The sequence below is a fragment of the Acinetobacter sp. Root1280 genome (genome assembly GCF_001425285.1).
Classification (GTDB): domain Bacteria; phylum Pseudomonadota; class Gammaproteobacteria; order Pseudomonadales; family Moraxellaceae; genus Acinetobacter; species Acinetobacter guillouiae.
The window spans coordinates 115344-163540 of record NZ_LMED01000030.1 but is presented as its reverse complement, the minus strand read 5'-3'; the positions used below and the strand labels follow the sequence as shown (position 1 = coordinate 163540).

Genomic DNA, 48197 nt, shown 5'->3' with positions numbered 1-48197 from the left:
CTGATTTATCAGAAGTTTTATTTAACACCACCGCCGATGGATGTGCATTCTACAGCATTCCCAATCCAACACAACCCCTTTTTTTAATTATTTTTCATTTTATCTATCACTTGTTTATTTATTCTTCTAAAACAGCACTTTTTCTTTAAAAATCTGCTTTTTTGCATAAAAACACAGCAATAAAAAACCAATACCCCATCATATATTCACTAAAACAACTAAAACGGCCTCTTGTATACCCTTAGCATTGTTATAAATGCAATTTAATAGAGATACGGCGGTTAAAATCTATATAAGGAGATAGATCACTTTTATCATTGAATAAAAACAGCAAACTATTCCCGATAAAGAGATCAATGTTCTGTCCCAACTCAAACAATACTTAGCCTTGCTAAAACCAACGCTATAAAACTCACTCTATAAAACCAACTCTATAAAATCGGGTTCGATAAAACCAAGCTTTATTTGTATTTGGATGTATGTCTATATAAGTCGAGTACAATCTATGGATCCCTACCACCATTAAAGACTATCTTAAAGCGGATTAGGGCTGGCGCCTTGCTCTAGATAAGCCAAGATCATCAAAGTTAATTCTTTTTTTAGCTGCTGTTCTGAAATTAGAAAATTATTATGACTGACATAACGCATCATGGTAAAAAGCGTACTATTGATAATCACAAAGGATTTATTTTTAAGTACTTCAAAACTCCAATGATTAAAAAAACGGCTAAATACATACAATCCCACTTCATAGAAATGCTTTTCTAACACTTTTGCTGCTTCTGAATTGTTATAGCCATGCCAATGTTTAAGCACTTCAATAAAAAAGCCACCATCGGCTTTCATCATGTCAAAACCGAATTGAAGACTAAGTGGAATGATTTCTTCTAAGCTCAATTCTTCTTGGCTAATCGCAATCTGTTTCAACGCAAGCCCCAGCTGCTCACTTTTACGACTTAAAAGCTCCTGAATAATTTCTTCTTTATTGCCAAAATACTGATAGATAGAACCAACACTGACACCTGATTTTTCTGAAATTTTGGGTGTAGTGACGTTGATTAAGCCATATTCAGCAACACATAATTGAGTTGCTTCCAAGATACTATCTACGACATTCCGAGCACGTTGTTGTTGTGGTTGTTTTCTCATCTTGCGGTTCACTCCAAAATGCGAATTGAATGCGAATAATTATTCATATTAGAGTTTGACTAAACAATAATCAGGTCGCGCTCAAAATGCAAACATTAATTAAGCCACAACGCCTTGCCTCATTTGAGACCATGGCACGAACAAATATGAAGTCTAAGCTTTTTTATTATTTTACAGACCAGCAGTTACAACCGAGTTATGACGAATATCTTTCACTCAATCGAGCCTTACAGACTGGTGATATCGCGATGGATAAAGTTATGGATTGGGTGATGACCAATCCTAGACAAAATAGAAAGCTTTTTGAAACAGCCTTGTATCAAGGTTTGGATAAACTTCCCAATGAAATCCCTGAATTAACTGATTTTTTTAAAATGGTTGAACAAGCGCCTACTTGGCTTGATCCAGCTAAAATTGAAACTGCGATCAAATTTACCCATCGTTTAGGGACAAATGGCACTTTTATTTTACGCGATGTGGCTTTAATGACGGGTTATCAATACCCTGGTTTTAATCAACCGTTAATTATGACAGGTGCTTTACATAAATACGCTGGAAAACGCTTAGCTGAAACCCACAAATGGTGGCTTGATGTCAATCAACAAGATAGTTTCTCTCGTTTTAACAATGGTTTTACTTCAACCATTTATGTGCGTTTTATTCATTCGTTGGTACGACATCAACTCAATAAATCCAAAGACTGGGATAACGATATCTGGGGAGCGCCGATCAATCAATATGATCAAGCCATGACCAATATCGCATTTAGTGCGGTGTTACTTCTCGGTGTCAGAGCCATTGGTATTTTTCCAAGCAAAACCGAATCAGAAGCCATAATGCATTTTTGGAAATATACGGGCTGGTTAATGGGAGTAGATGAAAAATGGCTAGTCAATAAAGAGTCTGACGCATGGAAACTACTGCAATGGATGAATTATGCCCACCCCAAGGCCGATGAAAGTAGCAAAGCTTTAGCCATCAGCTTATCCAAAGAGCCTTTTGAACGACACTACAAACACTTCAATTCCTTTTTGCAAAAAAAGGCCTATCAAAATCATTTGGATATTACTCAGTTTTTTATTGGGCAACGTAAAATGAAAAACCTAGGACTCAAGCCACGTACTTTGGCTTGGTATCCGCTTTATTTAATTGCAAAAAATACCCTGCTCTACCGGAGCGCTAAACATATCGACAAACTGGATCAATATTTACAACAGAATGGTCGTGCAGAACAAGAATATGCACTTGAGCTTTATCAAAATGCGGGGAAACAATTAGCGAGTATGCATCAGTAAGATCTACTCTCACTCTCCCGTACTTCATGATTAAATTAAATAGGAACACTCGAAAAGACAAGGGGAAGCCAATTGGCCTCCCCTTGTTTCACATTACATGACTTCGCGTCACTTTACTCATTGATCAATGAGAATGCGTTGCTTCAGAAGCCGAATGATCCATGTTTGGCATACTTTCATGACTCATCTTAGACATATCATGTTGCTGAGCTGCATTCTGTTTTTGGCTTGGCATATAGTCAGGCTCGTTGGTAATCGCCAAATAGAAGATTCCCATAAAAATACAGCTTAAAATAATTGCGATTATCAGCAATTTCCATCCCCAAAACGATTTTTCAGGTGACAACTTATTACTGTCATTACTCATAGAACATCCTCATATTTCTGTAAAAAATCAGTTTTAAATCAATTAAAATTTCATGCTAATACGAGCCCAATAATTACGCCCAGTATTATTAAATTGTTGAGTACCGACTTGACCATCCGCACCTACACCCAATTTGTTTAAATGCTCGGTATAGGTTTTATCTAAGACATTGTCGACACCAACAGCAAGATTTAGATCTTTTTGAATGTTATATGACGCATTCAATGCCAAGGTGGTAAAGCTTTTACTTTCACCAGTGTCATAACCGACAATATTACCTTGATTTAAGCTAATACGATCTTGTTTCGCCACCGCACGCCATAATAAACCTAAAGAATATTTATCTTGAACATAACGTAAATTCAAACGACCTTCTAAAGGCGCAATTTGTGGCAATGGTTTATGTGTATCGGTATTTTCGCCCCATGCATACATTGCACTTAAATCCGCTTGAATCGCATCAGTAAATTGATAACCGATCCCCGCTTCAGCACCCGCGATAGTTGCATCGACATTTTTTGCACCCGCACTAAATGATGAACCATGACTATGTCCATCCATCCCGCCCGTTGGATGATTATGATAACTCAATAAAATAAAGTCATTAATCAATCCTGCATATGCTGATGTCCACACACTCAATGCATCATGTTGGTATTGATAACCGAGATCCAACTGTAAAGTTTTTTCAGTGTTTAGATCATTAAACGTCGGTTTAGACATACCAGTATTACCATGTGCAGTACTGAATAGCTCCCAATAATCTGGAACACGTTCCACATAACCTAAACCAATATAAGATTTGGCATTATGTTCAGGAGATTGATTTTCTAAACGAATAAATGCACTTGGCAAAGTTTCTTTACGTTGATCATTCAGTTTTAATGCATCAATTTTAACTTGATCAATTCGTGCACCTGTCACCAATTTATAAGCATCATTGAATTGATAGGTCATTTCTCCGAAAGCACCATAAGATTGGAAGCGCATATCCTCTCTAAATGCAACATTCATGGATGGCATGGTCGGTGATGACATACTGCCACCATGTTTGTTCAGCTGAGAATCCACCCCAGTAATTAAACTGAGTTTATCCCATTCACTGGTCATGGCTAAACGACTATTTAAAGTACGACGTGTCACCTGCATTGCCATTGGATTCGACACCATTTGATGTGTATTCATATCATGTGTCATTGGTGGTGTACGTAAACTAAAGTTATCCATAATATGGTCGTTATAACTATAGTTCACTTGCCCTTCGAGCTTTTTAATCACAGGGCTTAAATTCTTCTTTTCAACACGTAAGCCTAGGCTTTCACGTGCAAATTGAGAACCATCCATGGTTCGGCCTGCGTATTCAGCCTCACCATCGGCTTTACCACCCGTCAGTTCAACCCATGTATCTTCATCGGGTGTCCAGCCTAAGGCTAAATCGGTATTCCAGCGCTCCCAAGAAGAAGGCACTTTATTACCATCACCATCCTCATAGCTGTTTGACTCAGAACGATTGGCATTGATACGCATATATTTTTTACTGTCACCTACAGCAGCTTCAATGTTGTGATCCAAACGTCCAAAAGAACCGACTAAAACACTGGCTTGACCTTGATAATTTTTATCATCTGTTAAGGTTGGTTTTTGACGTTCAAAAATAACCGTGGCTGCTGAACCTGTATTGGCATATTGAACCGTCTGAGGTCCTTTCACCACCGAAATACGGTCAAAACTTTCAGGTTGAATATATGACGTAGGTGCATCCATGCGTGCAGGGCATGCACCTAAATTTTCGGTACCATCTGTTAAAATTTTAATCCGTGAACCAAACATGCCGCGGAATGTGACATCTCCATTGGTTCCACCGCTTTTAATTGAATTAAAGCCTGCAATACTTTGCAAATAATCAGCACCATCTGTGGCAGGTACAGGTTGAATCGGTTGTTTTGGATCAGCATGAATAATCAAACCATTGGCATCATTATTTAACTGTGCTGTAACCACGATTGGAGCAAGTTGAGATGCATGTTCCTGGTCGTGTGCAAATGCCGCTGTAGAATAACAAGCAACACAAACCGCAGCCGCTAAAGGCTGTAAAAAGAATTGAGGTTGAGCCATTTTCTTTCTCTTAAATCATAAATTAAACAAGGCTGGAGTCAATGAAGACCCTAAAAATTAAGTTTTTGATTTATGCAAAAAGTGGCGGGGCTCGGCCTTGGGGAAGTAAAAACAAACGTTGCAATACAAAATAGACATGTCGAAATGCTTTTTGAAATGCAACCAGTCGCACTTGAATACGATCTAATATTTCTTTGATTTCAAGTTCAGGAGGTAAAACCAGATTGCCATAGACTGTACAGTATTGGCACTGGTGACCCGCATCATGGTGATGTGAACTTGGTTGCTCTGGCACTGCATGCTCAGCATGGGCCAACAGGTGGTCATGACTGGCAGCTTCATGTGCAGAAGATACAGATTGATGTTGATGATGGGTGCTATGTTGATGCTTTTCGTAGAAATGACTTTGTACTAAAGCTTGAGTAATAGTTTCACAGACCGGCGCAATTTGATATTGCTTCGGTAGCAAAGGCTGTAAAAATACAGCAATCTGTAAAAAAACTGCGGTAAAACCGAGCAGTAAACCTATTCTCAACAAAACGTTCGTCTCAACATTTTTCGAGCCAGAGTATAACAAAGCCCAAACAAAATTGGGCTTTGTATTGCAGGAAAATTTTAAAAGTTTTTAAAATTCAACTGACTCAGATCAACGTTTTGCTGGAACTTTTTGCTTTTCACGCTGACGAACCACTTTTTCCACTTTTTCACGCGCGCGTTGACGCTTTAAAGGGGATAAGTAATCCACAAATAATTTACCGTTTAAGTGATCCATTTCATGTTGAATACATACCGCCAATAGATCATCCGCTTCGACTTCAAAAGCTTGACCTTCAAGGTTAATTGCTTCAATTTTAACTCGTGACGGACGCTCAACTTTATCGTATATTTGAGGAACAGAAAGACAGCCTTCCTCATAAGATAAGGTTTCTTCTGTAAGCGGTGTTATTTTGGGGTTAATGAACACCATAGGTTGGTCTTTGTCTTCAGACAGATCCATTACGATAAGCTGAATATGCTGATCGACCTGTGTAGCAGCCAGACCAATACCTGGCGCTTCATACATGGTTTCAAACATGTCTGCTGCTAACTGGCGAATTTCATCAGTTACCACATCGACAGGTTTTGCAATGGTGCGTAAACGGGGATCAGGAAAACTTAAAATAGGTAATAAGGCCATACTGTACCCTCTGTTGCTATGCCATTGATCTTAAAACTAAATGAAGAATATGCTTCATTAAAAAAATGTGTGTAATATGCGTATTATAACGCATATAGAGACATAATTTTAGGAATTATGATAATGAAAAAGGTTTTAACTGGCATAACGAACTTTCATGCCAAGGGGTTCAAGAAACAATTACTTGCTGTGACACTATGTTTAAGTGCAGGATTCACTTACATGGAAATCACACACGCAAGTCCAAATACCAATCCACCTGCACTTAAATCCAGTGCACCCAATGTCTATGTGGTGAAACGTGGTGATACGTTATGGGATATTGCGGGGAAATTTTTAAGCAAGCCTTGGCGCTGGCCTGAAATCTGGGCAAGCAATAAGCATGTTAAAAATCCACATTGGATTTATCCAGGCGATAAATTATTGTTGTGTACTTTAGATGGTCGCCCATTGATTGGTATAGATGAAGGTGATGGTTGTGATGGAATTATCCGTCGTCATCAAGGTGGAACATCTTTACGCCCTCAAATACGCGTTGAATCCTTAAATAATGCGATTTCAGTGATTCCATTATCAGATATTCAACCGTGGTTAGAACACAGTATTGTGGTCAATCCTGAATCTTTACAGAACATCCCTTATACCATCGGTGCTGCTGATAATCGTGTGATTACGGGTGCAGGACAAACCGTTTATGCGCGTGGAAATGGCTTAGTCGTGGGTCAACGTTATGGGATCTATCGTGAAGGCAAACCCTATATTTTCCTCAATGCTGAAGGCAAAAAGTTTAATGCGGGCATGGAGTTAACTGAGGTTGCTTCTGCAACTGCGGCGGCTGGTGAAAATGATGTCACCACCCTTGAGTTAACCAAAAGTTATAATGCTGAAGTGCGTAAGGGCGACTATGTCCTACCAAGCTATGATGCCGAATTGCCAAGTTTATTCTATCCAACCACCACCAATGAAGTCACCAATGGCGGTAAAGTGGTTCGTGTACAGGGTTCAATTGGTACAGCAGCGCAATATAGTGTAGTCACCATTGACCGTGGAAGCTTACAAGGTGCTAAACCTGGACAGGTCTTTAGTATTTACCAACAAGGTGAAACGGTCCGTGACCCAAAAACCAAAGAGTCTGTGAAATTACCAAGCCAAAAAATTGGTACGCTGATGATCTTTAAGAGTTTTGATCACCTCAGCTATGCCTATATTTTGGAAAGTAATTTACCAATTAAAATGGGTGCTGAAATTAAACCGCCTGCAATTGCAGATAACTAAGTTTTTCATGATGTGATTTAAATATGTTGAAGCAGATATCCAATGACCAATATGATGCCATCAGACTTTGGTATTTGGTTCAACATTCGCTCAGCGCTTTTCGTAAATTAGAAACACACTTTGGTTCTATCGCAAAAGTGCTGCAAGCTGAAAATTTAAACTGCTGGTCTGAAGCCAAAATTCATAAAAACCATCTTGAAAGAGCCAGTGAATTTCTCACTGCGCTTGGGCAATCCAAATTTCAAGTTTGCTTCGATAAAATTCAACAACATACAGATTTTATTCTTTTAGATACTGACCCTCATTATCCTCAACAACTGTTACCTTATCCTGATCATCCGCCAATTCTATTTGGTAAAGGTGCATTTCAGAATCTAAGTCAACCGCAAATCGCCATCGTGGGTAGCCGAAAGCCAAGTCCGCATGGCAAACAAGTGGCTTATGATTTTGCTTACTATTTGAGTGAAAAGGGCTTTTTTATTACCAGTGGTCTAGCACTGGGAATTGATGCCGCTGCACATATGGGTGGACTAAAACACCATCGAACCATTGCGGTGATCGGTACAGGCTTAGATCTAGTTTATCCCAGTCAAAATAGACAGTTACAAGAACAAATTTTGCAGCATTCAGGAACGATTTTGACTGAATACCTGCCAGAAACTCAGCCTATTCAGCGCAATTTTCCCTATCGAAATCGGATCGTGAGTGGTTTGAGCTTAGGTGTTGTTGTCGCAGAAGCACAACTGGGTAGTGGCTCACTGATTACGGCGCAAGCTGCCGCAGAACAAGGTAAAGTGATTTTTGCAATTCCAGGGCATATTTATGGAGAGCATCATCAAGGATGTCATCAGCTCATTCGTGAAGGGGCCATTCTGGTTGATCATCCAGAACAGATTGTTGAAGATTTAGCACTTCCCACCCAATGGCATTGTGCACAACAGTCTGAATCACTATCCCCAATGCCAGAAATTCCCGAGCATTTATTTAAGCTGTATCAATTGCTGGATTGGATTGGGCAAGACTTAGATACGCTTGCTCAAAACGCAAATTTAGACATTGCACAACTCACAAGCGATCTTATGGAATTAGAACTTTTGGGTCACTGTATTCAACAATCTGGGCTGTACTTACGTTGCCGAGTCAGTTATTAAGGTTCACAATAGTGGCTTATTCCACGAAATGGCAAGGTAAACATAGATGATTACAACCTCAGTTGCTGAAGCTGCACAAATTCTTCAACAAGGTAAAGTCTTAGCTTATCCAACAGAGGCAGTATGGGGTTTAGGCTGTGATCCGTTCAATGAACAGGCTTTTTTAGAAATTTTAAGGCTTAAACAACGCCCTATAGAGAAAGGCGTAATTTTATTGGCAGGACAGCTCACACAAGTTGAGCATCTATTAACAGAAATTGACCCTATTATTCGTGAACAAATCATTCAATCATGGACGCAACGCTCTAGAACAGAACGTGCAACAACTTGGCTACTTCCAGCTGATGATAAAATTCCACAATGGATTAAAGGCCAGCATGCTCAGGTTGCGGTTCGTGTAACCAATCACCCTTTGTGCATTGCCTTATGTAATGCCTTTAATGGCTTTATTGTGTCGACCAGTGCAAATTCGGCAGGTTTAGAACCAGCAAGATCTTTACAACAAGCCAGTCAATATTTTGGTTCGGAATTGAATTATTTAAATGGTGATCTTGGTTTAAGTCGCGAGCCAAGCAAAATCATTGATGCATCTACAGCACAAGTGATTCGGGCTTAAACACGTTAAAATATTCATTCCAACATGAGTTCAGGGCCTGTTGGAATTTCATAAATGGCTTGCGTTGTAGGTTAAAATTGAGCATGAGACGTATACGTCGTAAAGCAGGAAACGAAGAGAATAGCGAGACTATTTTCGAGTTTCATAACGTAGGCTGAGATAATTTTAGCCACAACCCTGAGCAAGAACAAAGCATTGCTTTGTTTGCAGCGCAAGGCGTAGACGAATTGTCAACAGACCCTCAATATTGCCAATAAAAAGGCAAAAAAAAACTCAGCCACATATAGGGTTGGCTGAGTATAAAAAAGGATGCGTTAAACACATCCAGAGGGTATGAAAAATTCAGTGTAGAACAATTTAATTAAGAAATTCTTAATTCGCTACGATGAAAATATTATCCTATAAATTTTTTTTGAATACAAATATATTCTTCTGAACAATATCTGTTCATTTGAGTGAATTGCAAATGACTTGAATTTCAATAATAAAACTAAGTGTTTAAATTTGTTTTACTATTTGAATTTTCAATAGTTAAATCACTAATTCAAAAACAAATTTTGCTCAGATTTAATACTTAAAAAGCGTAAAAAATAAAGTTTTAAATGAACATTTTTCACTCAAAACACTTTAAATTTTAACTCAATAATGTACTTTTTTTGACACTAAGTGACTTTTTTTGTGCCAATGCAATTCCCACTAAAATGACAATACCACCAATCGTATGCGACATCGTCCAGGCCTCATGCAACCAGAAGTAGGCAATGATTGCAGTAAATACTGGCATTAAATTCATAAAAATGCTGGTTCGATTTGGACCTAGATATTGCACAGCCATCATCCACAATAAAGGTGCAACAAGAGAAGGTAATATACCCGCATATAAAACGCTAGCGACATTACCTTGGTTAATCGCATCAATGCCATAATAAAGCACAAATGGTAAATGGTAGACCAAGGTCAGTGCAATTTGCACATAGAGACTCAGCAGTAATGGAACTTTCAATTGCCATTTTTTTAGAAAGACCCCATAAAAAGCATAAAAGAACACAGCCAAGACCATGATCAAATCACCAGAGTGCCCTGCCAATTGAGTCAAGTTGCTAAAATCCCCTCGGCCAATCACATACAGTAAACCAAGAAAAGACAAGATACTGCCGACAACAGCGAAGCGATTGGGGATTTCACGTAAAATAAGAATCGAAACAAAAATGGTAAATACTGGAATAAAGGCGTTGATAATGCCCATATTGGTTGCTGTGGTGTAATGCGCTGCGCTATATGCCAAGCCTTGATACAAGAACATACCAAAAGCACTCAGCACGACAAATTGCATAAAATGTTGCTTAACCAAATGACGTTGCTTCCACACTTGGGGCAACATAAATGGGGTCAAAATAATAAATGCCACTAACCAGCGATAAAAGCTAATACTGACAGGTGAAATATAATCCGAAACATAACGTGTAACTGCAATATTCATTGACCAAATCAATACTGCAATGATCGGTAAACTGATTGCCCACCACATGGGTTTTGAATTGCTATACATAATTTTGACTGTCGAATAGGATCTGGAAATGATTATCGATGAAGTCGGAATAAATTTAAATATGGCATTTCAGACATCTATAGGGCTTTTCAGACAAATGCTATTTTATGCGTTTTTAAACCTAGAATAATTCCCAAGTTTTAATTGCCAAAGTCACCACACTTTGTAATTGTTCAGCACCAACCCCATCACGGGCTTGCATGGTTAAACCTTGAATCACCGTTGAATAATAATCTGTCATCGCTTGAATATTGGCGTGTGGGTTTAAGTCACCTTCTTTGACACCCTGTTGCAAACGTTGGTAGATATTTTCTTTGACTTGTTGTCTTTTCAGCAAAAGATCATGCTGAATCGGTGCATGTTCTTGTGAACAATTCATGGTTGCGGTAACCAACATACAACCCGTCGGTTTATTTTGTTGAACCAATTTTTTAAGGTTTTCATACAAATAAATTTCAATGGCGATTTTTGCTGTTTTGGCTTGTTGAAAAATAACCTCCAAAGGACATGCCTCATGCTTTAAGTAGTATTCCAAACAGGCATGAAACAGCTGTGATTTATCTCCAAAACTACTATATATGCTGGGTGCAGTAAGATTTAAGGCTTTGGTTAAATCGCTCATCGATGTGGATTCATAGCCATATTCCCAGAACAACAACATGGCTTTTTGTAGCGCTTGTTGTTCATCAAAACATTTAGGACGGCCACGCCCACGCTTAGGTGCTTGTTTTTCAGCGACTAAAGCATGTTTTTCAGAATCAGCCATAACTTTCACATATATTTTTATAACGAACATTATTAAATTAATTGACAACACAAAATTAATCAAATATTTTATTTTTATAACGATCGTTAATGAATTAAAAAATACCTCCATATGCTTTCGCTTTACAGCAGGAATATATCTTCATGAATATGATGCAATCAGAAGTTTCAGAACCACAGTCCTCTGAGATTCCCCCCAGTAGCCAAGGGAGCTGGTTGGCGCTATTAACCGTTGCAATTACTGCTTTTGCTTTGGTCACCAGTGAGTTTCTTCCAATTGGTGTCCTCAACGACATTTCCAGTGATTTGCATGTATCTGTTGGTACAGCGGGTTTGATGATCACTCTCCCAGGGATCATGGCCGCCATAGCAGCACCACTCCTTCCCGTTCTAGTCAAAAATTTAGATCGACGTTACTTACTCCTAGCCCTGTCTGCAACGATGGTGTTTGCCAATGCCATCACTGCAATTGCATCAACTTTTGAAATTTTATTGCTGAGCCGTTTCATTCTTGGATTTGCAATTGGTGGATTTTGGGCGACTGCGATTGCCTTAAGTGGTCGTTTAGCACCAAGCCATTTACCTATTGCGAAAGCAACAGCAACAGTCATGGCTGGGGTAACTTTAGCCACTGTTCTTGGTGTACCGATTGGGACATGGTTAAGTGATGCATATGGCTGGCGAACATCATTTGGAATTACCTCCGCCATCGGCTTCGTTGTTTTACTGTTGGGGATTAAATTTATCCCAAGTTTAAAACCAGAATCTGCCATTCATTTTAAAGACTTACCTGCATTGCTAAGAATCAGTAAAGCCAGACAAGGTTTGATTATTATTTTGTTGATTGGTTTAGCTCATTTTTCATCATATAGCTATCTGACCCCGTTCTTTAAAAATTCAGCAGGCTTTGACAGTGCTACCATCAGTTCGCTACTGCTATTATTTGGTATCGCCGGTATCTTTGGTAATGCTTTTGCTGGTTATAGCGGTAATTTGAATGTGCGTTATACCTTTGCATTCGTTGCCATCTGTTTTGCGGTTGTATTCTTTGGCTTTCCTCTATTTGCCATTCATCCATCAGGCGCCTTTATTCTTACAGCGCTTTGGGGCTTTGCATTTGGTGCATTTCCAACCACTGCCAATATTTGGATGTTTTTACATGCCCCTCAAGCTGTAGAAAAAGGCATGCCGTTATTTGTTGGTTTCTTCCAAGTGATGATTGCAACAGGTGCATTAATCGGTGGCTATGTTGTTGACCATTTTAATGCCAACATTTTATTGTATAGTGTACTGAGTTTTATCCTTTTGGCCTTTATTTCAATCTTCACGTTGAGTCGTGGATTAAATAACCCCAAAGCTGAAAACACTGCCATCCAATGTGAGAGTTAAGTCTTTTCAACTATGTATTCAGCGCTGATTTCTGTAGAAGAATTTTTCTACCAAAAGCATGATGTGGTGACACCCCATTCAAATTTATGGGGTGATTTTAATTTGAGTCTAAATGGGACTTTAGAACTCAATGTCGCAGAACAAACCTATCTGTCTCCACCAAGTTATGGTTTGTGGATTCCACCGCAAACCGAACATTGTTGTACTGCTGTGGATGATCAACTGACGCATTATATCTGTATCCGTATTCATCCTCAGCTTTGTCAAAGCTTATCCCAAAGCACAAAGACTTTAAGTATTCGCCCTTTTTTACGTCATACCATTGAAGAAGTTTTAGAGCAGCAGAAACAAGGGATTCCATCATCTCCCTATTATCAACACTTATTAGAACTGTTGGTCGATCAAATCCAAAATAGTGTGTGTTATGAGCATTATTTACCGCAAACCAACCATCCCACACTCAAGCCTATTCTTGAGCATTTGTCGGATACAACACGCTTCCCCCAAAGCCTTCAGGAAATTCTCGATACTTTTCAGATTACTGAACGGCATGCACTTAGACTTAGCCAAGAGCACCTTAAACTTTCGCTGTCTGAATGGCGTAATCGCGCCAAGATTATTTATGCAATTTCATTGATCCAACAAGGCGCCTCAATTAAAAAAATTAGCTTAGACCTCGGCTATCAACATACGTCCAGCTTCATTGAGTTTTTTAAGCGTTACACTCATCAAACCCCAGCACAAATGCGAAATCTTTAAGACTGGGGTGTTTTTCAAGCAGCCTAATTCCACTTTATTGATAAGTTTATATACAAAAATACTATAGAAAATTGCCTTAAAATTGTGCATTTTGCATCTTATGCTCTAGATTAAGCATATAACTTTTTGAATTTGTATATATTACCGTCAAATTCATAAGAATTTTAAATAATGAAGGGTTCGAATAAATGAAAAAATTACTACTAGCTACACTATGTGCTTCAGCGTTTGCTTTAACTGCATGTGATAAAAAACCAGCTGATTCAGCTTCAGGAACTGAGAGCAAACCTGCTGCAGCTGCAGTTTCTTTAAGTACCAATAATACTGCTGATATCAAAAGCGATTTAACTGCACTTCAAACAATGTCTACAGCGAAAGCTAAAGAAGCATTGAACTTCCAAACAGAAGTGATGCAAGCTGCACAAAAAGGTGATAAAGATGCACTGAAAGGTGTTGTCGATAAAATGAAAACTTATGTGGATGGTTTCAACAAAGATCTTGATGGCTTAGCACTTAAAAGTACTGAAGTTGCGTCTGTACGTGACAAAATGAAAGAGTCAAATAACCTAGGCGTTGAAATGTCTGAAGCTGGTTTAGCGACTTCACCAGATCCACAAAAAATCATGGAACTACAAAAGAAAGGTACTGAGTTACAACAAAGCCTGTTAACTGAAATGCAAGCACTTCAAGCCAAAGCAAACGCTGCACCATAATCGATTAAATTTGATGCAGTTTTTAAAAGCAGATCCTATGATCTGCTTTTTTTATTACACTTATATACAAATGTAACTTGCTGAAATCTTGGAATATCGCTAAAACATTAGACATATTTCTAATCACTGTCTTTTGATTTTTAAGGATACCCCTATGAGCAATTCCGTTTATGACATCCCAGTCAATACCATCAAAGGTGAAGCGACGACCTTGAATCAATATCAAGGTAAAGTTCTTTTAATCGTTAACGTTGCATCTAAATGTGGCCTTACTCCACAATATGAAGGTTTAGAAAAACTATATACTGAAAAGAAAGATCAAGGTTTAGAAATCCTCGGCTTTCCTGCAAATAACTTTCTTGCGCAAGAGCCTGGAACAAATGATGAAATCGAGCAATTTTGCTCTTTAACTTACAATGTCGACTTCCCGCTTTTTGCTAAAATTTCAGTTGCTGGTGATGATAAACATCCACTTTATGACAGCTTAATTCATGCAATCCCTGAACGTATTGGTGAAGGTCCTTGGTGGAAAGACTTAGTCGATTATGGCCTAACACCAAACCCAAAACCTGAAGTCCTTTGGAACTTTGAAAAATTCTTAATCGGTAAAAATGGCGAAATCGTGGCACGTTTTGCACCAGATATCACTGCTGATGATCCACGAATTACATCTGCGATTGAAGCTGAATTAGCAAAATAAATCGAGCATTAAAAGCTCTATGCTTTAAATAAATTTTTATATTTTGCAGTTTTGATCGAAAATTTTATATTTTCGATCAAAACTGCCTCTAGCTTTATTCACAATTTAAAATTTCAACCACCTTCAATAGCGTGCTAAAAATGCATTCTTTTTTGCTTTTGTTTGAGTAGAAATGAATCTCTAAAGTTACAGACTGTATGTCCTTTGCAACAATCCTCAATCTCTACACTTTTGCAAATTATAGTGAATTCATAACCGATTAAATTACTTTTGGACAACGATGAAAAAGCTTTTACAAGGTGCGGTTTTGCCTTTTGTTATTTTTATTTCTGGCATGTTACTACTAGGCTGTAATCAAGCAGCTGAACAATCACGTCAACAAGATGACGCTCAAGCGATTGAAACTGTGCAAATGAGTGAGAATACATCCGACTCAAATAATAATCAATCAACAGCAAAAAGTACTGAAGATTTAAAACAAGGCAATATGTTTTATATCGCACGTGATGTTGCCAACGTACAGCTGAAAACTGGTGACTATGTTAAAAAATTACAGCAAAGCCAATCTAATTTACAACAAGCGATACAATCACAAAATCAAGCTGAGCTACAACAATCTGTCAAAACATTGACTCGTGAACTACAAGGATTTAACACAGCATTGATTTCATTAGATTTAAAAAGCCAAGAGATTGATGGTATCCGCCAACAAGTGCTACAAGCCAATAAGCAAGTGCTTAACTCAGCACTGTTAAACGGTGATTTAGACATTTCAAAAGTTGATTTTAAGAAAATCGAACAACAAATGAATACCATCCAACTAGATATGCTTAAACTGGCAGGCATGATGATTCCTGGATCAAATACAGAGCAAGCCATTGAACAGAGTTAATTAGATTTGAACAGATCAGCCTTGGCTTGGCTTTGCGACATTACATGATCGATCTTGTCCTAGCGCGCGTTTAGCATCTAACTTAAAACGAGCTTGAGCAGACTTATAACTTGCGGGTAAAAATAGCGTTAAACGGGTTTTATTCTTTCCAATGGATTCCACCAAGGTTTTTGATAAATAGGCCCCACCCTCTGTACGGGTAAACAAGGTTCCCATTTCTAAATCTCGTTCTAGTCGATTGTCGGTAAAGACAAAATCTTTTTCGCCAGTAAACGCAACACATTGCCCATAGGCCATTTTCAAATTTTTAAATGCGACAACATAATCGATATCTAACTCTGTTTCTAAACCATTTCCCACTGAATTTGCCACCAAACTTGCTTCAGTGGGTGCATTTGGTGTAGTGACAAATTGACTTTGACATGCTGAAACAGCACTCAGTAGAAGTATTGAAAATAAATACCGACATTGAACTAATTTTTTCATTTTAAGTTTATTGGTTTTCTACAACAATGAATGGATTGTAGCAAAGTTCATGAACATGATTTAATAGCAGATTAACTGTATTTTTGTAGTGTTTCATGCAACTGATTTTATTCACAGGCGTACAAGCTTCGGGTAAATCTACTTTTTATCAACAGTATTTTTACCATACACATCTACGTATCAATCTCGATATGCTAAAAACACGCCATCGTGAAAAGATACTGTTTGAAGCAGCTATAGCCTCTAAAACCAAAATCGTGATAGATAACACCAACATGAGCAAAGCCGATCGAGCCCGTTATATTCAACTTGCCAAAACTGCTGGCTTCGAGGTCATTTCATATTATTTTGAAACGGATCTAGACAGCACTTTACAGCGTAATGCACAACGTGAGGGTAAAGCCAATATTGCTGAAAAAGGCGTTAAAGCCACCTTTTATAAATTAGAAGTCCCGAATCGTTCAGAAGGTTTTGATGCGCTGTTTAAAGTAAACATGATAGAAAATAATGACTTTTCAATTACGGTCATAACTGAATAAAAAATTTAATGTTAAGCCAACCGCCATGTTTTAAATGCGGTTTGCATCTGTTGTTGTATTTCTTTAGGTACCTTACGAGCTGCTATATTGGAAAAATCTCCACGATAGGTTTCAGCCACAATTGAACTTGCCAAATCTTCGATCGCAATTCGACCTTTGTTCTGATATGCCAGAATTTCTACTCCGGTTAAATAAATATCCCAACATGAAACAACAGAACTCATATCTACGGCAATGCTGAGATAGTAGTCATCTTGCGTTTGATAAAGTTCCCAAAAGTGCGCTTGCTGTTCGATGAGGTGCATTGTCTTCTATATCTCCTTTTTTATTGTTTAGATTATGCTAAAACTAGTCAGTGATGAAATATAACTTTAGTATGAGAATAACGAAGAAGTTTAACCATGAGATTTGATGATCTAGATACACGATTACGTGTTTATGAAACAGCTTATGATTTCTGTGTACCGCCAGAACAATATATCGTTGTGCGTTTGGATGGACGTGGCTTTACCAAACTCACCAAAGATATTTGGAAATTTGAAGCGCCCTTTGATCTGCGTTTTAGGGACTTGATGGTCGAAACAACAACTCACTTAATGCAATGTGGCTTTAATATTATTTATGGCTATACACAAAGCGATGAAATCTCCTTACTGTTTCATTTAAAAGATGACAGCTTTAATCGTAAAACACGAAAAATTATTTCTATTTTAGCCGCAGAAGCCAGTGCAAAGTTCAGTGTGTTACATGGTGAGATGGCAACTTTTGATGCTCGAATTTGTATACTGCCCAATGCAAAAACTGTTGAAGATTATTTTCGTTGGCGTCATGAAGATGCTCATCGCAACGCACTCAATGCACATTGCTATTGGATGTTGCGCAAGGAAGGAGAAAATGTAAAAAATGCAACCGACCAAGTAAAAGGATTATCTCGCCAAGAGAAGCATGATTTACTCTTTAGCCGTGACATTAACTTCAATGAATTGCCATCATGGCAAAAGCGTGGCACAGGTTTATATTGGAAAGATATTGAAAAAATTGGTTTTAATCCAAAAACTAAACAGTCGACAGTATCAACTCGTCGACACATTTTTAAAGACTATGAATTACCTTTGGGGGATGATTATAGTCATTTTATACAAACACAATTTTTATTGGACACTCCTCAAGGATAAGTTTCTAGCATGATGAGTTGTTATAAATTTGAACCATCTATAAATTAATCGCATAAAAAAACCACCCTCGCGGGTGGTTTTTCAATCTCAAACTGCGTCTTATAGCGCGCGGTTTTTGATTTTGCGGATGGTTTCCAACTGAGCAGCAGTTTCTGCAAGAGCAGCCAAAGCAGCAGCAGAGTCCAAATCGCTCTTTTGATTTGCAAGCAATTGTTCAGCATTTTTACGTGCTTCAAGAATTGCAGCTTCATCTAAGTTGTCAGCACGAACTGCAGTATCTGCAAGTACAGTAACAACATGCGGTTGAACTTCTAGAACACCACCAGATACATAGATTAACTCTTCTGTACCGTTTTCAAGCAGAACACGAATTGCGCCCGGCTTGAGTAAGGTGACTAACGGAGCGTGACCAGGCATGATACCCAATTCACCGCCAGCACCTTTTGCGATAAGCATTGTCACAGTGCCTGAGTACAAAGACTCATTAACACTTACAACATCACATTGCATAGTCGACATGTGAATCTCCTAAATTAGAGTTGCTAATTAAAGCTTCTCGGCTTTAGCGATCACTTCGTCAATACCACCAACCATATAGAACGCTTGTTCTGGGATGTGATCGTATTCACCAGCTAGAAGACCTTTAAAGCCACGAATTGTTTCTTTAAGTGGTACAAGTTTACCAGGAGCACCAGTAAACACTTCAGCTACGTGGAACGGTTGAGAGAAGAAACGTTGGATTTTACGCGCACGGTAAACAATCAACTTATCTTCTTCTGCTAACTCGTCCATACCCAAGATTGCGATGATGTCTTTAAGCTCTTTATAACGTTGCAATACGTTCTGTACAGAACGTGCAATTTCATAATGCTCAGCACCAACTACAAGTGGATCTAACTGACGTGAAGTAGAGTCAAGTGGATCGATCGCTGGGTAAATACCAGAAGATGCGATGTCACGGCTCAATACTACAGTTGCATCTAAGTGAGCAAATGTAGTTGCAGGCGATGGATCTGTTAAGTCATCGGCAGGTACATATACCGCTTGGATAGATGTAATCGAACCAGACTTAGTCGATGTAATACGTTCTTGAAGAACACCCATCTCTTCTGCAAGCGTCGGTTGGTAACCTACTGCAGATGGCATACGACCTAAAAGAGCAGATACTTCAGTACCAGCCAATGTGTAACGGTAAATGTTGTCAACGAACAACAATACGTCACGGCCTTTACCGTTTTCATCTTTCTCATCACGGAAGTATTCAGCCATGGTCAAACCAGTTAACGCTACGCGTAAACGGTTACCCGGTGGCTCATTCATCTGACCGTAGACCATTGCTACTTTGTCAAGAACGTTAGAATCTTTCATCTCGTGGTAGAAGTCATTACCTTCACGAGTACGCTCACCAACACCAGCAAACACAGATAAACCTGAGTGAGCTTTCGCGATGTTGTTGATCAATTCCATCATGTTTACAGTTTTACCAACACCGGCACCACCGAATAAACCAACTTTACCACCTTTAGCAAACGGGCAAAGTAAGTCAATAACTTTAATACCAGTTTCTAAAAGGTCAGTAGAAGCAGCTTGTTCAGCATAAGAAGGTGCTTGACGGTGAATCGGCAAACGCGCTTCAGTCGCAACTGGACCAGCTTCGTCGATTGGGCGACCAAGAACGTCCATGATACGACCTAAACATGCAGTACCTACAGGTACAGAAATAGGTGCACCAGTATTAGATACGTTTAGACCACGTTTAAGACCTTCTGTAGATCCCATTGCGATGGTACGAACTACACCATCACCAAGTTGTTGCTGAACTTCTAAAGTAGTTTCAGTACCGTCAACTTGGAGAGCGTCATAGATCTTAGGAACGCTATTGCGTTCAAACTCGACGTCGATAACCGCGCCGATGATCTGAATGATACGACCGCTACTCATTGCTGTCTCCTCAATTCAAAATAATGTTAAACGGCAGCGGCACCACCAACGATCTCAGAAATTTCCTGAGTAATCGCGGCTTGACGCAGCTTGTTATAAATGAGTTGTAGGCTCTTGATAAGATCACCTGCGTTGTCAGTTGCAGCTTTCATTGCAACCATACGAGCAGACTGCTCACATGCGATGTTTTCAATCACACCTTGATAAACCATAGACTCAATGTAACGAACCAATAAACCATTTAAAAGCTCTTCAGCTTCTGGTTCATATAGATAATCCCAACCATATTGGCGGTTAAGATCCTCGTCCGTATCAGCCGCAGCTAATGGAACAAGTTGTTCGATTTTTTGGTTTTGAGTCATGGCATTGACAAAGCCGTTTGACACAAGATAAATACGATCTAACTCGCCTTTATCAAATGCATCTAACATCACCTGTACAGAACCAGTTAACTGTTCAAGACTTGGAGCATCACCTACTTGCGTAGTTGCGCCAAGTACTTTACCGCCGTAGTTTTTAAAAAACGAAACCGCTTTTTGACCAATTAAAGCAAATTGAACTTCAATTGACTGCTCTTGTTGCTGTTGTACGTGTTTTACCACTTTTTTGAACAAGTTAATGTTCAAACCACCAGCAAGACCACGATCTGAAGAAACAATGATATAGCCAACGCGTTTTACAGGGCGTTCAACCATATAGCGATGTTTGTATTCAGGATTCGCTTGGACCAAATGAGCAATTACACGGTGCATATTTTCGGCATACGGACGGCCCTGAGCCATGCGCTCTTGCGCACGACGCATCTTAGAAGCTGCTACCATTTGCATCGCGCGAGTAATCTTTTGCGTGCTCTTGATACTAGCTACTTTGGCGCGAATTTCTTTTAAATTTGCCATACGCTTAACCTAGTATTCGAAAGCCCTTTCGAGCTTCCGAAGGTTGATCCGTGAACCAAACCATAACTAACAACAACATACATTGAAATTAGTAAGTTTGAGTCGCTTTAAAGCTTTCAATACCTGCTTTGATTGCAGCTTCGATGTCTTTGTCGTAGTTACCAGTTTCATCGATGTTTTGCATTAACGCAGCATGTTCTGAACGGAAGTAAGAGATTAACGCAGTATCAAAGTCTACGATTTTCTTCACTTCAACGTCAGCCATATAGCCTTCGTTAGATGCATAAATTGAAACAGCTTGGTCAGCAATTGAATATGGAGCATATTGTTTTTGCTTCATTAATTCAGTTACACGTTGACCATGTTCAAGTTGCTTACGAGTTGCTTCATCAAGGTCAGAAGCGAACTGAGCAAATGCTGCCAATTCACGGTATTGCGCCAAAGCAGTACGGATACCACCAGACAATTTTTTGATGATCTTCGTTTGAGCAGAACCACCAACACGCGATACAGAGATACCCGCGTTCACAGCAGGACGAATACCTGCGTTGAATAATGATGTTTCTAAGAAGATCTGACCATCAGTAATCGAAATTACGTTTGTCGGTACGAATGCAGATACGTCACCCGCTTGAGTTTCAATAATTGGCAATGCAGTTAATGAACCAGTTTGGCCTTTAACTTCACCATTAGTGAATTTCTCAACATAGTCAGCAGATACACGAGAAGCACGTTCAAGTAGACGTGAATGAAGATAGAACACGTCACCTGGGTAAGCTTCACGACCTGGTGGACGACGAAGAAGCAATGAAATTTGACGGTAAGCAACAGCTTGTTTAGACAAGTCATCATAAATGATAAGTGCGTCTTCACCGCGGTCACGGAAGTACTCGCCCATTGTACAACCAGCATATGGAGCAAGATACTGCATTGCTGCAGGATCAGCTGCAGCAGCTGCTACAACAGTTGTGTACGCCATAGCGCCAGTTTCTTCAAGCTTACGTACTACGTTTGCAATTGTTGATTGTTTTTGACCAATCGCAACGTATACACACTTAATGCCTGATTGTTTTTGAGCAATGATCGCATCGATCGCCATTGCTGTTTTACCAGTTTGACGGTCACCGATGATCAACTCACGCTGACCACGACCAACAGGGATCATTGTATCTACTGATTTATAACCAGTTTGTACAGGTTGATCCACTGATTGACGCCAAATTACACCTGGTGCTACTTTTTCAACAGCATCAGTAAGTTTTGCATCAATAGGGCCTTTACCATCAATCGGGTTACCCAAAGCATCTACTACACGGCCTAAAAGTTCTGGACCAACCGGAACTTCTAATACACGACCTGTGCAACGAGCTTTTTGACCTTCTTGAAGGCTTAAGTAGTTACCTAAGACAACGGCACCCACTGAATCCTGTTCTAGGTTCAGTGCCATACCAAATAAGCCGCCGTCGAATTCGATCATTTCACCGTACATTGCATCAGCAAGGCCGTGAATACGCACAATACCGTCGGAAACCATAACAATGGTCCCTTCGTTCTTAGCGGTCGCGCTGGTGTCCAGATCGCCGATACGCTGTTTAATGAGCGCACTGATCTCGGATGGATTCAGTTGTTGCATTGCGCTATACCTCAATCTTTTTAAAGTTCAGTCTTCTTTAGACGTAGTTATTTTTAACAATTACGCTAGAAGACGAGTCCGCATTTTTTCAAGCTTGCTAAGCGCAGAATCATCTATCACTTGGTCGCCTGCACGAATAACAACACCAGCAATCAATGCTGGATTTACTTCAACTGTAACTTTCACAGCGCTGTTCAAACGTTTTTCTAACGCATGAGCCAACTTCTGTTCTTGTACTGAATCCAATGGAAAAGCAGATTCAATCACAACATCTACAGTGTTGTTATTTTGCGATTTGAGTTGCTCAAATTCTGTGTCAATTTCAGGTAACAATGCTAAACGGCCATTGTCTGCAAGAAGTGTCAAAAAGTTTGACACAGCCGCAGTTTGTTCATTACCTAAAACTTTCGCAAAAAGATCAACCTGCTCTGCAGGTGTCAACTCAGGGCGATTTAAATAAGCGGAGAATGCTTCATCTTGCACCGCAGCACTGAGCAGTTGTAATGCATTTGACCAAGCGTCAGTTGCATTTTGCTCAGATGCATAAGCAAATGCTGCTTTAGCGTATGGGCGTGCCAACGTCAAGAATTCAGCCATATTCGCCTCTCTTAAAGTTTAGCAGCCAGCTGATTCAGCATGGCATTATGAGCTTCTGCGTCAACTTGTTGGTTCAGAATTTTCTCTGCACCAGCAACTGCAAGAGCAGCAACTTGTTGACGTAATTCTTCACGAGCAGAATTGATGTCTTGGTCAACAGCATCTTTCGCTTGTTGACGAATACGCTCACCTTCAGCAGATGCTTGAGTACGCGCTTCTTCGACCAATTGTGCCGCACGACGGTTCGCTTGTTCGATCAATTGAGCCGCTTGTGCTTTCGCCGCATCAATTTCTTGCTTAACTTGTGCTTGTGCATCAGCAAGATCAGCTTTCGCTTTCTCTGCAGCATTTAAGCCATCAGCGATTTTACGCTGACGCTCACTAATCGCATTGATTAGTGGTGGCCATACAAACTTCATGCAGAATGCGACAAATATCGCAAATGCAATCGCTTGGCCAAACAATGTGAGGTTGATATTCATTGCAAATTCCTCAAATAGTGAATTTCGGAATTAAGCTGATTAACCTACAAATGGATTAGCGAAGATGAAGAACAAGCCAATACCAACACCGATCATAGGCACAGCATCAAGAAGACCTGCGATTAAGAACATACGAGTTTGAAGTTGTGGAGCCAATTCTGGTTGACGAGCAACAGCTTCAAGGAAACGGCCGCCTAAAAGACCAAAACCAATCGCAGTACCTAAAGCACCAAAAGCGATCAAGATAGCAGATGCAATTGCAACTAGACCTAAAGTGAGTTCCATGATAATTCCTCAGAGGTTAGGTTTATACCAAATTAAAGTAAAAAAATTATACCTAACCACCGGATGACAGTTAGGCAATACCATTAATGTTTTTCGCTTGCCATGCTCAAGTATACGATTGTTAGCATCATGAAAATGAAGGCTTGCAATGTAATAACAAGAATGTGGAAGATAGCCCAAGGCACAGACAACGCCCACTGGATCCAGAAAGGTAACAACGCGATAAGAATGAAGATTAACTCACCCGCATACATGTTACCGAATAATCGGAGTGCCAATGAAATTGGACGTGCAAGGAATGTTACTAATTCTAGAATTAAGTTCACTGGAATCAATAACGCTTTTGCAACTGGGTTACTTGGATTAAATGGGTTAAGTGCCAATTCACCAACGAAACCGCCGATGCCTTTTTCACGAATACTATAGAACAAGATCAACGCAAATACAGACAAAGACATACCAAGGGTAATGTTAGGGTCTGTAGATGGAACAACCTTGAAGTAAACGTGGTGAGGGTCCATACCAAATACGTTTGCACCAATCAATTGAGCTGTATACGGAATCCAGTCAACAGGAATTAAGTCCATCGCATTCATGAGGAAAATCCACACGAAAATGGTCAAGGCTAAAGGCGCAATTAAACGTGATTTACCATGAAACGTATCACGAACACTTGAGTCAACAAACTCGATAATCATTTCGATTGCAGACTGGAACTTGGTAGGAACACCAGAGTTTGCAGCTTTCGCTACGCACCAGAATATCAAACAGAAAATCACACCAAGGCCAATTGACCAACCCATTGAATCCAAGTGGATAGCAGTGAACCCCATCTGTTGAGCTTCTGCACCACTTTCAGCCAATTTCCAAGTACCATCTGGCATTTTGCCATAGGTCATATTGGTCAAGTGATGCTTGATATACTCGGTCGAAGTCAGGGCATGTTCTTCAGCAGCCATAAATCACACCTGGTCAATGTCAAATAATAAATAGAGTTAACGAATATCGCGTGCTGCATGATATCTCGTTAATCCCCAAAAAAATTTTCAATTTCTGCTGCGCTTATACTCGTTTTTGTTGTCGTGCTACCCAAAAAGGTGCAATCCACGACATCGCTTGAACGAGAATAAAACCACAAAACAATGCCACCGGAGATAACGGTTTGACATTGCATAAAATTAAAATGAAACCAACGATCACAATTGCAAATTTGCCCATTAAGCCTCTATACATGTTCGAAAGAACCTGTTTTGAAGCACGCGCCCCTGCTGCTCGAAACGACTGCCAAGAAAAATAACAACTGGCAAGCCAACATATCAGTGCACCTAACGCTGCACTCAGAGCCGCAGTCGAGTCTTTCAAGACCCACGCTACCAAGGCTGAAACAGGAATCATAAACGCTTGCAAATAGACCAAAGCTTTTGCTAATCGTCGGTCAATCAAGCGACTAGTTTGGCTCATTTTTTATCCACTCACAGCATAAATGCTTGACAAGTTTAACTGATGATCGTTTTTAATCGCAGGCATTATAGAGTTACACCCCTGAACATGCAATCTTTTCCCGACCTTAGTCGTGTTTTTTTCGATATACAGGTTGCTTTGCATATGAACAATTGTTGATTAATTTTTGCATCATTTCCGTGCATTAAGTACGCAAGCTTGTGTTTGTTGAGCCAAAGTCTGCCATGCAACCACAAAATCTTGTTGTTTAGCCAAAGTTTCGTCTACCGCTTGAAATGAAATTTCACCCAATTTTCGGTACTGACTTGGACTTGCGCTGCCTTCTGCCAGCAAGCACATTTTTTTGTAAGGTCGCGTGTCATTTAAAAACTTGATTTGAGTCACAGTCGGCGCAACATGCGGATCATCTGTCATCGCACCTGCAAATTTTAAGTTTAATGAACGTTCTAAATATTGGTAAGCATCATGATAAGCCCAGTATGGACGTGCGCTACCAGCACTGATACTTTTCTGTGAAACGCGCAGCATTTCACTGGCAAACTTCTTCGCATTATTCCAATATGCTGCTTTATTTTCTGGATGTTGTTGTGAACGTAAGGCTGCAATAAAGAAACCGATACGTACAGCATTATTTGGATCTAACCACACATGTGTATCAATCGTATCTTTCAGTGCAACACCTTTTGGACTTCTTAAAGGAAGTGCTTGGATAATGCCGGAATTGAGTATTGAAATCGCTTTCGCATTCTCGCCTAAAACCTTTTCCAAAGGCGCTTCATGTTCTTTTCCCAGCCAAATCACCAATGAAGCGTCCATAATCGTTTTGCGATTATCTGGTGTAAGTTGCACATCATGCCCCGTTTGATTTCCCAAAAGTAAAACAGGCTCTTCTATACCTTCTGTTATTTCTTTTGCAATCAAATAAATAGGATGAGTTGATACCACTAAAGGCGCTTGAGCCCAAGTGACACTAATAAATAATGCACATAAGCAAAAGGCGATAATGCGATTCATGGGAGTGTATTACCAAAAAAAATTTATGTTATAGTATAACAGAAGTTAAAAAATACCTACGCCATTCGTAAGTTGATAGAGCTTCATGTTAATATTTGCGATTCTCTTCCATTCAAATAACAAGTTTTGAGGTCTGATATGAGCTTATGTTCACACGAGCAGCATGATACTTTGCATGGTGTACACGATCATCTCAATGTAGAAGCTCGTTTATCAGAAGCAGAAAGCCTTTGTGCAACCTCAGGTGCCCGCCTTACCCCTTTGCGTAAAGAAGTACTTGAATTAATTTTGAATGCCTCAGGTCCTGTAGGTGCTTATGATCTTTTAGCCAAGATGAAAGGTGCTGCAGAACGTCCAGCTGCACCGCCTACCGTGTATAGAACCTTAGATTTTCTCTTAGAAAAAGGTTTTATTCATCGTTTAACCTCTATTAATGCTTATATCCCTTGTTGTCACCCACGTGAAGGACATCAAGCCGCATTTTTAATTTGCACTGAATGTCATACAGTGAAAGAAGCTTCAGCAAAAGGTTTGATTCAAGAATTAAACCACTTAGCCGCGTCAGATCACTTCAATGCACATCACAGTATTATTGAGATTTCAGGAATATGTCAGCAGTGCTCGAACAAAGCGTAAACTCCCCTCTCGTTCAACTGCAACAAATTAATGTCCGAATTGATGATCGTGACATTCTAAAAAATATAGATTTTTCATTACAAGAAAAAGAAATTGTCACGCTTATTGGTCCCAATGGCGCAGGCAAATCAACCCTGATCAAAGTATTATTGGGTATTTTAAAACCCAATGCGGGCAAAATTATCAGCCCAAAAAAAATTAAACTGGCGTATGTACCACAAAAATTTAATCCCTCTCATAGTCTGCCTTTAAGAGTTAAAGATCTGCTTGATCTTGAGAAATGTGATAAGGCCATTAAAGCTGAAATCATTCGAGATACTGGTATTGCCAAATTAGAGTATGCCAAAGTACAACAACTTTCAGGTGGTGAGCGTCAGCGGGTTTTATTGGCGCGTGCCTTATTACGCCAACCCGATATTTTGGTTTTAGATGAACCTATGCAAGGTTTAGATATCCAATCTGAAGCTGAACTGTATGAATATGTGCGTAGCCTGCCACAACGTTATGGTTGCGCCATTTTAATTGTGTCTCATGATTTACAATGGGTAATGCAAGGCACTCAACGAGTTGTCTGTTTAAATAAGCACATTTGCTGTAGTGGTTTACCTGACAGTATTCAGCAGCATCCAGAGTATCAAGCTTTGTTTGGTGATACTTTTGGAAAATACCACGCTTTTTACCAACACCATCATGACCATTGTGCACATGGTGACTCCGCCAAAACTTGTGAACATGGCCCACATCCACACATTCACCCAGAACCGGAAGCTTAAACCATGATGGAATGGTTAGAATTACTGTTACCTGCATGGATTATGGGAACACTTTTAGTGTTTCTAACAGCTCCACTAGGTTGTTTGATGCTATGGCGCAGAATGTCGTTCTTTGCTGATACAATGGCACATGGTACCTTGCTGGGTGTCGCTTTAGCCGCTGTTTTAACTTTACCGCTTTGGGTCGGTGTTACCTTTACTGCGATCCTCTTGGTGGCTGTACTTTGGGTTTTACATGACCCGCGTTTACCCAATGATGCCTTACTTGCATTGTGTGCTGCGACCTTACTTTGTTCTGGTCTACTGTTAATTCAACATTTACCTGCATTACGTCCTGAATTATTAAGTTATTTATTTGGCGATTTATTAACAATTGAGTGGTCAGACCTACCGATTTTTGCAACTGTGATTATTGTTGCTTTAGCTGTCCTCTACCGTTACTGGCAAGCACAAATTCAAATTGCGATTGATCCAGATATTGCAGTAAGTGAAGGCGTAAACGCCAAATGGCAGCGCTTAATTTTTATGTTGTTATTGGCTTTATTCACCGTACTCGCTTTACGTGCCGTCGGTTCGTTATTGATGGGTGCGTTATTGGTCATCCCCGCACTGGCTTCACGTCTTATTTCTCACTCACCAAAACAAATGGTAATAGGGGCGTTTGTGATTGCTCAAATTGGTGTGACTGTGGGGTTATGGTCTAGTGCAGCCCTGAACATCTCTACAGGGCTAAGCATCGTATTAACCATGTCTTTGCTGTTTGCTGTGATTTTCTGTGTAATGAAAGTAAGAAAGATGGCTTGATGAATCAATCATTTCCATCTTTAGCCGCACTCAATATTTAAACTATGCTTTTTAACGAAACATATAAACCATATACAGCAATGACAATCAGAATTAATCCGCAAAGCCCTAATATTTTTGGATAAATTTGACTTTTAGAAAGCTTATTAAACGACAGATAAACCAAAGATAACGTGAGAAAATCTAAAATAATCCATGTCACGACTAAGATGACTAGACTGGTATTTATATCAGCATGAATATGAATAAACTGCGGGAAAAATGATGAAAAGAAAATGATATCTTTAGGATTTGAGATACCCACTAAAAAGCCTTTGCTGAGACCACCCTCTACAGGCGACAACATCGTATTGAGTTGATGCTCCTGCTGGGATAATACTTCTTTTAGAATTCCATAACCTAGATAGGCAATATAAAGACATCCTAAAACTTTAATGATCAAGAAGAGAGTTTCATTGACACTAAACATGCCTTTTAAAATTAAAATAGAGGCTGTGATAAGTACCAAAGAAGCCAAATTTGTCCCAATAATGGTCAGTAAAGACTGTCGGTAGCCACCTTTTAAACCTGCACTTGCAACCAAGATCATGACTGGACCAGGCGTTGCAATCATGATAATCACACTAATGGCATACAGATAAAATTCTAAATAATTCAAAGTAACCTCGAAACAATGGCTTATTTATAGGGTCAAATCTCTAATATATGACTCAGTTAATCGCCTATGTTGTTATTGGTGAACCAGGCTTAATAAGCCAGCAGCACAACTAAACAATACAGCAAAGGTACGGTTCATATATTTTTGTTGTTTTGGTGATTTTAATAGTCTTAACACTTTGGCTGCCAATCCTGTATAACCAGCCATGACTATCAAATCAATGGTGATCATGGTCGCTGCCATAATCACATACTGAATCCATTGTGGTTTAGACAAGTCTAGAAACTGTGGCAAAACAGCAAGTAAAAAGACGATGGCTTTTGGATTACTGATATTGACAATAAAGCCATATAAGATCAGCTTGGGAATAGATTTTGTCGGTTGCTCAGTTGGGATATCTATCGACTGTGTTTTCGTTGTCCATTGTATGTAGGCTAAATACAATAAATATAAAACCCCAAACCATTTCACCACGAAAAACGCCAGCGGTGTGGTTGCAAACAATACCCCAACCCCTGCTGCGACAATCGCAATTTGAACCAACAACGCCAGTTGTAAACCAATTGCATTCCAATAACCACGGCGAAAACCATAATTTAGACCGCTCGACATAGACGCGATCGCACCCGCACCAGGTGAAATACTGATCACCCAGCACGCCAACATATAGGCAAACCAGACTTGATACGACATAACAAAAGGATAGAAAACTTTTAACACGCTATTATAGCGGTTTTAAAACGATACATTTCGATTAATTTAATTGGTAAAAAGTATAAGACTTTACTATTCAGCTGTTGCTTGATCATGCACAATAAGAGGATTGATAAATAAAAATTGAGGAGCCATCACCATATGACAGCCCAATCTGTAATTCTACCTTTACCTTCTAATCATGCTCGTTTCATTGTTTTAAATTTAAAAAATCTGTCTATTGATGGTTTAAAAGAACAACTCAATGCGTTGTTAAATACACGTGATCGTTTAATTACCCAACACCCTGATGCTGAAATTAAAACATCTATTGCTTTTGGTCCTGAACTTTGGGCAAAACTTTATCACACAACTCCTGAAGGGTTTAAGCAGTTAGAACCGATTCAAGGCGCATTTGAGATGCCAGTGGTTCCTGCTGATGTTCTGATTCATATTGCGTCTGCACGTACAGATATTTGCTTTGCGCTTAGCCAATCCTTTTTTGATGGCATCCAAAATCAAGTTGAGGTTCTGGATGAACGGGTATGCTTCCGTTATCTTGATGGTCGTGACCTGACTGGTTTTATTGATGGTACTGAAAATCCTCAATTCCCTGATGATCGTGCGGAGACTGCGTTATTAGGTGAAGATTCAGGTATTTTTGAAGATAGTTCTTTTATTTTTGCACAACGTTATGTACACGAGCTTGAAAAGTGGAAACGTTTAAAAGTTGATGCACAGGAAAATGTGATTGGTCGTTCTAAATTAGAAAGTATTGAGATGGACGATGAACACAAACCTGAAAATGCCCATATTGCTCGTGTTGTCATTGAAGATAATGAAGGTGAAGAATTAGAAATCCTACGCCATTCCCTTCCTTATGGTGATGGTCAAGGTGAGCAAGGTCTATTTTTTATTGCCTATACCAAAGACTTAACCCGTATTGATCGTATGTTAGTCAATATGTTTGGTACTCAAGGCGATGGGATTCATGACCGTTTGCTGCACTTTGTAACACCTATGGATGGTGCTTATTTCTTTGCACCGAATGAAGAAGTATTGGAAGATATTTTGGAAGATTGATAGATATCCATTAAATAAGCAGCTTTATAAAGCTGCTTATTAGTTTCAAAGGTTAGGTATTAAATCTCAAAGGAAATTAATTTAATTTTATATTTTTGTTATTCCCCATAGAATCTTTATAGTTTAAATTATATTTTCCATCTATTGCGTAGCTTTCTCCAAGATTAAAAACATCAACTTTTGGCTTTATTCTTATCAAATAAAAAAATGTAGTAGAACCATTATCTGTATCATGATATTTTTCACCAATAATAAATTGTGAGCTTCCAATATTAGGAAGAAATTTAACCCCATCCAAATTTAAATTATTAATTTTATTATCACTTAATACACCATAAATTTCTGGTGATATATTTTTCACATCGTCCAACTTATATACATGGTTCTCTGAATCACTCAACTTTTCACATTTACTTTGAGAGTTACTTTTTAAACACTTTAAGAAGTAATTTGAAGAATTAGGAATTAATACCTTTTTCAAATTGCTTTCTTTAGTACTTTTGGGTGAATTTTCAGAAATATTTGTTTTTACAAAACTTCCATTTATCACCTTGAAACATAACTTTGAATTACTATAATCATCTCTATATGCATAAAAATCGCCTGTAACACACAAGCTATCATTATTCACCGAATAGTCAAATTTGGATTTATAATCTATCTGATAATTTAAAGGATAAACTTTTAAATCTTTTTGATTTAGTGCAACTATTCTAAAATATTTTCCGTCATTGATTTTAATTATTGTATAATTACTATTAAAATTTGGTTTATTCCCAACATTTTTTTGTATAAATTAATTTTATCTGCTTTGCAATAAAAATTATCCACATCATAATCAAAACCACAAGGTTCAACTTTTATTTTTGATGTAACATCCTTCTCAACAGGTTTCGCATTACAACCTGTAATTGCAAAAAAACTAGAAAATATTAATATTCCAAACTGCTTTTTCACTTGCCATCTCACTTTTTGTGTTGTTTATATTTTTGAAACAAGCATTTCTTTCCAAAAATTCAGAAATTTTTATTAATAAAAAAATCCCTTATTTATTTTAAATTTTTTCCTTTAAGAGTTTTCCATTTTTATAATAAATTAGATTATAATTCTTATCTATAGTAAATTTTGTTTTTTCAGATAAACTCTTTTCTTTGACGACTCCAAACTTATCAACAATATTTATATTTAGTATTGTCTCACTTTCATCAGAAAATGGAGAAATCACAATTAACTTACCGTCATTACTCTCTGGGAGAACTACTCCACGTCCATATTGAGGGTTTATAAAATTATAAGCTTGCGCAAGCTTTCCTGCAGAAATCAAATTGATTGATTTACAGTCAATATTAGAATTAGTTTCTAAACATTTTAAATGATCTTGAGAGTTATAAGGTAAATGTGTTACCTCTAAACCATCACTATTTTTATCTTTTTTCTTAATATTATCCGCGCCAGCATAAGTGCTAAAACTTAAAAAAAAAATAATAAATATCTTTTGGTAAATATTTTTAAACATGTTGAATTCCTTCGAAATATTTAGGATCTGTTGATATTTAAGGTTCATAATTTAGCCTACAAGGGGATCCATAAAAATATACAAGCTAATGCAACAGAACTTTCATAATTCCGTTTTAACTTGTCATATCAAGTGGCTATTCCTCTAAACTACTTTAATCTACAAAGCATATTTTCTACTAAATGCCTGATTTTATATAAATAACAATCCATATAGTCATTGTTTGATTGGCTATTGGATTTTTTCTTTTTACCATTATAGAACTTAATTTGTTTGTTTAGGACGTTCTATCTCAGATTCTGTTACATCCACAATAACAAAGTCATGATCTGTAATCTCTTGATTTCTTTTAGGTAATAAAAATACTGTATAACCCAGTCCTCAATTTTTTGGATGGTTCGATTGGCGTTTCTTTCAACTATTGCAAACTCAGCAGACAATTCAAGGTGAATACTATTAGATCTTAAGTACTTCAATATTAATAACAACTGATCTTCAAGCGCTAAGCTGTGAGGGCGATCAAATTTTTTCTTCAAACGTTCAGCCCCTTCTAAAACGAGAATCATTTTAGAAAATAAAAGACGTGTCACTCCGACTAAACGTTTGAATTCAATATCATCGAACTATGTTAAATTTTCATATTTCATAAAGCTATTATAAACAGTTTATACTTTCGCAAGAAGTCTAATAACTATATTCATTATAAAACATCATCGCCATTACTAGAAATATAGTTATCTTAATTTAATCAATTACAGTACAATAAAATGAACACCACTTAATTCATTGTAAAAAATAAATTTTGCTGTTTTTTCATTTCCTACTCATCCAAATTTTCACAATTAAGTTTTTCAGTTTTTAAATTTTTATCTGTCGTATAATTAATTGAAAAATTCAAATTTATTAAATCTTGCTTTCTAAATACTGTAGGAACAATATTCCAAACATTTTTTCCACTTGTAACAAATGATAAATTAAAATCTGGAACATTATTATTATTAGTATCAACTCCATATTCAACAGAAAATTCATTGATTTTTTTCCCAACAATCCTATATATTCTTGGTTCTTTTAGTTTTTCATCACATGCTTGATATATATATATTTTATCTTTTACAATTTTGATCATGCTTTCATTGCACCAGCAATCTCCAACTTCTAATTTTTTTTGAGTGCCTGCAATATACTTAAATGGTTTTATTAAATGATTCTCTAAACTTTCAAAATTTAAATAGTTTTCCTTTAAATCCTTAGTTTTCAAATTATTACTATCACTTAGACACTTATAGTTCTCAGTATTTGCATTTTTACCATCAAATTGGCATTCCAAATTCCTATTTTTCAACCATGTACGCTGAGTTTCAACCAAATATTTTGATTCAACTTGACTATCACGTATATAATTTTTTATATCTAGATATGTACTATTCAAATCATTTTCACTTTTTGTATAAACAGCTTTTCCATCTAACTGTTGAGACTTCGAATCTGCTGTATTTGAACATGCAATTAAACTGAAAGCTAATAACACATTAAAAATATTAATGCCTTGCATCATAAATTCCTTTAATAAACAATTGATATTCACTATTACGTCGCTTTGTTAAACCAGCTTCTGGAACTTTTTGACCTTTAACAGTTATTTTATTTATATCTAGCATCTCTTTAGGACCGTCTTGATATTTCTTTTGATTAATCAGTCTGCATAAATTAGGAGCTTTAACTCCAATATTACCAATATTGAATGCTAATGACACCAATGCATCAAATTCGTATTGATACAATGGAACTTTTATAGCATTTTTCACATATGTCTCATGCTTAGGAACATCTTCATTAAAATATTTCTTCGCATCAGCTATTGAAATAAAATCTTTCATCTCTCTTTTACCTACAGCCTTACAAGACGCTTGACTTACTAAATGCCCCCATCCTACAGTGCAGTATCCCTTAGAATCATCATAATAATATGTCCCTTTTCCATCAGGAGTTAATCGATTTCCTTCCCATTCTTGAATAAATAACCTAGCATTTGAACTTGTTGATAAATTGTTTATTGCTATTCGGTCTCCAGTATTTGTCTGTGCTGGTGCTTGAGGTAATTGTAAATCAAAAGTATTTCTATAGCCTTCTAATAATATAGGTAGTGGATCAGCTATATCATCACGTCGAGAATAAATCCCATGATTCTTTATTGTAAGATTTGATGCATCATCTAATGAAAATCCATGACCTGTAAAGTATTCAAAGTGTAACATTGAAACATTATGGGATGATTTACCTGTTATAGGTATTGCAGAAGCTCCATTTTTTCCCTTCATTATACCAGTTCGCCCAATAGTTTGATTTTGAATAACAGGATCGCCAACTTTTACAGTGATTGATTTAGGATCTAATTCACCATACCTAATTATAAACTCTCTGCCATCATCAGTTTTATGCCTAATACTTACCTGATTAGTTTGTAAATAAAACCCTTGTGAAGCAATTACTTTACCAGGAGCTATTGCTACAACTTCAAATCCTATTTCAGCTTGAGAAATAGGTTTACAGTTAGAATACAAATCTCTACCTGCATGCTTTCGAGTAGCATCTCTATTTCTTCCAAAAATTGCCATAGATGCATTCGTATCATTAAGTTTAGCTCCCCAATAATAATTTGCTAACTCTCCACCAATGTCATTAATAGGCTTAACTTTAAATGGAAAAATAATACTAGGTTTGTGATTCGTTAGGTTTTGCTTGGGGCTTCCTGTTGTTTGGCTTTGCGCATTAGTATTATTCAATTGTGGTAAACTTTCGCTAAATATTTGATTTTTTATATAATTATAAGCTCCTTCGGCATCAATACTAGGCATTAAATCAGGCAGTTTAGCCAATGATCCAAACCAATGATCATCCTTTACATCATCGTTATTTTTTGTGCCCCCATTACTACTACGAGTACTCTGATTATTACTTGAGGTTTTACTTGGCTGAGAGCTTTGATGGTTAGTTGAATTTTGACTTGATTGAGAATTTCCATTACTTAATGGTAATTTTAAAACTTGACCTTCCCATATTTTATTTGAATTCTTAATTTTATTGATTCTCTGGAGGTCTTCGATACTAACATTTGTTTCTTTTGAAATTTTCAGTAAAGTATCACCCTTCTTTACTTTATATGTTTTCCTAATGTATTGACCTGAATTACCATTTTCTCTTAACTGTGTTTTTATTAATAACGAAGGGCTGTATAACTTAACAATAGCATGACTTTTCTCAAGGCGCACTCTGTTGATTAATTGCATTTGATTTAAAATATTTTGAAAATATATATCAAGTACCACCCCTTTATCTCTGCTAATGTCAACAATCGCTCCCTTTGAGTTCGTTAACCCTTCAGCTATTAAATTATTACCATTTTTTATTTGATATCGAGCATTTTTAATTGGATATCCCAATAAGTCTAATAAAATAAAGGTTACCAAACATTTACTTTTCATTTTTATCTACTCCCAAAGTCAAGTCCTCATCACCCCATTCTTCTACAATAACATCCCAAAATTCTTGTTCTTTTCCAATTAAAACTTTTATATTTAAAGGATCTTCATTTACAATCTTTCCAGTACGACCATGCTCATCAACTTGCCCAGACACATAAGCATTTGTTTCTGGCATAAAAGCTTTATAACTTAATTGACTAAAATCACTTTCCCAAAACAAATCATAAACATCCAACTTATTGCTATACATCACCGTACTTGGAAGTTGAGGCACCTCATAAGACACCTTCTCACCACTGGTAAACAACTGTTGTCCCGACTTAACCTCAAACTTTCCACCAGTTTTAATAAAGACACCACTACCATTAACCACAAGCTGAGTCCCACCTGCTTTTAAGTCAATTTCTTTAGAACTGGTCAGCTCAATCTTATCTTCAGTCGCGATGAGTTTAATCACTTTCTTCGCAATGATTTCAATCAAATCATCTTGCGCCTGCACCTTGATCGGACCCTTTGCGGCAAATGCACTTAAACCTTTCTGTGCTGCAAACAAACTTATCTTATCCTGTGCATGACCGACAATATTCTTCTGTGCACTTAAATTAATTGAGCCTTGGGCACTTTCAGCAATATCTTGCGAAGCTTGTAAGACAATGTCTTCTGGGGTGGTTAATGCAATCCCATTAGGTGAAGCCAGTAACATCAATGCCTGACGAAAGATCTTACCTTGTTCTTGTTTGGCACTATCACCACTATTTTCTAAGTCTTTTGTATAACTTTCCATAAAGCCCTGTAAGGAGCCTAAAGCCTGCATCGGATTCACATCCAATTTACTGCCTTTATTAAAAGTTCCACAAACACTGGTTAAATCAAAATCCTTAATTTCAACATTGGCAATTACCTTACCCACGTCTTTTAAAGCGGATAACGGTTCTGAATCAAATTTATCTTTTAAACTGGTTAATTTACCTTTTAAAACATCCGAACCATGTTCTTCAATATTTTCGATAAAACTCTTTAAGTTCTCAATCGACTCTTTGGAATCATTAAAAAAGTCTTTAAATTCATCTACAATATTCTTGGTATCTTTACCAAATTTCTGGATGTCCTCAATAAAATCACCACTGTTTTTCAGTGCTGAAATTGGATCGCTACCCACAGCATTTTTAAATAAACCTACGGTTGCCTGTAAAGCCTGATTTGCACCTTTTAGTTCTAAAGAATTAATCAGTTTCGGCAAACGATTGACAACATTCAAGGCATCCGTTTGTTGTTTGACTGCTATTTCACTCAGCACTTTCATACTTTCTGCACCTTGGTTTAACAAGGACTGCGCTTGTGCTGCTTCTAAGTGGTCTGCAATCGCATTTTCTTGAGCATAAGTCGTGATAAGCATGCCTTTTCCTGCACGCATGGCACCATAAGCATCGGTTCTTAACTCAAAACCTTCGCCACGCCCATTGCTGGTTTCCTTATCTTTCGGATGGCTTAAGTTCCCAAGGTTAAGTTGTGTTGCTGCATGACTACTTTGTAGCTGCGTACTGATTTGGCCTGTTGTATCATCAAAGCGGAGTTGGTTAAAACCTGATCCACCCACTTCCGATGAGCGAATACCACTTAATTTTTTGGTATCAGGCAACTGGCCTTTGATATCAAACATGGTTTGATGACGTTCTGCTTCATGTAAACGTCCCATCACAAATGGACGGTCGACATTGCCATCAAAGAAATCAATGACTACAATTTCACCAATTCGTGGGTGGAATCTTGTGCCATAACCTTCTCCCGCCCAAGAGGTCAATACATCAACCCAAGCTGAGTCTGTATCATTATCATTCGAGCCTGCACCACCATCATGACTATTGTCATCGGTACGGGTAAAGAGGAAACGAACTTTGATTCGCCCCCATTGATCGACATAAATCGTTTCGCCTTGCGGGCCAACCACTTTGGCACGTTGTGGAAATGCAGAAGGTCTATGCACTAAAGGGTTATACTCAGGAACAATCGGGATTCTACGGCGTACCAAGGACAACTCATTGGCTTGGCGTTGGTCTTTTATTAAATGATTCCAATAGTTTAAGTTGAGCAGCTTGGATAACTGATCTTGTAGCTCTTTAGGTAAGTTATTTTGGTTGTAAAAAGTCTTTCCTAAGATTAAAAATTCACGATCTGAACCATCATGTTGATCAATTTCAGGGTGCTCTCTTAATTCAAACCAATAGCCAACTTGCGCATCGCGCACTGAACTGGTTGCGGTAAAATATTTGGACTGTAATTCTTGATATTGTGTCAATTGGGTATTTAATTTATCAACTTGAGCTGAACTGGAAACTGTTGTTTGGTCTTCGCCATTGAGATCACTGGTCCATGCGGGGCTAATCGTCCAAGCCTGTTCTAAACTTAAAGTTTCATTGTCTTGTTGATCACTATGTTGGTGATTGCTTAGCTGGCTATCACCTTGATCTTGTAAAAGGCTATCCGCTTGCCAACGTTGTACTTGTATTGCTGTTGATTGAATTGAGCGCTGGGCGATGAGGCTGGTGATCGTGTCAAAGCGTTCTGTTGCATGACTGCGATGGAAGCGTATACTGCGTCTAGGCATTGCCTCATATTGGGTATTGTCATCAATCAGACGTAATTTCTGTGCCTGAATCTGCGTTGCCGAAATAGGCACAATTCGTACAGATTCATCAATTAACCAGTTAATACCTTCACTGCGCCATAAGCGAGTTAAAAACTCATAATCCGTTTCATTGGCTTGCATTACAAAAGGACGGATATCGTATTGTTTTTTTAAACCACTACTGTCCAGACTTAGACTAGCAGAAAATAAGGCACTTTTCGCTTGCCACTCTTTAAATAAGATTTCCGATATTTCCAGAACACTTTTGTTCATAAAAACGCGGCTATTACGACGCTTATGCCAAAGACTGGTTGCATCTTCAAGCGTTAATTTATAAACACTTAAGGCCCCATCACTCTGCCCTTGGCTTGCCCCTGTCACAATTCCAGTGGTTCGGTACAATTCACCAAAATCGGTGACTTGATCAACTGCAACCTGACACCCGATAAACTGTTTTAAAGCAATATGCGCATTGGTTGAAAGGCAGAGTAATTCTGCCTTTAAGCCTTGATTAATCTGTTGTTGCCCCTGAATGCATTGCAAGAATACACTGCTGTTTAAGGCTTGATTTGAGAATTGAACGTGGATCGCTCGTGTTTGTAGTCCCAAGCCAAAGCTTTCAAGTAAGGTCGTAATATTTTTCAGCATTTTAGTTATTGATATTTAATTACAAGTATCGTCATTTTAATTAAAAACTTAGAAAAAGACACCCATAAATTGTTAAATTTTATTCCACAAGTACAATAAAAAATATTACTTAATTATGTAGAATATAAGGTTAAAATTAAATTTTAAAAGCTACCAGTGATTTTTTCATTTATTTTAGGTATTGCATTTGCATAAAACCTTCAGTGCAATCTAAAATAGAATTCTTCAAATCCTCACACTTTATCTTGTTGTTTTTTAATAACTTAAATTTAAAACCATTGCTCACTTGATGCCCTGATTTAAATCCTTTTGATGAAACACCCCAAATAGCAGGATTATTCTGTTCATATATAGACTCAACCGTATACAAATTTAAAGAATCATCTCTAATAATTCTTTTTATATAGTTTTGATCCAATAATTTATAATCATATTCACCATTAGTATTACTAGAGATGCTCGTATAATTTAGCCTTACTATTGCAACTTCTTTTGTTACCTTATTAAAAATATAAAATTTCTTTAAGACATAAAAATCACCTCTTAAGATATTTTCTGTATATTGTACAAAGCCTACAAAATTTCGATCAGAAAAATAAGGTGAAATAATATATCGATTTAGCCCTGATAGGTTATTTCCATCTAAACGATATAACTCATCACCTTTTTTCAAAATAATACTATACGATTTCTGACCTTTATCCCCCTCACTTGAAGTATTTTCTTCTGTTAAGATCGTATAGTCCTTATCTATCTTTATTGACTGCCCTAATATACTAATACTCTTATAATCTTGATAAAGGTGACGACTAGAGTCATCATAAAGAACGACACTATTTGCTAATAAAACAGTGGGTACTAATAATATTAATAGTAAAAATATTCTTCTTAAATACATAGTTTAATCACTTTAAATTTCTTAATTCCAAATTACATTCAACTTAGTATCTCAGTACTGAAGATTTTATTAAAAGTAAATAGTGAGAACCTTCTATCAACAATAATTTTTAAATCCTTATTAAGAGCATAGTAAAACCACTCTGAATATTATTTTTTTAAAATTACGTCAAAATTAAATTCTCTTGTATCATTTTATCTTAAATAAAAAAGGGGCGTATAGCCCCTTCTTTACAACATCCAAAAATTTCTAGAACGGTACACGTTTATAATCACGATATTCTGGTTTCCAGAAGTTCTGTTCAATACTTTCTAGCAATTGCTCATCACTGATCATCGGTGCTACACCATCTTGAATAGCGGCTTTAGCAACTTTAAACGCGATAATTTTAGATACTTGCTGCAATTCATTTAAATCAGGCAATAGGTCTGCGTGGATATCTTGTAACTTCGGTGAACAATCAGCCAAAGCTGAACTTGAAGCCATCAGCATATTGTCTGTAACACGGGTTGCTTGAACTGCTACTACACCCAAACCAATACCAGGGAAAATATAAGAGTTATTGCACTGTGAAATCTGATAGGTTTCACCATGATAATTCACAGGGGTAAATGGGCTGCCTGTCGCAATCAATGCTTTACCATCTGTCCATTGAATAATATCAGCTGGCACGGCTTCAACTCGTGAAGTTGGGTTGGATAAAGGCAATACAATCGGATATTCACAGTTTTCAGCCAGCGTTTTAATGATTTCTTCTGTAAATAAACCAGGTTGACCCGATACCCCAATCAATACGGTTGGTTTGGCATTTTTCACAACATCAAGAAGTGAAATGATTTCCTCAGCATTGCCCCAATGTGCAACATCTTCAGGTTTCTGCGCAAGTTTACGTTGGAAATCCAATAAGTTTGGTTGATTTTCAGTGATTAAACCAAAACGATCCACCATAAATACTTTGGCACGCGCTTCAGCATCCGTCAGGCCTTCAGCAACCATCTGTGCAATAATTTGTTCTGCAATACCACAACCTGCTGAACCAGCCCCTAAGAAGGTAATTTTCTGGTCTTTGAGCTGTTTACCTGCGGCTCTACTCGCTGCAATTAAAGTGCCGACGCAAACTGCCGCTGTTCCTTGAATATCGTCATTAAAACAACAAATCTTATCACGGTATTTTTCAAGTAAAGGCATGGCATTTTTTTGCGCAAAATCTTCGAATTGAATCAATGCTTTTGGCCAACGACGTTTAACCGCTGCAATCACTTCATCGACAAATTCATAGTATTCATCCCCACTGACGCGAGGTTGCGACCATCCCATATAAATCGGGTCATTCAATAATTGTTGATTATTGGTTCCCACATCAATGGTTATCGGCAATGTATAGGCTGGACTAATACCACCACATGCGGTGTAAAGAGACAGTTTTCCAATTGGAATGCCCATGCCGCCAATACCTTGGTCGCCTAAACCAAGAATACGCTCTCCATCTGTGATCACAATCACTTTGACATTTTTACGGTTTACGTTGTGAATGATTTCATCAATGTATTTACGGTCAGGATAGGAAAGAAATACTCCACGATGACGGCGATAAATATCGGAGAAACGCTGACATGCTTCACCCACTGTCGGTGTATAGATAATCGGCATCATCTCACTTAAGTGGTTTTCAATCAGGTGGTAAAACAGCGTTTCATTGGTGTCTTGAATATTTCGTAAATAAATATGCTTATTGATCGCTTCACTGAAAGAACAGAACTGTTGGTATGAACGTTGACTTTGTTCCTCGATACTTTCGATCACATGAGGAATTAAACCGTGTAAGTTAAATTGAGTTCGTTCTTCTTCTGTGAAGGCTGAACCTTTATTTAATAAAGGCAGCTCTAATAAGGCATTACCTGCATAATGAATATATAGAGGATATTTTTTCAGGGTTTCCGTTGGCATTTCCATTCTCATTGAAGCAGACTGCCTGCTTCTATCTTTTGCTAAGCTACGACTTTGGTCTGATACAAGCTTAAGCCTATTTTTGACTAAATGGGTATTTAGATACGTGATAATGATATTCAAAGTATTTTACAGAATGATAAATTATTCTCAGTTTTACTGATCAAATTCTGGTTTTTATCTAATTTCATATTTTGCCCTAAAATAATGAGCCATGATCACGCCATTAAAACTGCATATTTGTACGCAATTTTGACCAATCATTGATTTTTTTTCTGTTTAGATTTATTTTGTTTAAAATACGATGAAGCTAAACCAATAACAATGAACACAAAGATCTCTCTACTCCTTCTTAGCACAGTCATTGCATGTACTGGCTGCCAAACTGCAAAAAAGGTCTCTTCTGGTGTTTCTAAAACCACTGAAAAAGTCAAAAGCATGGTGGGCTTAGGCGAAGCCAAAATCCCAGAAGTTGATCAGCAAGGTGTGGTTGATGTCAGTAAAGCCACCCTCGAAAAACTAGAACAAATGAAGATCAATATGCCCACTGGACAATGGGTCTATATTGAAAATGATCTTCAAGGTATTTACACCTTACAAAACAAATCCAGTGATGGAAACGTCCTATATTTGCGTTTGAATTGTAAGATTCCTTCGCAGAAGTCTGGTTTTGCGATTGAAGATAAAGATGGTAAAGAGCTGCTTAAAGCACATGATGCGCAAACCGGTCAGGTTCAATTTTTAATCGACAATAAAAACTATGGCAATCCATTTGACTTAGTCAATGCGAAAAAAATGCCGACATTTAAAACGGCACTAAGTAAAGCCAAAGTGATTAAAATCTTTAACAATTCCAAACTTTATACCTTTACAAATGGCCATGCTGAGTTACTCAGCAAGCCTGTCACATGTAAAGAGTAGATCCATTATTTAGGCATATCCACAAATACGGCGGTTAAACGTCGTACTAAGGGTAAAACAATCAGAACCACAGGATATGCCACAGCCCATGATACCATCCATGCAGCAAGCCATTTGATCCAGAAACCGCTAATCAATCCCACATTGATCAACATATTAATCAATGACACCATGCCACTCATTAAACAAGATAAGAACAACGGCATAATCCATGCTGCAAATTTTGCAGGGAGTTTTGGGATATTGCCAATAATTGTGGGCGGAGTATTTGACATATATCGCTCTAAATTTACAAACAGGACACATTTTATTCCTTTAATGAACCTGAAACAATTAATCCTTCCACGTAACCTTAACCACATTTATAAAGAGTGAAATCGAGCATACTGCCATTTTTCTTATCGAATAAGTTTTATTCTATACAAATGCATTCACCTAAAAGGCGCAAAATTTGCTATATTTAGCGTTTTTCTGCGACATTTATTTCTCTATAGATTATGAATACGGCCATACAAGCAGCTCTTGATCATGCAGTGCAATCCCTACAAGCTGAAGGGACTCTTCCATCTGACTGGAAAAACACGAGTGTTTTAACGCGAACTAAAGACCGAAGCCACGGTGATTTCGCATCAAACATTGCCATGATGGGCGCTAAAGTTGCTGGTATGAAACCACGTGATCTTGCAGAGAAAATTTTGGCAAATTTACCCGAAGTGGTTGATATTGCCAAAGCTGAAATTGCAGGTCCGGGTTTTATCAACTTCTTTTTAAATGCCGATCAACGCTTTACTGTGTTGGATCAAATCCAAGCACAAAAGGAACAATTTGGTAAAACCCAAGCAAATGCAGCCAAGAAAATTCAGGTTGAATTCGTTTCTGCCAACCCAACCTCTAGCCTGCATGTAGGTCATGGTCGTGGTGCTGCATATGGTATGACTGTTGCAAACTTACTTGAAGCAACAGGTGCCAAAGTTGAACGTGAATATTATGTCAATGATGCTGGCCGTCAAATGGACATCCTCGCCACATCAACTTATTTACGTTATTTAGAATTAAGTGGCCAAACTTTAGTTTTCCCTAAAAATGCTTATCAAGGGAATTACGTTAAAGAAATCGCCCAAGGTATCATCGACAAACATGCTGATGCTTATGTACGTAGTGTGGCTGATGTTTACAAAGATGTTCCTGAAGATGTGCAATATGCTGAAGAGCTTGATGCCGATGGCAATAAAGTGGTTGTTTCAGGCGATAAAGAAAAGCACATTGATGGCTTAATTCACAACGCACAAGCTTTAGTGGGTGAAGGTTATCGTGTATTCCATCAAGCAGCTTTACATGCCATTTTAGATGACATTAAAGATGACCTTGGTGAGTTTGGCGTAACATTTAATCACTGGTTTAGTGAAGCATCTTTGGCTGAAAAAATTGATGAAGCCTTACAAACATTAGATCAACGTGGTTTTCTTTATGAAAAAGATGGCAACATTTGGTTTAAATCAACTGAATTTGGCGATGAAAAAGACCGTGTAGTCAAACGTCGTAATGGACAAACCACGTACTTTGCCTCTGACATTGCCTATCATTTAAATAAATTACAACGTGGCTTTACTGACCTTGTTGATATTTGGGGTTCAGACCACCATGGCTATATTGCACGTGTTAAAGCTGCAATTGATGCGATGGGCTATGACTCATCTAAATTGACGGTACTTTTAGTACAGTTCGTCAGCTTATGGCGTGGTGGTGAGATGGTACAAATGTCATCTCGTTCAGGTCAATTCGTGACATTACGCGATCTTCGTAAAGAAGTCGGCAATGATGCAGCACGTTTTTATTATGTAATGCGTAAATCTGAACAGCACATTGATTTCGATTTAGATTTAGCAGTATCTCAAAGCAAAGACAATGCTGTGTATTATATTCAATATGCACATGCTCGTATTTGCCGTATGTTAGAAAAAGCAGCAACAACAAACATTCAATTTGATACTGAAAATGCACGTCAATTTGCTGCAAAATTAGAACTTGATGCTGAAACTGAAATTTTAGCGAAACTCGCGGCTTATCCTGAAGTGCTTATTCGCGCTGCAAATAATTATGAACCACATCAGGTTGGTAATTATTTGAAAGAACTTGCTGCTTTATTCCATGGTTGGTACAACGAGAATAAAGTATTGGGTGATGATGCGGAATTGACTCAAGCCCGTTTATTGCTTTCAGCAAATATCAAACAAGTCTTACATAATGGTCTTGAATTATTGGGTGTCTCTGCACCTGAAAGTATGTAAGTCAAGAATTGCTTTACATGTTCCCAAGACCAAGGTCTGGCTCAACGTAAGCATTGAAGTGTGTAATAAATCATTACTTTACATCGTGTTCAAGCAAAACTATGCTTGAACACGATCTAAGCAATACATAATAAGAGGGTTCCACGTGTTTGGAAAAACGCAACGCGGTGTTTCAGAAAGGCCAACCAAACCTAAACAACCATTGATTCCTAAATGGTTAGGGATGCTTGTCGTCATTTTAATCGTGTTAAGTTTTGGTGTCGCACTGATGCTCTGGAAACCGTGGGCGCCCGTCCAACCCAAAAACGAAATCACATCTGAGCATTATCAAGAAGATACCAACAAAGACTATCGTTTTTATGATCTGTTACCCCAACAACAGGTTACCCCTATTCCTGAACAAGCTGTTCCTGAAAGCAGAAATCAACAACAACCTGTAATTGTTGAAGCGCCCTCTCAATCTGAAAATGTGGATGTCGGTGTAAATGCTGAACGTACAACACCTGTTCAACCTGAATATATCCTTCAAGTTCGTAGTTATGATGATCCTGATGCTGCCGATGCACGTCGTGCTGAAATTATCTTAAATGGTTTATCTGCCGATGTGGTTCAAAGCACAGAAGCGGGGAAAACTTGGTATCGTGTGATTTCAGGCCCTTATGAATCACAAAATGCAGCAGTGATTGCCCAACAAACCTTACAACATAGCGGTATTGACTCTATCGTGGTTAAACGCTGATCCAATTTTCAGGCATGACCTGATTAATCAATCGTTAAAACAGGATGCTTTGGCATCCTGTTTTATTCTTCAAAATCGTTTTTTTAACCTTGCTTAGATATGTGGACAAATTGAATATTTTTTACTCAAAAGAAATATAATTCGATAAAAATTTACCCAAATTGATCAAAATTAGAGTAATCTATTTTCCGCAATACATTACCCATGTCGTTGTCGAGATATCAAAAGTCACCAATACTTTTGATTTGCTGTCCTGTGATTGGCGTGACGATCAAATCCGAAGATTACAGGGCGCTCAGAAATTCACATGGGTAAAGCCCACCCCAACAGGCATTCAGCCAATTTCAAACAATAAAACAGTTCATCTAAACTTCACTGAAAATTCATTCGCCTAAGTATTTCAATTTGAGTACACTCCTATTGAGATTATGAGTTTTTAAATGCAATGAATAATAAAAAACAGATTTTATGTGTAGAAGATGATGCTGCTATTCTTATGCCGTTACGTTACGCACTTGAACGAGAAGACTGGCAAGTGACTTGGGCCAATTCAGGTCTGCAAGCCATTGATTTTATTCAACAACAACCCTTTGATTTTATTATTTTAGATGTTGGATTACCTGATTTAAATGGTTTTGATGTCTGCAAAAAAATTCGTCTCTTTAATCATACACCCTTGCTATTTTTAACCGCACGAGATGATGAAATAGATCGTATTGTAGGTTTAGAAATTGGCGCAGATGACTACTGTACCAAGCCATTTAGTTCGCGTGAAATTGTGTCTCGAATTAAAGCCATTTGGCGCAGAATGGAGATACAAAATCAGTTACAGCACACCTCACAGCCAAACACACAGCTTTCTGCAACGCCAGCTAAAGTTTGGCAATGCAATGATGAGGCTTTGCAAATTCATTACTTAGGCACAATACTGCAGCTGACTCGCTATGAATATCGCTTACTTAAATTATTGATTCAACGCCCTGAACAGGTGTTTAGCCGTCAACAATTGATGGATCATGTATGGGAGCACCCTGAGCATAGTTTAGAAAGAACAGTCGATACCCATATCAAAAGTATTCGCAATAAACTCAAGCAGATCTCTCCTGAGCAAGACCCGATCGAAACCCACCGAGGCTTTGGCTATAGTTTAAAAAGGCAAGGATAAACCATGTCCATTTTTATTCGTATTTGGTTCTTCTTTGGATTGATCATCTTGCTGGGTTTATGGTTTATGTCTTATACCTTCAATCAACAAGTAAAGCCCAATGTACGACAGGTCGTTGAAGATACCCTTGCGGAAAATGCTAATATTATCGCGATGTTAGTGGCTGAAGATGTCTATGAAAATAAAGTCAGTACCATTCAGTTTGATGAAAAAATTCAAAAAGCGCTGAATCGAAAACTCAATGCCACGATCTGGAAACATAATAAAAATGAGATCAATCAACAAATCTATATTACCGACAACAAAGGTATCGTCATTTATGACTCACAAGGTATCGCTACAGGACAAGATTACTCACGATGGAATGATGTTTACCTGACCTTAAAGGGAAAATACGGCGTTCGCTCTACACGCAGTTATGAAAAGGACAGCAATAGCAGCACTATGTTTATCGCAGCGCCAATCTATTATCAAGTTGGTCAACAACAGCAATTGATTGGCGTTGTCAGTATTGGAAAGCCCAATATTTCAGTACAGCCTTATATTCAGCGCGCTGAAAATCAACTGATCCGACAAGCCGCTTGGATTACATTACTCAGTCTGTTTCTTGCCAGTTTGGTGGCCTATTGGCTAAAACACAGTATTGACCGTGTCCGTAAATACGCACAGGCACTTGCACCTGTCAATCAAACGCCCTATTTTCGTTCGGCAAAAGAACTCAATCAAGTTGCTCAAGCAGTTGAAAATATGCGAGAAAAACTCGAAGATCGTGCTTATGTGGAACACTATGTCAATACACTGACCCATGAACTCAAAAGTCCGCTTACCGCAATTCAAGCCAGTGCAGAACTACTCAAAGAAGATTTACCACTAAATGATCAACAACAATTTGCCAC

51 protein-coding genes and 1 pseudogene (1 of these 52 only partly in view) are annotated in these 48197 nt (G+C 38.0%); 20 read left to right on the top strand and 32 right to left on the bottom strand.

Features of this window, described 5'->3' with window-relative positions; genetic code table 11:
- Positions 1-534 precede the first annotated feature (534 nt).
- A complete protein-coding gene (locus ASC84_RS22050) occupies positions 535-1149 on the bottom strand; it encodes a TetR/AcrR family transcriptional regulator (RefSeq protein ID WP_056518385.1) in 615 nt (204 codons plus the stop codon).
- Positions 1150-1235: 86 nt separating this feature from the next.
- On the opposite strand from ASC84_RS22050, the gene ASC84_RS22045 reads away from it, so the two are divergent.
- Positions 1236-2444, top strand: a complete 1209-nt coding sequence (locus ASC84_RS22045; protein WP_056518383.1) for an oxygenase MpaB family protein — start codon at positions 1236-1238, stop codon at positions 2442-2444.
- Between the two features lie 124 nt (positions 2445-2568).
- On the opposite strand, the gene ASC84_RS22040 is transcribed toward ASC84_RS22045, so the two are convergent.
- From ASC84_RS22040 to def, 4 genes are all read right to left on the bottom strand, one after another.
- On the bottom strand, positions 2569-2811 hold the full coding sequence (locus ASC84_RS22040) for a hypothetical protein (RefSeq protein ID WP_056518382.1): 243 nt from the start codon (positions 2809-2811) through the stop codon (positions 2569-2571).
- Between the two features lie 42 nt (positions 2812-2853).
- The gene (locus ASC84_RS22035; RefSeq protein WP_056518380.1) at positions 2854-4926 is read right to left on the bottom strand and encodes a TonB-dependent copper receptor; all 2073 of its coding nucleotides are present in this window, start codon (positions 4924-4926) and stop codon (positions 2854-2856) included.
- A gap of 70 nt (positions 4927-4996) precedes the next feature.
- On the bottom strand, positions 4997-5464 hold the full coding sequence (locus ASC84_RS22030; RefSeq protein WP_056518379.1) for a DUF2946 family protein: 468 nt from the start codon (positions 5462-5464) through the stop codon (positions 4997-4999).
- Between the two features lie 108 nt (positions 5465-5572).
- Positions 5573-6103, bottom strand: a complete 531-nt coding sequence (gene def, locus ASC84_RS22025) for a peptide deformylase (RefSeq protein ID WP_004723400.1) — start codon at positions 6101-6103, stop codon at positions 5573-5575.
- Positions 6104-6226: 123 nt separating this feature from the next.
- Between def and ASC84_RS22020 the strand changes: the two genes are divergently transcribed.
- The 3 genes from ASC84_RS22020 to ASC84_RS22010 are packed head-to-tail and all read left to right on the top strand — an operon-like array spanning position 6227 to position 9145.
- Positions 6227-7378, top strand: coding sequence for a LysM peptidoglycan-binding domain-containing protein (locus ASC84_RS22020; RefSeq protein WP_056518377.1), 1152 nt, complete (start codon positions 6227-6229; stop codon positions 7376-7378).
- A 23-nt stretch (positions 7379-7401) separates the two neighbouring features.
- On the top strand, positions 7402-8529 hold the full coding sequence (gene dprA / locus ASC84_RS22015; RefSeq protein WP_056518375.1) for a DNA-processing protein DprA: 1128 nt from the start codon (positions 7402-7404) through the stop codon (positions 8527-8529).
- A 46-nt stretch (positions 8530-8575) separates the two neighbouring features.
- A complete protein-coding gene (locus ASC84_RS22010) occupies positions 8576-9145 on the top strand; it encodes an L-threonylcarbamoyladenylate synthase (protein ID WP_056518373.1) in 570 nt (189 codons plus the stop codon).
- Positions 9146-9779: 634 nt separating this feature from the next.
- On the opposite strand, the gene ASC84_RS22005 is transcribed toward ASC84_RS22010, so the two are convergent.
- The gene (locus ASC84_RS22005; RefSeq protein ID WP_004823721.1) at positions 9780-10673 is read right to left on the bottom strand and encodes a DMT family transporter; all 894 of its coding nucleotides are present in this window, start codon (positions 10671-10673) and stop codon (positions 9780-9782) included.
- A 142-nt stretch (positions 10674-10815) separates the two neighbouring features.
- The gene (locus ASC84_RS22000; protein ID WP_004723407.1) at positions 10816-11460 is read right to left on the bottom strand and encodes a TetR/AcrR family transcriptional regulator; all 645 of its coding nucleotides are present in this window, start codon (positions 11458-11460) and stop codon (positions 10816-10818) included.
- Positions 11461-11609: 149 nt separating this feature from the next.
- On the opposite strand from ASC84_RS22000, the gene ASC84_RS21995 reads away from it, so the two are divergent.
- The 5 genes from ASC84_RS21995 to ASC84_RS21975 all read left to right on the top strand — a co-directional run bounded on the left by ASC84_RS21995 (position 11610) and on the right by ASC84_RS21975 (position 15912).
- Positions 11610-12848 (top strand): MFS transporter, encoded by a 1239-nt coding sequence (locus ASC84_RS21995; RefSeq protein WP_227515188.1) that lies wholly within the window; start codon positions 11610-11612, stop codon positions 12846-12848.
- Positions 12849-12860: 12 nt separating this feature from the next.
- Positions 12861-13607, top strand: coding sequence for a helix-turn-helix domain-containing protein (locus ASC84_RS21990; protein ID WP_056518371.1), 747 nt, complete (start codon positions 12861-12863; stop codon positions 13605-13607).
- A 188-nt stretch (positions 13608-13795) separates the two neighbouring features.
- Complete coding sequence (locus ASC84_RS21985) at positions 13796-14320, top strand: hypothetical protein (protein ID WP_004823717.1); 525 nt, start codon at positions 13796-13798, stop codon at positions 14318-14320.
- A gap of 154 nt (positions 14321-14474) precedes the next feature.
- Complete coding sequence (locus ASC84_RS21980; protein WP_004723411.1) at positions 14475-15020, top strand: glutathione peroxidase; 546 nt, start codon at positions 14475-14477, stop codon at positions 15018-15020.
- 280 nt (positions 15021-15300) lie between these two features.
- Positions 15301-15912 (top strand): hypothetical protein, encoded by a 612-nt coding sequence (locus ASC84_RS21975; RefSeq protein WP_056518369.1) that lies wholly within the window; start codon positions 15301-15303, stop codon positions 15910-15912.
- Between the two features lie 15 nt (positions 15913-15927).
- Here the strand turns inward: ASC84_RS21975 and ASC84_RS21970 are convergent, their stop codons facing one another.
- Entirely contained in the window at positions 15928-16398 is a 471-nt protein-coding gene (locus tag ASC84_RS21970) for a hypothetical protein (RefSeq protein ID WP_056518367.1), read from the bottom strand.
- 95 nt (positions 16399-16493) lie between these two features.
- Here ASC84_RS21970 and ASC84_RS21965 point away from each other — a divergent pair, with 95 nt between their 5' ends.
- The gene (locus ASC84_RS21965; RefSeq protein ID WP_056518365.1) at positions 16494-16937 is read left to right on the top strand and encodes an ATP-binding protein; all 444 of its coding nucleotides are present in this window, start codon (positions 16494-16496) and stop codon (positions 16935-16937) included.
- An 11-nt stretch (positions 16938-16948) separates the two neighbouring features.
- Here the strand turns inward: ASC84_RS21965 and ASC84_RS21960 are convergent, their stop codons facing one another.
- The gene (locus ASC84_RS21960) at positions 16949-17242 is read right to left on the bottom strand and encodes a hypothetical protein (protein WP_056518364.1); all 294 of its coding nucleotides are present in this window, start codon (positions 17240-17242) and stop codon (positions 16949-16951) included.
- Between the two features lie 96 nt (positions 17243-17338).
- On the opposite strand from ASC84_RS21960, the gene ASC84_RS21955 reads away from it, so the two are divergent.
- Positions 17339-18112 carry a tRNA(His) guanylyltransferase Thg1 family protein gene (locus tag ASC84_RS21955; protein ID WP_056518361.1) on the top strand — a complete coding sequence of 258 codons (774 nt, stop codon included), beginning with the start codon at positions 17339-17341 and terminating at the stop codon, positions 18110-18112.
- 99 nt (positions 18113-18211) lie between these two features.
- Here the strand turns inward: ASC84_RS21955 and ASC84_RS21950 are convergent, their stop codons facing one another.
- From ASC84_RS21950 to ASC84_RS21905, 10 genes are all read right to left on the bottom strand, one after another.
- Positions 18212-18631: a F0F1 ATP synthase subunit epsilon gene (locus ASC84_RS21950; RefSeq protein WP_056518359.1), complete on the bottom strand. Its 420-nt coding sequence runs from the start codon at positions 18629-18631 to the stop codon at positions 18212-18214.
- 27 nt (positions 18632-18658) lie between these two features.
- The gene (gene atpD, locus ASC84_RS21945; RefSeq protein ID WP_004723420.1) at positions 18659-20053 is read right to left on the bottom strand and encodes a F0F1 ATP synthase subunit beta; all 1395 of its coding nucleotides are present in this window, start codon (positions 20051-20053) and stop codon (positions 18659-18661) included.
- A 26-nt stretch (positions 20054-20079) separates the two neighbouring features.
- The gene (gene atpG, locus ASC84_RS21940) at positions 20080-20949 is read right to left on the bottom strand and encodes a F0F1 ATP synthase subunit gamma (protein ID WP_004723421.1); all 870 of its coding nucleotides are present in this window, start codon (positions 20947-20949) and stop codon (positions 20080-20082) included.
- 88 nt (positions 20950-21037) lie between these two features.
- Positions 21038-22582, bottom strand: coding sequence for a F0F1 ATP synthase subunit alpha (gene atpA, locus ASC84_RS21935; protein WP_004723422.1), 1545 nt, complete (start codon positions 22580-22582; stop codon positions 21038-21040).
- 60 nt (positions 22583-22642) lie between these two features.
- A complete protein-coding gene (locus ASC84_RS21930; protein WP_004823704.1) occupies positions 22643-23179 on the bottom strand; it encodes a F0F1 ATP synthase subunit delta in 537 nt (178 codons plus the stop codon).
- An 11-nt stretch (positions 23180-23190) separates the two neighbouring features.
- Positions 23191-23661, bottom strand: coding sequence for a F0F1 ATP synthase subunit B (locus tag ASC84_RS21925; protein ID WP_004723424.1), 471 nt, complete (start codon positions 23659-23661; stop codon positions 23191-23193).
- Between the two features lie 39 nt (positions 23662-23700).
- Positions 23701-23946, bottom strand: coding sequence for a F0F1 ATP synthase subunit C (gene atpE / locus ASC84_RS21920; RefSeq protein WP_000424060.1), 246 nt, complete (start codon positions 23944-23946; stop codon positions 23701-23703).
- 83 nt (positions 23947-24029) lie between these two features.
- Positions 24030-24905, bottom strand: coding sequence for a F0F1 ATP synthase subunit A (atpB, locus tag ASC84_RS21915; protein ID WP_004723427.1), 876 nt, complete (start codon positions 24903-24905; stop codon positions 24030-24032).
- Between the two features lie 103 nt (positions 24906-25008).
- A complete protein-coding gene (locus tag ASC84_RS21910) occupies positions 25009-25407 on the bottom strand; it encodes an ATP synthase subunit I (protein ID WP_004723429.1) in 399 nt (132 codons plus the stop codon).
- Positions 25408-25578: 171 nt separating this feature from the next.
- Positions 25579-26421 (bottom strand): metal ABC transporter solute-binding protein, Zn/Mn family, encoded by an 843-nt coding sequence (locus tag ASC84_RS21905; protein ID WP_056518357.1) that lies wholly within the window; start codon positions 26419-26421, stop codon positions 25579-25581.
- A 138-nt stretch (positions 26422-26559) separates the two neighbouring features.
- On the opposite strand from ASC84_RS21905, the gene ASC84_RS21900 reads away from it, so the two are divergent.
- Genes ASC84_RS21900 through znuB form a run of 3 tightly spaced genes read left to right on the top strand, consistent with a single transcriptional unit; the run spans position 26560 to position 28634 of the window.
- Positions 26560-27057: a transcriptional repressor gene (locus ASC84_RS21900; protein ID WP_004723431.1), complete on the top strand. Its 498-nt coding sequence runs from the start codon at positions 26560-26562 to the stop codon at positions 27055-27057.
- Positions 27030-27830 (top strand): zinc ABC transporter ATP-binding protein ZnuC, encoded by an 801-nt coding sequence (gene znuC / locus ASC84_RS21895; protein WP_056518356.1) that lies wholly within the window; start codon positions 27030-27032, stop codon positions 27828-27830. The genes ASC84_RS21900 and znuC overlap by 28 nt, the downstream gene beginning before the upstream one ends.
- A gap of 3 nt (positions 27831-27833) precedes the next feature.
- Positions 27834-28634 carry a zinc ABC transporter permease subunit ZnuB gene (gene znuB / locus ASC84_RS21890; RefSeq protein ID WP_056518353.1) on the top strand — a complete coding sequence of 267 codons (801 nt, stop codon included), beginning with the start codon at positions 27834-27836 and terminating at the stop codon, positions 28632-28634.
- A 37-nt stretch (positions 28635-28671) separates the two neighbouring features.
- Here the strand turns inward: znuB and ASC84_RS21885 are convergent, their stop codons facing one another.
- On the bottom strand, positions 28672-29292 hold the full coding sequence (locus ASC84_RS21885) for a LysE family translocator (protein ID WP_056518351.1): 621 nt from the start codon (positions 29290-29292) through the stop codon (positions 28672-28674).
- Between the two features lie 72 nt (positions 29293-29364).
- Complete coding sequence (locus tag ASC84_RS21880) at positions 29365-29985, bottom strand: LysE family transporter (RefSeq protein WP_056518349.1); 621 nt, start codon at positions 29983-29985, stop codon at positions 29365-29367.
- Between the two features lie 162 nt (positions 29986-30147).
- Between ASC84_RS21880 and ASC84_RS21875 the strand changes: the two genes are divergently transcribed.
- The gene (locus ASC84_RS21875; RefSeq protein WP_056518347.1) at positions 30148-31068 is read left to right on the top strand and encodes a Dyp-type peroxidase; all 921 of its coding nucleotides are present in this window, start codon (positions 30148-30150) and stop codon (positions 31066-31068) included.
- Between the two features lie 76 nt (positions 31069-31144).
- Here the strand turns inward: ASC84_RS21875 and ASC84_RS23450 are convergent, their stop codons facing one another.
- The 10 genes and pseudogenes from ASC84_RS23450 to ASC84_RS21830 all read right to left on the bottom strand — a co-directional run bounded on the left by ASC84_RS23450 (position 31145) and on the right by ASC84_RS21830 (position 42188).
- Complete coding sequence (locus ASC84_RS23450) at positions 31145-31699, bottom strand: hypothetical protein (RefSeq protein ID WP_227515187.1); 555 nt, start codon at positions 31697-31699, stop codon at positions 31145-31147.
- 110 nt (positions 31700-31809) lie between these two features.
- On the bottom strand, positions 31810-32025 hold the full coding sequence (locus tag ASC84_RS21865) for a hypothetical protein (RefSeq protein WP_056518397.1): 216 nt from the start codon (positions 32023-32025) through the stop codon (positions 31810-31812).
- Between the two features lie 97 nt (positions 32026-32122).
- Positions 32123-32584, bottom strand: coding sequence for a hypothetical protein (locus tag ASC84_RS21860; protein ID WP_081409423.1), 462 nt, complete (start codon positions 32582-32584; stop codon positions 32123-32125).
- Between the two features lie 37 nt (positions 32585-32621).
- A pseudogene (locus tag ASC84_RS23445) lies at positions 32622-32829 on the bottom strand (IS5/IS1182 family transposase); the annotation flags it as partial.
- A 57-nt stretch (positions 32830-32886) separates the two neighbouring features.
- On the bottom strand, positions 32887-33174 hold the full coding sequence (locus ASC84_RS21855) for a transposase family protein (protein ID WP_155860374.1): 288 nt from the start codon (positions 33172-33174) through the stop codon (positions 32887-32889).
- A 230-nt stretch (positions 33175-33404) separates the two neighbouring features.
- Positions 33405-34139 carry a lysozyme inhibitor LprI family protein gene (locus tag ASC84_RS21850; RefSeq protein WP_056518343.1) on the bottom strand — a complete coding sequence of 245 codons (735 nt, stop codon included), beginning with the start codon at positions 34137-34139 and terminating at the stop codon, positions 33405-33407.
- Positions 34126-36069, bottom strand: coding sequence for a LysM peptidoglycan-binding domain-containing protein (locus ASC84_RS21845; RefSeq protein WP_056518341.1), 1944 nt, complete (start codon positions 36067-36069; stop codon positions 34126-34128). The genes ASC84_RS21850 and ASC84_RS21845 overlap by 14 nt, the downstream gene beginning before the upstream one ends.
- Complete coding sequence (locus ASC84_RS21840) at positions 36059-39343, bottom strand: type VI secretion system Vgr family protein (protein WP_056518339.1); 3285 nt, start codon at positions 39341-39343, stop codon at positions 36059-36061. The genes ASC84_RS21845 and ASC84_RS21840 overlap by 11 nt, the downstream gene beginning before the upstream one ends.
- 169 nt (positions 39344-39512) lie before the next feature.
- The gene (locus ASC84_RS21835; protein WP_056518337.1) at positions 39513-40241 is read right to left on the bottom strand and encodes a hypothetical protein; all 729 of its coding nucleotides are present in this window, start codon (positions 40239-40241) and stop codon (positions 39513-39515) included.
- 249 nt (positions 40242-40490) lie between these two features.
- Complete coding sequence (locus ASC84_RS21830; protein ID WP_004723444.1) at positions 40491-42188, bottom strand: NAD-dependent malic enzyme; 1698 nt, start codon at positions 42186-42188, stop codon at positions 40491-40493.
- A 324-nt stretch (positions 42189-42512) separates the two neighbouring features.
- Here ASC84_RS21830 and ASC84_RS21825 point away from each other — a divergent pair, with 324 nt between their 5' ends.
- Complete coding sequence (locus tag ASC84_RS21825) at positions 42513-43109, top strand: hypothetical protein (protein WP_056518335.1); 597 nt, start codon at positions 42513-42515, stop codon at positions 43107-43109.
- A gap of 5 nt (positions 43110-43114) precedes the next feature.
- Here ASC84_RS21825 and ASC84_RS21820 read toward each other — a convergent pair whose 3' ends face one another.
- Entirely contained in the window at positions 43115-43384 is a 270-nt protein-coding gene (locus ASC84_RS21820; protein WP_056518333.1) for a DUF2798 domain-containing protein, read from the bottom strand.
- A gap of 222 nt (positions 43385-43606) precedes the next feature.
- Between ASC84_RS21820 and argS the strand changes: the two genes are divergently transcribed.
- The 4 genes from argS to creC all read left to right on the top strand — a co-directional run.
- Entirely contained in the window at positions 43607-45397 is a 1791-nt protein-coding gene (gene argS / locus ASC84_RS21815) for an arginine--tRNA ligase (protein ID WP_056518332.1), read from the top strand.
- A gap of 145 nt (positions 45398-45542) precedes the next feature.
- Positions 45543-46136: an SPOR domain-containing protein gene (locus tag ASC84_RS21810; RefSeq protein WP_004723450.1), complete on the top strand. Its 594-nt coding sequence runs from the start codon at positions 45543-45545 to the stop codon at positions 46134-46136.
- A 445-nt stretch (positions 46137-46581) separates the two neighbouring features.
- Complete coding sequence (creB, locus tag ASC84_RS21805; RefSeq protein ID WP_056518330.1) at positions 46582-47301, top strand: two-component system response regulator CreB; 720 nt, start codon at positions 46582-46584, stop codon at positions 47299-47301.
- A gap of 3 nt (positions 47302-47304) precedes the next feature.
- Positions 47305-48197 carry the 5' portion of a two-component system sensor histidine kinase CreC gene (gene creC, locus ASC84_RS21800; protein ID WP_056518328.1) on the top strand. Its footprint extends 571 nt past the window's final position, so the window shows 893 of its 1464 coding nt (coding positions 1-893); it begins with the start codon at positions 47305-47307; its stop codon lies off the right edge, out of view.

Bases quoted from the DNA above. Each gene is read 5' to 3' on its own strand.
- ASC84_RS22050 (WP_056518385.1), bottom strand. From the start codon at position 1,149: ATGAGAAAACAACCACAACAACAACGTGCTCGGAATGTCGTAGATAGT.
- ASC84_RS22045 (WP_056518383.1), top strand. From the start codon at position 1,236: ATGCAAACATTAATTAAGCCACAACGCCTTGCCTCATTTGAGACCATG.
- ASC84_RS22040 (WP_056518382.1), bottom strand. From the start codon at position 2,811: ATGAGTAATGACAGTAATAAGTTGTCACCTGAAAAATCGTTTTGGGGA.
- ASC84_RS22035 (WP_056518380.1), bottom strand. From the start codon at position 4,926: ATGGCTCAACCTCAATTCTTTTTACAGCCTTTAGCGGCTGCGGTTTGT.
- def (WP_004723400.1), bottom strand. From the start codon at position 6,103: ATGGCCTTATTACCTATTTTAAGTTTTCCTGATCCCCGTTTACGCACC.
- ASC84_RS22020 (WP_056518377.1), top strand. From the start codon at position 6,227: ATGAAAAAGGTTTTAACTGGCATAACGAACTTTCATGCCAAGGGGTTC.
- dprA (WP_056518375.1), top strand. From the start codon at position 7,402: ATGTTGAAGCAGATATCCAATGACCAATATGATGCCATCAGACTTTGG.
- ASC84_RS22010 (WP_056518373.1), top strand. From the start codon at position 8,576: ATGATTACAACCTCAGTTGCTGAAGCTGCACAAATTCTTCAACAAGGT.
- ASC84_RS22005 (WP_004823721.1), bottom strand. From the start codon at position 10,673: ATGTGGTGGGCAATCAGTTTACCGATCATTGCAGTATTGATTTGGTCA.
- ASC84_RS22000 (WP_004723407.1), bottom strand. From the start codon at position 11,460: ATGGCTGATTCTGAAAAACATGCTTTAGTCGCTGAAAAACAAGCACCT.
- ASC84_RS21995 (WP_227515188.1), top strand. From the start codon at position 11,610: ATGATGCAATCAGAAGTTTCAGAACCACAGTCCTCTGAGATTCCCCCC.
- ASC84_RS21990 (WP_056518371.1), top strand. From the start codon at position 12,861: ATGTATTCAGCGCTGATTTCTGTAGAAGAATTTTTCTACCAAAAGCAT.
- ASC84_RS21985 (WP_004823717.1), top strand. From the start codon at position 13,796: ATGAAAAAATTACTACTAGCTACACTATGTGCTTCAGCGTTTGCTTTA.
- ASC84_RS21980 (WP_004723411.1), top strand. From the start codon at position 14,475: ATGAGCAATTCCGTTTATGACATCCCAGTCAATACCATCAAAGGTGAA.
- ASC84_RS21975 (WP_056518369.1), top strand. From the start codon at position 15,301: ATGAAAAAGCTTTTACAAGGTGCGGTTTTGCCTTTTGTTATTTTTATT.
- ASC84_RS21970 (WP_056518367.1), bottom strand. From the start codon at position 16,398: ATGAAAAAATTAGTTCAATGTCGGTATTTATTTTCAATACTTCTACTG.
- ASC84_RS21965 (WP_056518365.1), top strand. From the start codon at position 16,494: ATGCAACTGATTTTATTCACAGGCGTACAAGCTTCGGGTAAATCTACT.
- ASC84_RS21960 (WP_056518364.1), bottom strand. From the start codon at position 17,242: ATGCACCTCATCGAACAGCAAGCGCACTTTTGGGAACTTTATCAAACG.
- ASC84_RS21955 (WP_056518361.1), top strand. From the start codon at position 17,339: ATGAGATTTGATGATCTAGATACACGATTACGTGTTTATGAAACAGCT.
- ASC84_RS21950 (WP_056518359.1), bottom strand. From the start codon at position 18,631: ATGTCGACTATGCAATGTGATGTTGTAAGTGTTAATGAGTCTTTGTAC.
- atpD (WP_004723420.1), bottom strand. From the start codon at position 20,053: ATGAGTAGCGGTCGTATCATTCAGATCATCGGCGCGGTTATCGACGTC.
- atpG (WP_004723421.1), bottom strand. From the start codon at position 20,949: ATGGCAAATTTAAAAGAAATTCGCGCCAAAGTAGCTAGTATCAAGAGC.
- atpA (WP_004723422.1), bottom strand. From the start codon at position 22,582: ATGCAACAACTGAATCCATCCGAGATCAGTGCGCTCATTAAACAGCGT.
- ASC84_RS21930 (WP_004823704.1), bottom strand. From the start codon at position 23,179: ATGGCTGAATTCTTGACGTTGGCACGCCCATACGCTAAAGCAGCATTT.
- ASC84_RS21925 (WP_004723424.1), bottom strand. From the start codon at position 23,661: ATGAATATCAACCTCACATTGTTTGGCCAAGCGATTGCATTTGCGATA.
- atpE (WP_000424060.1), bottom strand. From the start codon at position 23,946: ATGGAACTCACTTTAGGTCTAGTTGCAATTGCATCTGCTATCTTGATC.
- atpB (WP_004723427.1), bottom strand. From the start codon at position 24,905: ATGGCTGCTGAAGAACATGCCCTGACTTCGACCGAGTATATCAAGCAT.
- ASC84_RS21910 (WP_004723429.1), bottom strand. From the start codon at position 25,407: ATGAGCCAAACTAGTCGCTTGATTGACCGACGATTAGCAAAAGCTTTG.
- ASC84_RS21905 (WP_056518357.1), bottom strand. From the start codon at position 26,421: ATGAATCGCATTATCGCCTTTTGCTTATGTGCATTATTTATTAGTGTC.
- ASC84_RS21900 (WP_004723431.1), top strand. From the start codon at position 26,560: ATGAGCTTATGTTCACACGAGCAGCATGATACTTTGCATGGTGTACAC.
- znuC (WP_056518356.1), top strand. From the start codon at position 27,030: ATGTCAGCAGTGCTCGAACAAAGCGTAAACTCCCCTCTCGTTCAACTG.
- znuB (WP_056518353.1), top strand. From the start codon at position 27,834: ATGATGGAATGGTTAGAATTACTGTTACCTGCATGGATTATGGGAACA.
- ASC84_RS21880 (WP_056518349.1), bottom strand. From the start codon at position 29,985: ATGTCGTATCAAGTCTGGTTTGCCTATATGTTGGCGTGCTGGGTGATC.
- ASC84_RS21875 (WP_056518347.1), top strand. From the start codon at position 30,148: ATGACAGCCCAATCTGTAATTCTACCTTTACCTTCTAATCATGCTCGT.
- ASC84_RS21860 (WP_081409423.1), bottom strand. From the start codon at position 32,584: ATGTTTAAAAATATTTACCAAAAGATATTTATTATTTTTTTTTTAAGT.
- ASC84_RS21850 (WP_056518343.1), bottom strand. From the start codon at position 34,139: ATGCAAGGCATTAATATTTTTAATGTGTTATTAGCTTTCAGTTTAATT.
- ASC84_RS21845 (WP_056518341.1), bottom strand. From the start codon at position 36,069: ATGAAAAGTAAATGTTTGGTAACCTTTATTTTATTAGACTTATTGGGA.
- ASC84_RS21840 (WP_056518339.1), bottom strand. From the start codon at position 39,343: ATGCTGAAAAATATTACGACCTTACTTGAAAGCTTTGGCTTGGGACTA.
- ASC84_RS21835 (WP_056518337.1), bottom strand. From the start codon at position 40,241: ATGTATTTAAGAAGAATATTTTTACTATTAATATTATTAGTACCCACT.
- ASC84_RS21830 (WP_004723444.1), bottom strand. From the start codon at position 42,188: ATGCCAACGGAAACCCTGAAAAAATATCCTCTATATATTCATTATGCA.
- ASC84_RS21825 (WP_056518335.1), top strand. From the start codon at position 42,513: ATGAACACAAAGATCTCTCTACTCCTTCTTAGCACAGTCATTGCATGT.
- ASC84_RS21820 (WP_056518333.1), bottom strand. From the start codon at position 43,384: ATGTCAAATACTCCGCCCACAATTATTGGCAATATCCCAAAACTCCCT.
- argS (WP_056518332.1), top strand. From the start codon at position 43,607: ATGAATACGGCCATACAAGCAGCTCTTGATCATGCAGTGCAATCCCTA.
- creB (WP_056518330.1), top strand. From the start codon at position 46,582: ATGAATAATAAAAAACAGATTTTATGTGTAGAAGATGATGCTGCTATT.